This is a genomic window from Actinoplanes sp. NPDC051388 (assembly GCF_055586225.1).
Genome location: NZ_JBVJIP010000001.1, coordinates 1 through 55,126, shown reverse-complemented (window position 1 = coordinate 55,126; position 55,126 = coordinate 1). Strand labels below are relative to the sequence as shown.

General features: G+C 71.1%; 57 protein-coding genes, 1 tRNA gene and 1 pseudogene (1 of these 59 cut by a window edge). 30 read left to right on the top strand and 29 right to left on the bottom strand.

The window, feature by feature from the left end; all coding sequences use genetic code 11:
- A protein-coding gene (locus tag ACZ6TI_RS00295) for an acetate/propionate family kinase (RefSeq protein ID WP_465342784.1) crosses the window boundary here: on the top strand, positions 1-138 show its 3' end. Its footprint begins 960 nt before the window's first position; only the last 138 of its 1,098 coding nucleotides appear in the window; the start codon falls outside the window, past its left edge; its stop codon occupies positions 136-138.
- Here the strand turns inward: ACZ6TI_RS00295 and ACZ6TI_RS00290 are convergent.
- The gene (locus tag ACZ6TI_RS00290) at positions 135-299 is read right to left on the bottom strand and encodes a hypothetical protein (protein WP_465342783.1); all 165 of its coding nucleotides are present in this window, start codon (positions 297-299) and stop codon (positions 135-137) included. The two genes, ACZ6TI_RS00295 and ACZ6TI_RS00290, sit on opposite strands and share 4 nt — an antisense overlap.
- A gap of 86 nt (positions 300-385) precedes the next feature.
- On the opposite strand from ACZ6TI_RS00290, the gene ACZ6TI_RS00285 reads away from it, so the two are divergent.
- Entirely contained in the window at positions 386-1,279 is an 894-nt protein-coding gene (locus ACZ6TI_RS00285) for an alpha/beta hydrolase family protein (RefSeq protein WP_465342782.1), read from the top strand.
- A gap of 47 nt (positions 1,280-1,326) precedes the next feature.
- Positions 1,327-2,184 (top strand): alpha/beta hydrolase family protein, encoded by an 858-nt coding sequence (locus tag ACZ6TI_RS00280; protein WP_465342781.1) that lies wholly within the window; start codon positions 1,327-1,329, stop codon positions 2,182-2,184.
- Here ACZ6TI_RS00280 and ACZ6TI_RS00275 read toward each other — a convergent pair.
- The 5 genes from ACZ6TI_RS00275 to ACZ6TI_RS00255 form a co-directional block, all read right to left on the bottom strand.
- The gene (locus ACZ6TI_RS00275) at positions 2,181-3,059 is read right to left on the bottom strand and encodes an SRPBCC domain-containing protein (RefSeq protein ID WP_465342780.1); all 879 of its coding nucleotides are present in this window, start codon (positions 3,057-3,059) and stop codon (positions 2,181-2,183) included. The two genes, ACZ6TI_RS00280 and ACZ6TI_RS00275, sit on opposite strands and share 4 nt — an antisense overlap.
- Complete coding sequence (locus ACZ6TI_RS00270) at positions 3,056-3,628, bottom strand: helix-turn-helix domain-containing protein (RefSeq protein WP_465342779.1); 573 nt, start codon at positions 3,626-3,628, stop codon at positions 3,056-3,058. The genes ACZ6TI_RS00275 and ACZ6TI_RS00270 overlap by 4 nt, the downstream gene beginning before the upstream one ends.
- A gap of 76 nt (positions 3,629-3,704) precedes the next feature.
- On the bottom strand, positions 3,705-4,655 hold the full coding sequence (locus tag ACZ6TI_RS00265; RefSeq protein WP_465342778.1) for a zinc-binding dehydrogenase: 951 nt from the start codon (positions 4,653-4,655) through the stop codon (positions 3,705-3,707).
- 9 nt (positions 4,656-4,664) lie between these two features.
- Positions 4,665-5,909, bottom strand: coding sequence for an NAD(P)-dependent malic enzyme (locus ACZ6TI_RS00260; protein WP_465342777.1), 1,245 nt, complete (start codon positions 5,907-5,909; stop codon positions 4,665-4,667).
- 107 nt (positions 5,910-6,016) lie between these two features.
- Positions 6,017-6,343, bottom strand: coding sequence for a S24 family peptidase (locus tag ACZ6TI_RS00255; protein WP_465342776.1), 327 nt, complete (start codon positions 6,341-6,343; stop codon positions 6,017-6,019).
- 86 nt (positions 6,344-6,429) lie between these two features.
- Between ACZ6TI_RS00255 and sodN the strand changes: the two genes are divergently transcribed.
- Complete coding sequence (sodN, locus tag ACZ6TI_RS00250; protein WP_465342775.1) at positions 6,430-6,834, top strand: superoxide dismutase, Ni; 405 nt, start codon at positions 6,430-6,432, stop codon at positions 6,832-6,834.
- Between the two features lie 215 nt (positions 6,835-7,049).
- A complete protein-coding gene (locus ACZ6TI_RS00245) occupies positions 7,050-7,472 on the top strand; it encodes an ATP-binding protein (protein ID WP_465342774.1) in 423 nt (140 codons plus the stop codon).
- Positions 7,473-7,481: 9 nt separating this feature from the next.
- On the opposite strand, the gene ACZ6TI_RS00240 is transcribed toward ACZ6TI_RS00245, so the two are convergent.
- Positions 7,482-8,180 carry a FadR/GntR family transcriptional regulator gene (locus tag ACZ6TI_RS00240; protein WP_465342773.1) on the bottom strand — a complete coding sequence of 233 codons (699 nt, stop codon included), beginning with the start codon at positions 8,178-8,180 and terminating at the stop codon, positions 7,482-7,484.
- Positions 8,181-8,218: 38 nt separating this feature from the next.
- The gene (locus ACZ6TI_RS00235; protein WP_465342772.1) at positions 8,219-8,608 is read right to left on the bottom strand and encodes a hypothetical protein; all 390 of its coding nucleotides are present in this window, start codon (positions 8,606-8,608) and stop codon (positions 8,219-8,221) included.
- 52 nt (positions 8,609-8,660) lie between these two features.
- On the opposite strand from ACZ6TI_RS00235, the gene ACZ6TI_RS00230 reads away from it, so the two are divergent.
- From ACZ6TI_RS00230 to ACZ6TI_RS00215, 4 genes are all read left to right on the top strand, one after another.
- Positions 8,661-9,611, top strand: a complete 951-nt coding sequence (locus ACZ6TI_RS00230; protein ID WP_465342771.1) for a diacylglycerol/lipid kinase family protein — start codon at positions 8,661-8,663, stop codon at positions 9,609-9,611.
- A gap of 427 nt (positions 9,612-10,038) precedes the next feature.
- Positions 10,039-10,293 (top strand): WhiB family transcriptional regulator, encoded by a 255-nt coding sequence (locus tag ACZ6TI_RS00225; RefSeq protein ID WP_285688035.1) that lies wholly within the window; start codon positions 10,039-10,041, stop codon positions 10,291-10,293.
- 214 nt (positions 10,294-10,507) lie between these two features.
- On the top strand, positions 10,508-10,897 hold the full coding sequence (locus tag ACZ6TI_RS00220; protein WP_465342770.1) for a MerR family transcriptional regulator: 390 nt from the start codon (positions 10,508-10,510) through the stop codon (positions 10,895-10,897).
- 87 nt (positions 10,898-10,984) lie between these two features.
- Positions 10,985-11,884, top strand: coding sequence for a GNAT family N-acetyltransferase (locus ACZ6TI_RS00215; RefSeq protein WP_465342769.1), 900 nt, complete (start codon positions 10,985-10,987; stop codon positions 11,882-11,884).
- Here the strand turns inward: ACZ6TI_RS00215 and ACZ6TI_RS00210 are convergent.
- The 3 genes from ACZ6TI_RS00210 to ACZ6TI_RS00200 form a co-directional block, all read right to left on the bottom strand.
- A complete protein-coding gene (locus tag ACZ6TI_RS00210) occupies positions 11,852-12,631 on the bottom strand; it encodes a sirohydrochlorin chelatase (protein WP_465342768.1) in 780 nt (259 codons plus the stop codon). The genes ACZ6TI_RS00215 and ACZ6TI_RS00210 overlap by 33 nt on opposite strands.
- Entirely contained in the window at positions 12,613-13,359 is a 747-nt protein-coding gene (locus tag ACZ6TI_RS00205) for a phosphoadenylyl-sulfate reductase (protein ID WP_465342767.1), read from the bottom strand. Before ACZ6TI_RS00205 ends, ACZ6TI_RS00210 begins: the two co-directional genes overlap by 19 nt.
- A gap of 154 nt (positions 13,360-13,513) precedes the next feature.
- Positions 13,514-15,208 (bottom strand): nitrite/sulfite reductase, encoded by a 1,695-nt coding sequence (locus ACZ6TI_RS00200; RefSeq protein ID WP_465342766.1) that lies wholly within the window; start codon positions 15,206-15,208, stop codon positions 13,514-13,516.
- Positions 15,209-15,563: 355 nt separating this feature from the next.
- Here ACZ6TI_RS00200 and ACZ6TI_RS00195 point away from each other — a divergent pair, with 355 nt between their 5' ends.
- Positions 15,564-17,024: a glycosyltransferase family 39 protein gene (locus ACZ6TI_RS00195; RefSeq protein WP_465342765.1), complete on the top strand. Its 1,461-nt coding sequence runs from the start codon at positions 15,564-15,566 to the stop codon at positions 17,022-17,024.
- Here ACZ6TI_RS00195 and ACZ6TI_RS00190 read toward each other — a convergent pair whose 3' ends face one another.
- Complete coding sequence (locus ACZ6TI_RS00190; protein WP_465342764.1) at positions 17,025-18,554, bottom strand: sensor histidine kinase; 1,530 nt, start codon at positions 18,552-18,554, stop codon at positions 17,025-17,027. It abuts the gene before it with no gap.
- 162 nt (positions 18,555-18,716) lie between these two features.
- Positions 18,717-19,751, bottom strand: coding sequence for an SIS domain-containing protein (locus ACZ6TI_RS00185; RefSeq protein WP_465343512.1), 1,035 nt, complete (start codon positions 19,749-19,751; stop codon positions 18,717-18,719).
- Positions 19,752-20,043: 292 nt separating this feature from the next.
- Here ACZ6TI_RS00185 and ACZ6TI_RS00180 point away from each other — a divergent pair, with 292 nt between their 5' ends.
- Positions 20,044-21,648, top strand: a complete 1,605-nt coding sequence (locus ACZ6TI_RS00180; RefSeq protein ID WP_465342763.1) for a tetratricopeptide repeat protein — start codon at positions 20,044-20,046, stop codon at positions 21,646-21,648.
- Positions 21,649-21,857: 209 nt separating this feature from the next.
- On the opposite strand, the gene ACZ6TI_RS00175 is transcribed toward ACZ6TI_RS00180, so the two are convergent.
- Positions 21,858-22,082, bottom strand: a complete 225-nt coding sequence (locus ACZ6TI_RS00175; protein WP_465343511.1) for a biotin/lipoyl-binding carrier protein — start codon at positions 22,080-22,082, stop codon at positions 21,858-21,860.
- 119 nt (positions 22,083-22,201) lie between these two features.
- Between ACZ6TI_RS00175 and ACZ6TI_RS00170 the strand changes: the two genes are divergently transcribed.
- Complete coding sequence (locus ACZ6TI_RS00170; RefSeq protein ID WP_386988480.1) at positions 22,202-22,276, top strand: 50S ribosomal protein bL37; 75 nt, start codon at positions 22,202-22,204, stop codon at positions 22,274-22,276.
- Between the two features lie 158 nt (positions 22,277-22,434).
- Here the strand turns inward: ACZ6TI_RS00170 and rsrA are convergent, their stop codons facing one another.
- From rsrA to ACZ6TI_RS00145, 5 genes are all read right to left on the bottom strand, one after another.
- On the bottom strand, positions 22,435-22,713 hold the full coding sequence (gene rsrA / locus ACZ6TI_RS00165) for a mycothiol system anti-sigma-R factor (protein ID WP_465342762.1): 279 nt from the start codon (positions 22,711-22,713) through the stop codon (positions 22,435-22,437).
- A gap of 4 nt (positions 22,714-22,717) precedes the next feature.
- Positions 22,718-23,506, bottom strand: a complete 789-nt coding sequence (locus tag ACZ6TI_RS00160) for a sigma-70 family RNA polymerase sigma factor (RefSeq protein ID WP_465342761.1) — start codon at positions 23,504-23,506, stop codon at positions 22,718-22,720.
- Between the two features lie 69 nt (positions 23,507-23,575).
- A complete protein-coding gene (locus ACZ6TI_RS00155) occupies positions 23,576-24,196 on the bottom strand; it encodes an alpha/beta hydrolase family protein (RefSeq protein WP_465342760.1) in 621 nt (206 codons plus the stop codon).
- A 10-nt stretch (positions 24,197-24,206) separates the two neighbouring features.
- Positions 24,207-24,602, bottom strand: a complete 396-nt coding sequence (locus tag ACZ6TI_RS00150; protein ID WP_465342759.1) for a WhiB family transcriptional regulator — start codon at positions 24,600-24,602, stop codon at positions 24,207-24,209.
- Between the two features lie 189 nt (positions 24,603-24,791).
- Positions 24,792-25,475: an SOS response-associated peptidase gene (locus ACZ6TI_RS00145; RefSeq protein ID WP_465342758.1), complete on the bottom strand. Its 684-nt coding sequence runs from the start codon at positions 25,473-25,475 to the stop codon at positions 24,792-24,794.
- 75 nt (positions 25,476-25,550) lie between these two features.
- On the opposite strand from ACZ6TI_RS00145, the gene aroA reads away from it, so the two are divergent.
- From aroA to ACZ6TI_RS00110, 7 genes are all read left to right on the top strand, one after another.
- Entirely contained in the window at positions 25,551-26,825 is a 1,275-nt protein-coding gene (gene aroA, locus ACZ6TI_RS00140; protein ID WP_465342757.1) for a 3-phosphoshikimate 1-carboxyvinyltransferase, read from the top strand.
- Between the two features lie 3 nt (positions 26,826-26,828).
- Positions 26,829-27,908 carry a ribosome small subunit-dependent GTPase A gene (gene rsgA, locus ACZ6TI_RS00135; RefSeq protein ID WP_465343510.1) on the top strand — a complete coding sequence of 360 codons (1,080 nt, stop codon included), beginning with the start codon at positions 26,829-26,831 and terminating at the stop codon, positions 27,906-27,908.
- 243 nt (positions 27,909-28,151) lie between these two features.
- Positions 28,152-28,952 (top strand): histidinol-phosphatase, encoded by an 801-nt coding sequence (gene hisN / locus ACZ6TI_RS00130; protein WP_465342756.1) that lies wholly within the window; start codon positions 28,152-28,154, stop codon positions 28,950-28,952.
- A gap of 62 nt (positions 28,953-29,014) precedes the next feature.
- A complete protein-coding gene (locus tag ACZ6TI_RS00125; protein WP_465343509.1) occupies positions 29,015-29,893 on the top strand; it encodes a hypothetical protein in 879 nt (292 codons plus the stop codon).
- Positions 29,894-30,047: 154 nt separating this feature from the next.
- Positions 30,048-30,827 (top strand): ATP-binding protein, encoded by a 780-nt coding sequence (locus tag ACZ6TI_RS00120; protein WP_465342755.1) that lies wholly within the window; start codon positions 30,048-30,050, stop codon positions 30,825-30,827.
- A gap of 10 nt (positions 30,828-30,837) precedes the next feature.
- The gene (locus ACZ6TI_RS00115) at positions 30,838-31,395 is read left to right on the top strand and encodes a DUF5709 domain-containing protein (protein WP_465342754.1); all 558 of its coding nucleotides are present in this window, start codon (positions 30,838-30,840) and stop codon (positions 31,393-31,395) included.
- Between the two features lie 45 nt (positions 31,396-31,440).
- On the top strand, positions 31,441-32,073 hold the full coding sequence (locus tag ACZ6TI_RS00110) for a response regulator (protein ID WP_465343508.1): 633 nt from the start codon (positions 31,441-31,443) through the stop codon (positions 32,071-32,073).
- Here ACZ6TI_RS00110 and macS read toward each other — a convergent pair.
- Positions 32,070-33,194, bottom strand: coding sequence for a MacS family sensor histidine kinase (macS, locus tag ACZ6TI_RS00105; protein WP_465342753.1), 1,125 nt, complete (start codon positions 33,192-33,194; stop codon positions 32,070-32,072). The two genes, ACZ6TI_RS00110 and macS, sit on opposite strands and share 4 nt — an antisense overlap.
- 42 nt (positions 33,195-33,236) lie before the next feature.
- Between macS and ACZ6TI_RS00100 the strand changes: the two genes are divergently transcribed.
- From ACZ6TI_RS00100 to ACZ6TI_RS00090, 3 genes are all read left to right on the top strand, one after another.
- Positions 33,237-33,644 carry an ATP-binding protein gene (locus ACZ6TI_RS00100; RefSeq protein ID WP_465343507.1) on the top strand — a complete coding sequence of 136 codons (408 nt, stop codon included), beginning with the start codon at positions 33,237-33,239 and terminating at the stop codon, positions 33,642-33,644.
- A 210-nt stretch (positions 33,645-33,854) separates the two neighbouring features.
- Positions 33,855-34,790 (top strand): carbohydrate-binding protein, encoded by a 936-nt coding sequence (locus tag ACZ6TI_RS00095; protein ID WP_465342752.1) that lies wholly within the window; start codon positions 33,855-33,857, stop codon positions 34,788-34,790.
- Positions 34,791-34,913: 123 nt separating this feature from the next.
- Entirely contained in the window at positions 34,914-36,149 is a 1,236-nt protein-coding gene (locus ACZ6TI_RS00090; protein ID WP_465342751.1) for a family 16 glycosylhydrolase, read from the top strand.
- On the opposite strand, the gene ACZ6TI_RS00085 is transcribed toward ACZ6TI_RS00090, so the two are convergent.
- Both ACZ6TI_RS00085 and ACZ6TI_RS00080 read right to left on the bottom strand, forming a co-directional pair.
- Positions 36,146-37,387 carry a chitosanase gene (locus tag ACZ6TI_RS00085; RefSeq protein ID WP_465342750.1) on the bottom strand — a complete coding sequence of 414 codons (1,242 nt, stop codon included), beginning with the start codon at positions 37,385-37,387 and terminating at the stop codon, positions 36,146-36,148. The genes ACZ6TI_RS00090 and ACZ6TI_RS00085 overlap by 4 nt on opposite strands.
- A gap of 50 nt (positions 37,388-37,437) precedes the next feature.
- Positions 37,438-37,692, bottom strand: coding sequence for a hypothetical protein (locus ACZ6TI_RS00080; RefSeq protein WP_465342749.1), 255 nt, complete (start codon positions 37,690-37,692; stop codon positions 37,438-37,440).
- A 47-nt stretch (positions 37,693-37,739) separates the two neighbouring features.
- Between ACZ6TI_RS00080 and malQ the strand changes: the two genes are divergently transcribed.
- Together malQ and ACZ6TI_RS00070 are read left to right on the top strand one after the other, a co-directional pair.
- On the top strand, positions 37,740-39,629 hold the full coding sequence (gene malQ / locus ACZ6TI_RS00075) for a 4-alpha-glucanotransferase (RefSeq protein WP_465342748.1): 1,890 nt from the start codon (positions 37,740-37,742) through the stop codon (positions 39,627-39,629).
- The gene (locus ACZ6TI_RS00070) at positions 39,629-39,808 is read left to right on the top strand and encodes an antitoxin (RefSeq protein WP_465342747.1); all 180 of its coding nucleotides are present in this window, start codon (positions 39,629-39,631) and stop codon (positions 39,806-39,808) included. Before malQ ends, ACZ6TI_RS00070 begins: the two co-directional genes overlap by 1 nt.
- Before the next feature lie 10 nt (positions 39,809-39,818).
- Here the strand turns inward: ACZ6TI_RS00070 and ACZ6TI_RS00065 are convergent, their stop codons facing one another.
- Positions 39,819-40,211, bottom strand: a complete 393-nt coding sequence (locus ACZ6TI_RS00065; protein WP_465342746.1) for a hypothetical protein — start codon at positions 40,209-40,211, stop codon at positions 39,819-39,821.
- Between the two features lie 174 nt (positions 40,212-40,385).
- Here ACZ6TI_RS00065 and ACZ6TI_RS00060 point away from each other — a divergent pair, with 174 nt between their 5' ends.
- Together ACZ6TI_RS00060 and ACZ6TI_RS00055 are read left to right on the top strand one after the other, a co-directional pair.
- Entirely contained in the window at positions 40,386-41,306 is a 921-nt protein-coding gene (locus ACZ6TI_RS00060) for an anti-sigma factor RsbA family regulatory protein (protein WP_465342745.1), read from the top strand.
- Between the two features lie 25 nt (positions 41,307-41,331).
- Positions 41,332-42,084, top strand: coding sequence for a nucleotidyltransferase domain-containing protein (locus tag ACZ6TI_RS00055; protein ID WP_465342744.1), 753 nt, complete (start codon positions 41,332-41,334; stop codon positions 42,082-42,084).
- A 118-nt stretch (positions 42,085-42,202) separates the two neighbouring features.
- On the opposite strand, the gene pepN is transcribed toward ACZ6TI_RS00055, so the two are convergent.
- Positions 42,203-44,611, bottom strand: a complete 2,409-nt coding sequence (pepN, locus tag ACZ6TI_RS00050) for an aminopeptidase N (RefSeq protein WP_465342743.1) — start codon at positions 44,609-44,611, stop codon at positions 42,203-42,205.
- Between the two features lie 83 nt (positions 44,612-44,694).
- Between pepN and ACZ6TI_RS00045 the strand changes: the two genes are divergently transcribed.
- The 3 genes from ACZ6TI_RS00045 (at position 44,695) to ACZ6TI_RS00035 (ending at position 49,025) form a co-directional block, all read left to right on the top strand.
- The gene (locus tag ACZ6TI_RS00045) at positions 44,695-45,531 is read left to right on the top strand and encodes a spermidine synthase (protein ID WP_465342742.1); all 837 of its coding nucleotides are present in this window, start codon (positions 44,695-44,697) and stop codon (positions 45,529-45,531) included.
- Positions 45,532-45,699: 168 nt separating this feature from the next.
- Positions 45,700-46,779: a translation initiation factor 2 gene (locus ACZ6TI_RS00040; protein WP_465342741.1), complete on the top strand. Its 1,080-nt coding sequence runs from the start codon at positions 45,700-45,702 to the stop codon at positions 46,777-46,779.
- Positions 46,780-46,856: 77 nt separating this feature from the next.
- On the top strand, positions 46,857-49,025 hold the full coding sequence (locus ACZ6TI_RS00035; RefSeq protein ID WP_465342740.1) for an MMPL family transporter: 2,169 nt from the start codon (positions 46,857-46,859) through the stop codon (positions 49,023-49,025).
- Positions 49,026-49,242: 217 nt separating this feature from the next.
- Here ACZ6TI_RS00035 and ACZ6TI_RS00030 read toward each other — a convergent pair.
- Positions 49,243-50,220: pseudogene (locus ACZ6TI_RS00030) on the bottom strand (TerC family protein); the annotation flags it as partial.
- Between the two features lie 39 nt (positions 50,221-50,259).
- A complete protein-coding gene (locus ACZ6TI_RS00025) occupies positions 50,260-51,003 on the bottom strand; it encodes a pentapeptide repeat-containing protein (RefSeq protein WP_465342739.1) in 744 nt (247 codons plus the stop codon).
- 158 nt (positions 51,004-51,161) lie between these two features.
- Between ACZ6TI_RS00025 and ACZ6TI_RS00020 the strand changes: the two genes are divergently transcribed.
- Positions 51,162-52,373, top strand: coding sequence for a lamin tail domain-containing protein (locus tag ACZ6TI_RS00020; RefSeq protein WP_465342738.1), 1,212 nt, complete (start codon positions 51,162-51,164; stop codon positions 52,371-52,373).
- Between the two features lie 11 nt (positions 52,374-52,384).
- Here the strand turns inward: ACZ6TI_RS00020 and ACZ6TI_RS00015 are convergent, their stop codons facing one another.
- The 3 genes from ACZ6TI_RS00015 to ACZ6TI_RS00005 all read right to left on the bottom strand — a co-directional run bounded on the left by ACZ6TI_RS00015 (position 52,385) and on the right by ACZ6TI_RS00005 (position 54,940).
- Positions 52,385-53,998 carry a pentapeptide repeat-containing protein gene (locus tag ACZ6TI_RS00015; RefSeq protein ID WP_465342737.1) on the bottom strand — a complete coding sequence of 538 codons (1,614 nt, stop codon included), beginning with the start codon at positions 53,996-53,998 and terminating at the stop codon, positions 52,385-52,387.
- A gap of 89 nt (positions 53,999-54,087) precedes the next feature.
- The gene (locus ACZ6TI_RS00010) at positions 54,088-54,606 is read right to left on the bottom strand and encodes a hypothetical protein (RefSeq protein WP_465342736.1); all 519 of its coding nucleotides are present in this window, start codon (positions 54,604-54,606) and stop codon (positions 54,088-54,090) included.
- A 260-nt stretch (positions 54,607-54,866) separates the two neighbouring features.
- A tRNA-Met gene (locus ACZ6TI_RS00005) sits at positions 54,867-54,940 on the bottom strand.
- Positions 54,941-55,126: the final 186 nt, after the last annotated feature.

Below are 55,126 nucleotides of genomic sequence, written 5' to 3'. Positions count from 1 at the left end.
GGCATCGTGCTCGACGAGCAGCGCAATCGGGAGCGCGAGAAGGTGATTTCCGCGGACAATTCACCCGTCAAGGTCTGTGTGATCCCCACCGATGAGGAGCTGGAGATCGCGACCCAGAGCCGCGCCGCGCTCGGCTAGAGGGCCAACCAGAGGATCACCGCGACCACGATGACGGCCAGCACCGCACCGCCGATGATCAACGGGGTCTTCGAAGGGGTCGCGGCAGGCTCGTCCGGCAGGTTGGTGAAGGCGCGGAAGGCCTCGGTGTTGCCGCTCGGATCGACGGTGTCGTCAGGCATGCGCTGCACCCTAGCGTGACCGGGCGAGCTCAACCAGCATCGCGGAATTCCCTCTTTAGTGGGCGTGTCGGGCATAACGTTTGATCATGGGACGGATCGTGATCGCCGCGGCACTCTGCGCAGCGCTGGTCACGACGTCCTGCGACGAACCTCACCACGTGGCCGCGCCCGCCGCGCCGCCGGTGGTGGCGGTCGTCCAAAAGGTGACTACAGCGCGTTTCCCGGTCGGCGTACGCGAATTCCGCTTCGCCCGCGGCGCCGACCGCCCGCTGCGCACCCTGGTGCTCTTCCCGGCGCTGACGAGCGCCCGCAACCGGGTGCCCGCACCGGCGCCGGCCATGGTCACGCCGCATTCGGACGCGCTGCCACGCCCGGGGCGCTACCCGCTCGTGCTGTTCAGCCACGGACTGCACGGCTCGCCGGAGCGTTACTCGCCGGCGGTCGCGAGCTGGGCCGCGGCCGGGTTCGTGGTGGCCGTCCCGGCCTATCCGTTCACCAACAAGCGGGCCGACCCGTACATCCGCGCGGACTACGCGAACCAGCCGGCCGACGCCACCTATCTGCTGCGCCGCCTGATCCGGCTGGCCACCCGCTCGGACGACCCGTTGCGCGGGCACATCGACGTCACCCGGATCGGGGTGGTCGGGCACTCCGCCGGCGGCTACACCACGACCGGGCTGCTGCGCGCCGGGCACGACCCGCGGATCCGGGCCGGCGTGGTGATCGCCGGCTGGCTCGCGCCGGGCGCGTTCGGCGGCAGGCCCGCCCGCCTGCTCTTCGTGCACGCCGACGACGACGCGGTCATCCCGATCGCGGACGGGCGGGCCGCCTTCGACCGGGCGCCGTGGCCGAAGACGTTCGCGGTGCTGCCCGGCATGGGCCACGCGGCCTACATGCTGCCGGGACGGGCGGGATACGCCGACATGGATCGGCTGGTGACCGACTTCCTGCTGCGGACGCTGGGCGGCAACCGGTCGTGAGCGGAGGGCACAATGGCCGCGTGCCGTGGCGTACCCCGATGGTCTTGATGTTGATCTTGCTCGCGGCCTGCTCCCCCTCGCCGCAGCCGGCGCCGATGAAGACGGCCCCGAGCTCAGCCGCGCCGATGGAAAGCGCCGAGCCGAGCCCGACAGCCCCGAAAGCCCCGACCCAGAGCCTCGCCATCAAGACCCGCGAGATGAAGTTCGAGCGCGGCGCCGACCGGCCGCTGCCGACCACCGTCTGGTATCCCACCGAGGGCACGAAACCCTTCCCGCTGATCGTGTTCAGCCACGGCCTGACCTCCGAGCCGAGCGCCTATGCCAGCGTGCTGCGGGCCTGGGCGCGTGCCGGTTTCGTGGTCGCCGCGCCGAAGTTCCCGCACACGCATTACCAGGTCGAGGACTTCGAGCCGCTGGACGTGATCAACCAGCCGGCCGACGTGTCCGAGGTGATCAGCCGGATGCTGGCCACCGACGACGACGGCCTGATCGACCGGGACCGGATCGCCGCCGCCGGGCACTCGGCGGGCGGCATCACCACCATCGGCCTCTTCGCCGGCAACCGCGACGACCGCCTCAAGGCCGCCGTTGTGATGTCCGGGCAACTGGTCCTCAGCCTGCCGTTCGGCGGTGAGCCGGCGCCGATCCTGTTCGTGCACGGCAAGCTCGACAAGACGGTCCGTTACCAGGACGGCCTCGCCGCGTTCGACGCCGTGCCGTGGCCCAAGGCGATGCTCGCGGTCACCGAGGGCGGCCACGTGGCGATCACCAAGGACTTCCAGCCGGTGATCGCCACGACGACAGACTTCCTTCGGTACGCGCTCTACGCCGACATCGAGGCCAGGGACCGTCTCGAGGCCGATGCCACCAAGGGCCGGCGCGCAACCCTCATCGACAAGCTCTAGTCGAGGGACAGGACTCCGTCCGGGAGACCGTCGACGTGCTCGTAGGTCCACATCTGGCGCCAGTCCTTGATCTCGTGGAAGCGACGCAGGCCCACCAGGCCGCTGAGCGCGCCCAGCCAGCCGTCGTACGGCGGCCGCGTGCCCTCGTCGAATCCGCTGTGCACGAAGGTCAGCCGGGTGCGCCCGTCCGAGTCGGCCAGCTCCCAGGACTCGACCATGCCGGGCCACTGGATCGACATCGACCGCCCCGCCTCGATGTCGATGATGTGCGCGGGGTAGGGGTTCGCCTCGAAACCGCCCATCGCCCAGCGGCCGCCGGGGCGCAACTCGGCCTCGACCTTCACGCCGGCCCATCGGGAGAACTGCTCGGGTTCGGTCATCGACGCGAAGACCGCGAGCCGATCGGCGTCGATCAGCAGCTCGTGGCGCAGCACCCGGCTGGTGAAGTCGCAGAGCACCACGGGCTCCCGGCCCTCGGCGTAGTCGGCCAGGTTGCCCAGGGCCAGCGCCCAGAAGGTGTGCATGAGAGCACGGTCGCCGCCGTCGGTCATCATCTCGGGAAAGCCGATGATGCCGGTCTGGGTGAGCGTCAGCAGCGTCGAGCCCTCCGCCTCGGCGACCAGTTCGATGTCGACCGTGGTGGCGACGCCGTCGAGCTCCCAGTCGAAGCCGAGCGAGTTGTCGTCGACGTGCCGCAGGCGCTGGTGTGGCGCCTCGCCGCCGGGGGTGAAGCGCCCCCAGAACTCGTACCGGTCGGGGAGGTCGACCTCCGCGTGCTCGACGAACCAGGCGCGCAATGCCGCCGGGTCGGTGAGAGCTCGGTGCACCTCGTTGGTCGGGGCGGCGATCCGGATGGTCTTCTTCAGCGAGCTCATCGATCTTCTCCTTGTTGTTCGGGATAACAGGCGACGGCGAGCCGGAACGCGTCGCCTTCGGCGCCGCCGTACTTGGTGAACAGGTCCTGCAGGGCGGTCTTCAGGTCGGCCATGAACTCGGGACGCCGCTCGGGTCGCACCCGGATCTCGCCGGAGACGCCGAGCGACGGCAGATCCGGTTCGCCCCCGGCCGCCCGGGAGTGCAGGCCGGCGACGTCGGACTGCACCTCCTCCATGAGATCGAGGAGATAGCCGAGGCTGGCCTCGTCACGCCGCTGGGGCCGGCCGATCCGGCCGACGAGGCGGGGCGACATCCAGTAGGCCCGCGCGGCCGCCTGATAGACGCCCTCGTTGATGCCGCGCACCCGGCGCTCGGCGACCCGGGCGACGAGGCCGTGCTCGACGAGCCGCTTGACGTGGTAGTAGACGCGCTGCTGGGTCTGGTCCAGCCGGGCGGCCACCTCGGTGCACGAACGCGGCTCGGCCAGCTCCCGCAGCACCTCGATGCGCTGTGGTTTGAGCAGCGTCTCGGCCTGCTCGACGCGCTCCAGGTACAGCAGATCCTTCATCACAAAAGGAATCCTGGACGTACAAAATCTTTTTGTCAATGGAGCGTGCTGCTTGGTTTTCCTTAAAAACGGGTGCTCAGTGGAGGTGGTCGAGGACCACTTTGCCGAAGACCTGGCCGGAGTCCAGGTGGGCGAAGGCGTCACCGACCGCGCTGAAGCCGTAGGTCGAGTCGATCACCGGACGCACGCCCTCGGCCGCCATGAAGTCGAGCAGCGCCCGCAGGTCGTCGGCGGTGCCCATGGTCGCGCCCAGGATCTCCAGCCGCATCGCGAAGACCCGCCGAAGGTCGACGGTCGCCTGGTGGCCTCCGGTGGCGCCGCAGACCACGATCCGGGCCTCCGGCTGCGAGCTCTTCATCGAGTGGTCGAAGGTCGGCGCGCCCACCGACTCGATCACCACGCCGACCCGCTCGGGCAGCCGCGCGCCGGGTTCCAGGGCGGTCGCACCGAGCGCGGTCACCCGCTCGCGCTTCCACTGCTCGCGGCTGGTCGCATAGACCCGCTTGCCCATCGCCACCGCGAGCACGACCGCGGCCGTCGCCACCCCGCCGCCGGCGCCCTGCACCAGCACGGCTTCGGCCCGGTCCACCCGGCCCCGCGTGGTCAGCATGTTCCACGCGGTGAGCCAGGCGGTCGGCAGGCAGGCCACGTCCGCGAACGACAGTCCCTCGGGCTTGGGGATCAAATTCTCTCTGGGTACGGACACCCGCTCGGCCAGTGTCCCGGGGAAGTGCTCGGACAGCAGTGACAGGCCACGCGGGTCGGCGGCATCCGGCACCACGGCATGGATCACGACCTCCTCGTTCTCGGGCGTGACGCCGGCCGCGTCACACCCGAGCACCATCGGCAGCCGGTCGCCGGGCAGCCCGACGCCGCGCAGCGACCACAGGTCGTGGTGGTTGAGCGAGCTGGCCCGCACCGTCACGGTGACCCAGCCGTCCGGCGGCGCGGCCTCGGGAAGATCCCCGACGACCAGGGCCTGCAACGCGTTTTCCGGGTCCGCCTTGGCGGCGTAGGCAGCTCGCATCACCGAAGCCTAAACCGGGGCGGGCGTGGCCTCGACCGCTGCGGAGATCATCCGGGCCACGCCGTCGCGCTCGGCCGCCAGAGCCACCGCCGCGGCGACCGCAGGGGCCACCCGCGGGTCCAGAGGGGACGGCACGATCGCGTCCGGCCGCAGCTCGTCGGCCACCACCGCGGCGATCGCCTCGGCCGCGGCCACCTTCATGCCCTCGGTCACCGTGGTGGCCCGGGCGTCCAGCGCGCCCCGGAAGATGCCCGGGAAGGCCAGCACGTTGTTGATCTGGTTGGGGAAGTCGCTGCGGCCGGTGGCGACGATCGCCGCGTACCGGTGCGCGATGTGCGGCATCACCTCGGGCGTCGGGTTGGCCAGGCCGAAGATGATGCCGCCCTGGTCTTTTTCGTTCCGCGCCATGCCGGCCAGCGCTTCCTCGCCGATCGTGCCGCCGGAGACCCCGATCAGCACGTCCGCGCCGATCAGCGCCTCGGTGATGCCGCCGGTGCGCCCGGAGATGTTGGTCAGGGCGGCCAGCTCGGCCTTGGCGGAGTTCAGGTCGCCACGCTCGGCGTGCACGATGCCCCGGGAGTCGCAGACGATCACGTTCGCCCCGTCCAGGCCGGCCGCGACCAGCACCTTGGCGATCGCCACCCCGGCCGCGCCGGCGCCGCTGATCACCACCCGCTGGTCGGCGAACCGGCGGCCGAGCAGCGTCACCGCGTTGCGCAGCGCGGCGAGCACGACGACCGCGGTGCCGTGCTGGTCGTCGTGGAAGACCGGGATGTCCAGCGCCTCGTCCAGCCGACGCTCGATCTCGAAGCAGCGCGGCGCGCTGATGTCCTCGAGGTTGATCCCGCCGAACGACGGCGCCAGCGCCTTGACCACCGCGATCAGCTCTTCCACGTCCTGCGTGTCCAGGCACACCGGCACCGCGTCGACGCCGCCGAACTGCTTGAACAGCACGGCCTTGCCCTCCATCACCGGCATCGCGGCCCGCGGTCCGATGTTGCCCAGGCCGAGCACCGCCGAGCCGTCGGTGACCACCGCGACGGTGTTCGAGGTCCAGGTGTAGTCGGCGGCCAGCGCGGGGTCGGCGGCGATCGCCTCGCAGACCCGGGCCACGCCCGGGGTGTAGGCCATCGACAGGTCGTCGCGGCTGGCCAGCGGGACGGTCGCGGCGATCGTCATCTTGCCCCGGCGGTGCAGATCGAAGACGGGATCGGCGGCGAGGGCGGGGTCGAGCTCGAAACTGAAGAACGACATCAGGGACTCCAAGGCATCGGCAAGGTCATCAGTGGCCAGCCGGTCGGGACGCGAGTCTGCGCCGATCGACGTGCGATGCGGGGGTCACCCGGGAAAGTGGAAATCGCCTACTGCGGTGTGCGGCGATTACCGGAGATTAACTTAAGCGGCCAGTACCGCACCATGACCCGCCCGATGACATCCGCCACTCCAAAGGTGCGCGAATCGTCGGTGGCGAGATCGTTGTCACCCCTTACCCACCAGCCCCCGTCCTGCTCGCGCACCGCGCGCTTGACGACCAGCAGATCGGGCCGGACGCGGAACCGGGCGACCACCAGATCACCAGGTCGGACGCGGTTTCCCCGGCGGATCAGCAAGGCGTCGCCGTGCCTGAGCGTGGGCGCCATCGACGGACCCTGGACGAGTGCCGCGAAGACTGGCAGTTGCCACCTCATGGCAGTTGTCCTCCATCGGTTAGGGGGTCCTCGGTAAGGGGTAGGGTCGTCTACGGATCATCGCAAACTCGTATGGAGGGGTCCTGATGCGACTTCCGCGTTTCCTCATGCCTAGCACCGTGGTCAGCGCACACTGCGACCTGCCGTGTGGGGTCTACGACCCGGCGCAGGCCCGGATCGAGGCCGAGTCGGTCAAGGCGATCGCCGAGAAGTACCAGGCGAACACCGACCCCGAGTTCCGCACCCGCGCGATCCTGATCAAGGAGCAGCGGGCCGAGCTCGTGAAGCACCACCTGTGGGTGCTCTGGACCGACTACTTCAAGGCGCCGCACTTCGAGAAGTACCCCAACCTGCACCAGCTGTTCAACGAGGCCACCAAGCTGGCCGGCGCGTCCGGCGCCAAGGGCTCGGTGGACCCGGCGGTGGCCGACCAGCTGCTCGGCAAGATCGCGGAGATCGACAAGATCTTCTGGGAGACCAAGCAGTCCTGAGCCACCCCGCACACCCGTCCGGCCGGCATGTCACCACGATGTGCCGGCCGTCCTGGTCTCCACGGCAGAGTGAAGTTCCATGGCGATCCGGCGGCGGGGCTCTACGCTGCGAACAGGGCCGCTCAGCCGGCGGGCCGGCCCTGGGTTGCGTCAACTCGCTGAACGGGCCTCCCCCACTCCGTCGATCAGCGACTAGAGTCTCGTCCATCGGGAGGATGGGTTCGGTGACTCAAGCGACTCACGCGCATTCGGAGCCGGCGATCGGAGACGACGTCGTGCTGCTGACGGTGCCCGCCGACGGGGGTTACCTCGGCGTGCTCCGCACCGCCACGGCCGGGCTGGCCGCGCGGCTGCACTTCGCCCTGGACGAGATCGAGGACCTGCGCATCGCCGTCGACGAGGCGTGCGCGATGCTGCTCGCCATCGCGACCCGCGGCGCCGAGCTCGAGTGCCGCTTCGCGGTGACCGACGACGCCCTCGCCGTCGAGGTGGCCGTGACCACAGTGCGCGGCGCGCGGCTGCCTTCCGAGTCGTCCTTCGCGTGGAAGGTGCTGACCGCCCTCACCACCAGCGCGTCGGCCGAGGCCACCGGACAGCAGGCCACGATCCGGCTGCTCACCAGGCGCACGGAAAACTAGCGCCCGGAGTCAGGCGCGCCGGTTGGTCTCGGCGATGTAGTCGAGGTGCCGCCGGGCGATCGTCGTCGCGCCCTCCGGATCGCGCTGCTCGACACGCTCCAGCAGGTCGCGGTGGTCGGTGTCGATCCGCCGCCAATACTCCGGCGGCAGGTCCTCGACCACCTCGTCGCCGTAGCCCACGTGATAGAGCGGACGGGTCACCAGCTCGAACAGCGGGTTCGCGGTGGCCTTGGCGACCGCCGCGTGGAAGTCGGCGTGCGCCCGCAGCATCACGTCGAAGCCGTCCAGCTCCGGGTCGAAGAGCGCGGACCGGATCTCGAAGAGGTGCGCGTCGGAGCGCCGGGTGGCGGCCAGGCCGGCGGCCGGCACCTCGAGGGCGCGGCGCAGCTCGATCAGGTCGGCGAACCCGATCTCGGCGGAGTTGGTCAGCATGGTGAGCCCGGTGGAGAGCGCCTCGGAGAGCAGCTCCGCATCGGGGTGCGCGACGAAGCTGCCGCCGGTCACCCCGCGGGTCGTCACGATCAGATGCTGGCTGGCGAGCAGGCGGAGCGCTTCGCGTACGGTGCTGCGGCTGACGCCGGTGCGAACGCACAGCTCAGGCTCGGGCGGCAGCCGCTCTCCGGGCTGCAGCCGTCCTGAGGTGATCTCATCGCGCAGCTCGTCGGCGAGCAGTTGGTACGCCGGCGGCCGCACCGTTGATCCGGTCACCCGCTCAGGGTAAGACCAAATCGACGGTCCGGGTGCGATTAGTCCACGCCAAGTGCACGCGTGCTGGCGGGGAGTATGACCAGCACACCGATCAGCAGCCCGAAGGCCATCAGCGCCAGCCCGGCCCAGAGCGGCCCGGTCTGCAGCAGGAAGCCGCCGGACGCGATCACGAACAGCTGCACGACGATGGCCGGCCCCCGCGCGCCCGGGGTGCGCCGGCCCAGCGACCGGGCCACCACCACGACCGCCGCGGCGCCGAGCGCCGCGAGCACGATCAGCGCGATCGCGACCCCGAGGGCCACACTGTCCGCGGTCAGCAACCGCACGATGAGGTACGCGGTGAGCAGCGCGAGCCCGGCGGCCTGCAGCAGAAGCAGCCGCACCGCCCAGGTCAGAGAGCCGGGATTGCCGGTTTCCCCTTCGGTCACCGGTGCACCATACCGACAGCTCCGGGCGCGTTATCGATGTACAGTGCCGCCCATGCGAGCGTTACTGGTGGTTAACCCCAAAGCCACCACGACGAGTGAGCGCAGCCGGGACGTGCTGGTGCGGGCCCTGCGCAGTGAAGTCGACCTGCAGGTGGAGTACACGCTTCGGCGTGGCCACGCGACCGTGCTGGCGCGGCAGGCAGCCGAGAGCGGCGTCGACGCGGTGGTGACCCTGGGCGGCGACGGCACCGTGAACGAGGCGGTGAACGGGCTGATGACCGCCGCCCCGGCGCTGACCGCGTCCACCGTCGCGTCGGCCCACCGTCTGCCCGCGCTGGGCGTGGTGCCGGGCGGCTCGACCAACGTCTTCGCCCGCGCGCTCGGGCTGCCGCGCGACTGGGCGGACGGCACCAGCGTCATCCTGGACGGACTGCGCTCCGGCCGGCACCGGGTCATCGGGCTGGGCCGCGCCGACGACCGCTACTTCACCTTCTGCGCCGGAATGGGGTTGGACGCCGCCGTGGTGCGCCGCGTCGAGCAGGCCCGGCACCGCGGCCGCACCTCCACCCCCAGCCTTTATTTCGGCGCGCTGGCCACGCAGTTCTTCACCGGTCAGGATCGCAAGTCGCCGCCGCTGTCGGTGGAGCGGCCGGGCGAGGAGACGCAGTCCGAGCTCAGCATGGTGATCATCGGCAACACGGCGCCGTGGAGCTACATCGGCGACCGGCCGCTCAACCCCCTGCCGGACGCCTCCTTCGACCGCGGGCTCGACGTGCTGGCCGTCCGGAAGCTGTATGTCGGCAGCTCCATACGCACAGTGACGCAGGTCGCCATGCGCAGGAGCGAGGCACATGGCAAGCAGGTGCTCAAGCTGCACGACCAGAGCGAGTTCACTGTGCTCTCCAACAAGCCGCAACCGTTCCAACTGGACGGCGACTACCTGGGAGAGCGCCAGAAGGTGCACTTCGTGTCCGTCCCCGAAGCACTACGTGTGATCTGCTGACCGCTGGGTACGTCGGACGGCATGAGATCCATCGATCATCACGATCCGTCACAGAAAAGCGCTCAAAGGGTCGGCGATCGGGGCCGGACCGTACTACATTGATGGAGGCGTTGGTCAGCCGGCACTGCGAAACTCTGCAGAACCGGACAAAGGGGTCGTGAGACAGCTCACCCGCTCGGAGAAACTTCCGGCGCTACCCTTGACATCGCAGGAGTTCGTGAAAGCATTCACAAGCGATAAGAAGTAACCGGCCGACGCTCGCGCGCGTTCCTAATCCAGAAGCGCTGCAACGGAAGCCAAACCCGAGCTTGCTAACGCATGGGTGATGAGACGGATGCACTCCGTCGGGTCGCCAATCGCGTACGCATATAAGTAGGACCGCACCGCATTCGTTTACCATCCACCCGAAACAAGGAGTGTTGCCGCCATGGACTGGCGTCACCATGCGATCTGCCGCGACGAGGACCCGGAGCTGTTCTTCCCGATCGGGACGTCCGGCCCCGCGCTCCTGCAGGTTGAGCAGGCCAAGGCCGTCTGCCGGCGGTGCACCGTGACCGAGTCGTGCCTTTCCTGGGCGCTCGAGTCCGGTCAGGATGCCGGCGTCTGGGGCGGTATGAGCGAGGATGAGCGGCGCGCAGTGAAGCGCCGCGGCGGCCTTCGGGTCGGCGCTCCTACCGCCTGAATTCCACCTACACAGCATTCGCGCCCCGGGCCTGATGGCTCCGGGGCGTCTTGCTGTTTACACCCGATCACGCACTGCATCGACAGCACTGCGGAGAAATTCGATCACTTCTCCGTTCGCGAAATGATCTCGAAATTACTCGCGAACCGGTTCGCGCGCGTTTAGTCCACAAGCGCGCACAGTCCGCAGTGGAGACATGAGCAAGGATGGATGGATGACCTACTCCCCCGGCGAGGTGGCCGAGAAGACCGGCTTCAGCATCGACACGCTCCGCTACTACGAACGCATCGGCCTGCTGGCCCACATCGGCCGCACGCCGGGCGGTCGCCGCACCTTCACCGACGACGACGTGGAGTGGCTGGGAACGCTGCGCTGCCTGCGCGACACCGGCATGCCGATCGCCCGCATGCAGCGCTATGCGGAGCTGACCCGGGTCGAGCAGACCGAGGAGGAGCGGCTGTGCATCCTCCAGGAGCACGACGAGGAGGTGGGCCGCCGGATCGCCGAGCTGGAGGCCCAACGCGAACACATCCGCGGCAAGATCGCCTGGTACCGCGACGTGGCCCTGGCCACCCCACCCGCCGAGACCGCCCCGGCCACCTGAAAGCGCCCGGAACCCAGCCGACGCGACCCAGCCGGGAGCGGCAAACTCGGTCGACCCGGCGTCGGTGGCTGGCTAGCGTCCACACCCGTGGATGAGCTCTCGATCCGGGCGGCGCAGCCGGCCGATGACGCGGCTGTGCGGGCCGTCGCGACCGCGGACGACGCGAGCCCGCCGCGCCTGGACGATCCGCTCACCCGGGTCGCCACCGTGGGCGACCAGGTGGTCGGCTTCTCCCGGATCGACTGGTGGGAGGAGTGGGACGGCACCCGGCTCTATCTGCTCAGCGGGAGCATCGACCCGGCCGCGCGACGACAGGGCCTCGGCCGTCGTCTGCTGGCGCACCAGGAAGAGCAGGCTGCCGCGCACTGGCGGGCTGATCCCGGCCCGGGCACGCCGCTGCTGGGTGGCAACGCCGACGAGTCCCGGCCGGACCGGCTCGCTCTGCTGACGGACGCCGGATATCGGGTGCGGTTCACGCTGGTGGATCTGGCCCGTGCGACGGCCGGCGCCGGGCGGCCGAAACTTCCGGACGGGCTCGAGATCAGGCCGGTCGAGGACGAGCATCACCCGCTGATCCACGCGGCGATCGAGACCTGCTTCGCGCGGCACGGGCTGGGTTTTCAGTCGCGGTCCTACTCGGACTATCGCGAGGACATCCGTGACGTCGACCTCTGGCTGGTCGCCTGGGACGCCGAGGGCATCGGCGCGCTGGTGCTCAACGAGCGCAGGCGCGACGGCTCGGCGGACACGCCCTGGGTGGCCGTGCTGCCCCGCTGGCGCCGCCGCGGGGTGGCCCAGGCACTGCTCCAGGAAAGTCTGCGCCGGCTCGAACAGGCCGGGATCACCACCGCGACGATCCGGACCACGCTGGAAAACCGGGACCACACCGTCGAGCTGTACGAGAAGGCCGGCTACCGCGTCACCGGCACCATCCCGCGTTTCGCCAAGCCGCTGTCAGGCGGCCATCCGCCCGTGGGCGAGGACTGACCCGACCCGGTCGGCGACCAGCGCGACGACCTCGGGAGCGTCCTCGAGCGGCGGGGCGACCGCGACGACCCCGGCCGAGCGGGCCGACGCCACCGCGCTGTCGTGCAGCAGTCCGGGCGCCAGAAAATACGAGGCGACCGCCACCCGGCGGTCACCGAAGGACGCCACCGCCTCCGCGGCCGTGGGCGCCGCGCCGGACGCGTAGGCCACCGTGCAGGGCAGGCCGAGCCGGTCGCCCAAAGCGTCGGCGGCCGCGGCGACCGTGGCCCGAGCATCGGCGTCCCGCGTGCCGGCGGCGATCATCACCACCGCATCCATCTCGGCCGGCGGCAGACGCCGCTCGAGCGCCTCCAGCAGCAGATCGCAGCCGGGGCCGAGCACGTCGGTCAGCAGCACGTCGAGACCCAGCTCGCGCGCCTCGCGCGCGACCGCCGGCACGTCGACCTTGCCGTGGTAGGCGTTGGTCAGCAGCAACGGCACCAGCACGGCCTGCCGGTGCCCGGCGGCGGCGAGCCGGCGCAGCACGTCGAGCGGCCGCGGCCCGGCGAAGTCCAGATAGGAGGCGTGCACCTCCCACTCGGGGTGGGCCGCGGCGACGGCCTCGACCAGAGCCGACGTGGCGGCCGCGGCGCGCGGATCCCGGCTGCCATGGGCAACCAGGACCACGCCCGGTTTCACCTTCGCCGCGCGGGCCGACGTGGCGGCAAGCGAATGTGAAACCAGGCGAGCTAGACGTGCAGGCCGCATTCGGTCTTCTCGAACATCGCCCAGCGTCCGGCGCGGGGGTCCTCGCCGGCCTTCGTGCGGCGGGTGCACGGCCAGCAGCCGATCGACCCGTACCCCTTCTTGAAGAGCTCGTTGACCGGGACGTCCCAGCGCGAGATGTACCGGTCCACGTCCTGCTGGTTCCAGGCGGCGATCGGGTTGACCTTGACCTTGCCGCGCTTGGGGTCGAACGCCACCACCGGCGTGTTGGCCCGGGTCGGCGACTCGTCGCGGCGCAGCCCGGTGGCCCACGCGTCGTAGTCGGACAGCGCCCGCTCCAGCGGCTCCACCTTGCGGATGAAGCAGCACTCGTCGGGGTTGCGGGCGAACAGCCGGGGGCCGTACTCGCCGTCCTGCTGGCCGACCGTCATGCGCGGGCGGATCGAGCGCACGTTCACGTTCATCGTGGCGGCGACCGTGTCACGCACCTTGAGCGTCTCGGGGAAGTGCAGGCCGGTGTCGAGGAAGACCACGTCGACGCCCGGCGAGACGCGGCTGAAGATGTGCGCCACCACGGCGTCGGCCATCGAGCTGGTCACGCAGAAGCGCGCGCCGAAGGTGTCGGTCGCCCACTTGGCGATCTCCTCGGCCGGCGCGCCCTCGAGCGCCTCGGCGGCGTCGATCGCGAGCGCCTCAAAATCGGCGGCGTTGGCAGAGACAGGGGCTCCCAGAGTCACCAGACCCAGAGAGGCGGCGGTCACGACCGTCATCGGTTCACACCCTTGAGATTGAGTAGTCCGTTGAACTTGACCGTGAAAACTCGCGCACAGGAGTGGCACTCCCATGCACCGTGCGACGCCTCGTTGGGCCGCAGGTCTTCCTCCCCGCAATAGGGGCAGTACAGCGGTGCCGACCGTGCGTCACTCATTTCAGGAGCTCCTCATCGGCGCGGACCACCCAGTTGGCGAACGTCTCGTCGGTGGAGTCGCGGTCGTCCAGGTAGCGCAACGCGAGCCGCTCCACGTACTCCGGAAGCTCCTCGGCCGTCGCCTTGAGGCCGCGCAGCTTGCGGCCGAAACCGGCCGTCTCGCCCTTGGCCATGCCCAGCCCGCCGCCGAGGTGCACCTGGAAGCCCTCGACCTGCTCACCGTGCGAGTTCATGACCAGCTGGCCCTTGAGCCCGATGTCCGCCACCTGGGTGCGGGCGCAGGCGTTGGGGCAGCCGTTGATGTGGATCGAGATGTCCGTGTCGAAGTCCTTGAGGCGCTCCTCGAGCCGCGCCACCAGCTCCTCGCCACGCGCCTTGGTCTCGACGATCGCGAGCTTGCAGTATTCGATGCCGGTGCAGGCCATCGTGCCGCGCCGCCACGACGACGGCCGCGCCTCCAGGCCGATCTCGCGCAGGCCGCGGATCAGCCCCTCCACGTTCTCGTCGGCAACATCAAGGACCAGGAGCTTCTGGTACGGCGTGAGGCGCACCCGATCGGACCCGGCGGCCTCGGTCAGGTCGGCGAGCCGGGTCAGTTGAGTGCCGGACGAGCGCCCGACCACCGGCGCCGCGCCCACGTAGTTGCGCCCGTCCACCTGCTTGTGCACGCCGATGTGGTCGATCGGCCGCTCCGGCAGCTCGGCGGCCGGGCCGTCGACCAGCGCCCGCCCGAGGTATTCCTTCTCCAGCACCTCGCGGAACTTGGCGACACCCCAGTCGGCCAGCAGAAACTTGAGGCGGGCCCGGGTGCGCAGCCGGCGGTAGCCGTAGTCCCGGAAGATGCCGACGACGCCCTCCCAGACGTCCGGGATCTCGTCCAGCGGCACCCACACGCCGAGCCGCTCGGCCAGCCGCGGGTTGGTCGACAGGCCGCCGCCCACCCACAGGTCGAAGCCCGGCCCGTGCTGCGGGTGGTGCACCCCGATCAGGCCGATGTCGTTGGTCTCGTACGGCGTGTCGACCAGCCACGAGATCGAGGTCTTGAACTTCCGCGGCAGGTTCGAGTAACGCGGATCGCCCACGTATCGCTTGATGATCTCGTCGATCGCCGGGGTCGGGTCGATCACTTCGTCCACCGCGACGCCGGCCACCGGGCTGCCCAGCACGACCCGCGGGCAGTCGCCGCACGCCTCGGTGGTCTGCAGCCCGACCGCCTCGAGCCGGCGCCAGATCTCCGGCATGTCCTCGACCCGGATCCAGTGCAGCTGGATGTTCTGCCGGTCGGTGATGTCCGCGCTGTCGCGGCCGAACTCGGTGGAGATCTGCGCGATGGTGCGCAGCTGCGCCAGGTCGAGCGCGCCGCCGTCGATCCGGACGCGCAACATGAAGTATTCGTCTTCGAGCTCGTGCGGCTCGAGCACCGCGGTGCGGCCGCCGTCGATCCCGGCCTTGCGCTGCGTGTAGAGCCCCCACCAGCGGAAACGTCCGCGCAGGTCCTGGGGGTCGATGGACGCGAAGCCGGTGTGCGCGTAAATGTTCTCGATCCGGGCCCGGACGTTGAGCGGGTTGTCGTCCTTCTTGATCCGCTCGTTCGGGTTCAGCGGCTCGCGGTGACCGACCGCCCACTGGCCCTCGCCGCGGGCCTTGCGGGGCCGGGCGGCGGGCCGTGCCGGGGTGCTGTCGGGTGCCATGTCGCGAGGTCCTCCTGCTGCTCTGGTGGGCACGGCAGGACGCTCACGGCTTTTTCTGGGCTCGTGACTTCAGTGTCAGGAGAGGGCCGGCGCGTCATCCGCGCCCGAAAATAGAAATCGGGCGGCGTCAGGAAGCCGGACACATCGCGCTGCGGACGCGGCCGTAGTCAACGTGGCGACGGGCCACGAAGCGGCGGTCAACTGCAGCGGTCATGCGGGTAAGCCTGCCACGGAACAGCATTGTCGGCTAGTGCGGTCCAGATTGCGGGAGTGTGCCGCCGGGCACACCGCGCGACACTGTGCAACAACGGAGCTTTACACTTCCGCGTCCGTCCCCTGCAGGAGAAAGCTGTCGATGGCGACTCAAACGGTCACCCAGGTCTCGCCGGAGGCGCCCGCCCCGGCCGCAACGAAGCGACGCCTGCCTGGTCTCTTCTGGGTCTGGGCGCCGAGCCTGCTGCCGGCCCTGGCGATGCTGGTGGTCGGCCGGTTCCGGCTGCGGCAGCCGACCCTGGGCTGGGACGAGAACGCCACCTGGATCGCCTCGCAGCGCACTCCCGGGCAGATCGTCGACCTGGCCTCGCACTTCGACGGCGTGATCTCGCCCTACTACATGTTCATGCACTTCTGGACGGCGCTGGCCGGCGACTCGGAGCTGGCCCTGCGGCTGCCGTCGCTGCTCGCGGTGGCGGCCGGCATCGGCATCGCCGGCGAGCTCGGGCGGCGGCTGTTCTCGCCGGACGTCGGGCTGCTGGCCGGGCTGATGCTCGTCGCCATCCCGCAGTTGTCCCGTTACGCGCAGGATGCCCGCGCCTACGGCTTCGCCTTTCTCTTCGCCACGCTCGCCACGCTGCTGCTCCACCGCGCCATCGAGCGGCCGTCCTGGGCGCGCTGGATTCCGTACGCGGTGGTGGTCACGCTGGTCGGGTTCGCGCACATGCTGGGGCTGCTGGTGCTGGCCGGGCACTTCTACATCGTGCTCACCCGGGGGGCCTGGCGGCGCTGGACGGTGGTGACGGCGGTGGCCCTCGTACCCGTGTTGCCTCTGGTCTTTCTGGGGTTGACCCAGCGCGGCAACCAGCTCGACTGGATCGCGCCGATGGACGCGGACCAGGTCTGGGCGGCGCCGGGCGCGATCTTCGGGTCGGCGGCGGCCGGGCTGCTGGTGATCGGGCTCGCGCTGGCCCTGCGGTGGCCCGAGCGCAAGGTCCCCACCGAGCTGGCCGTGCTCGCGGTGGCCCCGCCGGTGCTGCTGATCCTGGTCTCCTTCGTGACGTCGTCGCTGTGGGTGCCGCGTTATGTGCTGTTCACCGTGCCCGCGCTGTGCCTGCTCGCCGCGGCCGCCCTGCGCGGGCTCAAGCTGCGCGCGGTGGTCGCCCTGGTCGTGCTGATCGGCGTCGGCATCCCGGCGCAGCAGGAGATCCGCAAGTCGGCGGCGCACATGGGCGCCAACTTCCGGGCGATCGCCGGCATCATCGAGCGCGAGCAGCAGCCGGGCGACGTGATCGTCTATGGCATCGAGGGCACCTGGTCGCTGCGGGCCGGCATCGACTACCAGCTGCGCCGCAAGGAGAAGCCGGCCGACGTGCTGCTCACCAGGACGGCCGCCGAGGTCGGTCAGCTCGACGCCGAGCAGTGCGCCGATCAGGCGGCCTGCCTCGGCACGGCGCAGCGGGTCTGGTTCTTCCGGCAGTGGCAGACCGGGCCGGCGCTGGACAAGGCCGGGCCGCTCACCGGCACGCTGCGCGACGACTACCGCCAGGTGGACGTGTGGAAGGCCACCAAGGCGACCCTGGTGCTCTTCGAGCGCAGGTAGTCAGCGTTTGCCGAGCGGGACCACCAGGACCGCCTCGGTTCCGCCACCGGCCCGGTTGCGCAGCTCGATCGTGCCGCGCAGCTCGCCGGTGGCCAGCGCGCGCACGATCTGCAGTCCGAGCCGCCCGCCGGCGTCCGCCTTGAAGCCCTCCGGCAGCCCGCGCCCGTTGTCCGCGACGGTCACGTGCAACTGCTTGCGGAAACGATGCGCGGTCACCACCACCTCGGCCGACTCCGGGTGCGGCGGCTCGGTCTCCTCGCCGAAGCCGTGCTCGACCGCGTTGATCAGCAGCTCGTTGAGCACCATCACCAGCGAGGTGGCGATCTCGGCCGGCAGCACGCCGAAGGTGCCCTCGCGGCGCATCTTGACCGAGACCTCGGTGGACGCGACCTCCATCGCCGCGGTGGCGATGCGGTCCACGATCCCGTCGAACTCCACCGCCTCGTCGCTCGACATGGACAGCGTCTCGTGCACCAGCGCGATCGACGCGACCCGGCGCACCGACTCGAGCAGCGCGGTCTTCGCCTCCGGGATGTCCACCCGGCGGGCCTGCAGCCGCAGCAGCGCGGCCACCGTCTGCAGGTTGTTCTTCACCCGGTGGTGGATCTCCCGGATGGTGGCGTCCTTGGTCATCAGCGCGCGGTCCCGGCGCCGCACCTCGGTCACGTCCCGCACCAGCACCAGCGCGCCGATCGGCACCCCGGCCGGCAGCAGCGGCAGCGCCCGCATCAGCACGGTCGCGCCGCGCGCCTCGACCTCCTGCCGCGGCGGCGACTCCCCGCGCAGCGCCGACAGGATGCGGTCGGACGCGTCGTTGCCCTCCAGCGGATCGGCCGCCACCCGGGTGAACAGCACCGCCAGCTCCTCGCCGACCAGGTGCGCGTTGAAGCCCAGCCGCCGATATGCGGACTGCGCGTTGGGGCTGGCGTAGCTCACCTTGCCGGCCGCGTCGAGCCGGATCAGCCCGTCGCCGACGCGCGGCGCCGACGTGGTCTCGCCGGGATGCCGGGGCGGCGGAAACGTCCCGTCGGAGACCATCTGGGCCAGGTCGTCGGCGGTGGTCAGGTAGTTGAGCTCGAGCTGGCTCGGGGTGCGCGCGGTGGACAGGTTGGTGTCCCGCCCGATCACCGCGATCACCTCGGCGTACTCGGCGTCGCCGACTGGCTCGCGGCGGCGCACCGGGATCGCCTCGTGCCGGGCGGGGGTGTCGCCATACCAGACCGGATCGCCCTCGCGCCAGATCCGGCCCTGGGCGAACGCGATGTCCAGGTGCGCCACCTCCGGCCCGCCGACGATCTTGCCGACCTGATCGTCCTGATAGGCGGTCGGCGCGGTGGTCGGCCGCACCTGCGCCACGCAGAGGAAGGAGCGCGGCTCGCCGGCGGGCGCGCGGACCGGCACCCAGAGCAGCAGATCGGCGAAGGACAGATCGGACAGCAGTTGCCAATCGCCGGCCAGCCGGTGCAGCTGGTCGATGTCGGCCGGGCCGAGGCCGGTGTGCTCCTCGGCGAGATCACGCAGGGTGGACACGCGCCAAGCCTGCCACGCGGATGTTTCCTCGGCGTCTATCCCCCGGCGGTGTTCTGTCGGCCGGGGGTCAGACGTCGAAGTCCTTGTGCCGGCCGGTCGTCAGCGCGTCGGCGTCCTTCTGTCGGCCGGTCATCAGCGCGTCGGCGTCCTTCTGTCGGCCGGTCAGAGCGTCGACGTCACCTTCTTGAGGCCGCGGGGGGCGTCCGGGTCGCCGCCGCGGGCCAGCGCGAGCGACAGGGCCAGGCGTTGCAGCGGCAGGATGTCGAGCAGCGGCGCATAACGCTCGTCGACCGGCGGCACGGCGAGGCGGCCGGAGGCGCCGGGCACGTCGGCCGGTCCGATCGTCACCACGTCGGCCCGGCGCTCGCCCAGCCGGGTCACCACGTCGGCCATCGCCTGGCCGCCCGGTCCGCCGCCGACCACGGCCAGCACCGGGACGTCGGGGTCGGTCATCGCCAGCGGGCCGTGCAGCAGGTCGGCGCCGGAGAAGGCCAGCGCCGGCAGGTAGGACGTCTCCATCAGCTTGAGGGCGGTCTCGCGGGCGGTCGGATATGCGTACCCCCGGCCCGTGGTCACCATCCGCTGCGCGAACCGGTAGCGCTGCGCCAGGTCGTCGGCGGACCGGTCGGCCAGCACCCGCTCGGCCAGCCCGGGCAGCTCGCTCAGGGCGGCGCGCTCCTCGGCCGGCAGCGTGCCGTCGCCGCTGCGGATGCCCTCGACGAGCAGCAGCAGCGCGAGCAGCTCGGCGGTGTACGTCTTGGTCGCCGCCACCGCCCGCTCGTGCCCGGCGGCCACGTCCAGGGACAGCTCGGCGGTCGACGCCAGCACCGACGACGGGTTGTTGGTGATCGCCAGGGTCAGCGCGCCGGTCTCCCGAGCCACCTTGAGCACGCCGGTGAGGTCGGGCGAGCCGCCGCTCTGGCTCACCCCGACCACCAGCGCGTCGGACAGGTCGGGCCGGGCGCCGTAGAGAGTGATCGTGCTCGGTGAGGCCAGCCCCACCGGGATGCCGAGCCGGATCTCGGTCAGATAGGCGCCGTAGAGCGCCGCGTGGTCCGACGTGCCCCGGCCGACGAAGACGACGTGCCGCGGCCGGCGCTCGGCGACCCGGGCCGCGATGTCGGCGATCGCCCGCGCGTGCTCGCCGTCGAGCAACCGTGCGTAGCCCGCCGGCTGCTCCAAGATGTCCGCGGACATCCCCGCGCCACGCTCCGCGCCGACCTCTGCCACCACGCCTCCCCTTGCTGTTCAAACGATGTCCAAGATGGAATTTCGCGCAAGACCTGCTCGCTCTGTGCGCAATCTTGCACGGAACCGCCGCGCTGCGCAACGTTCCGAGCACAACTGCGCACGCCGTCGGGACTGACATATCGAGGATCGTCGCCTAGGCTTCGCTGCGGTGGCGCAGCCGCGCAACTTGCAGGAGTTGGCACATTCCCGCCTCTCCCTGCACCGAGAGCAACGGCGAGAAAGAAGGCCCCGGACAGTCATGGAGGAGCCCCGGCGCTCGGCCGACCGCGACCTGGAGCAGGCGCGGGCCGCGATCGAGCGCGGTGAGATGCGCCACGCGGCCGACCATCTGGCCGGTGCGATCGCGCACGCCCCCACGCTGCCCGAGGCCCACGAGCTGCTCAGCCGGCTGGCCGCACACGCCGACGGCGCGCTCGAGCTCTTCCCGCTCGAGCAGCACGCGTTCGTCGGCACCGTGGTGGCCCGGGCGCATCTGCTCGCCGCCGCCGGCCGTCCGGAGGACGGTCTGCCGCTGCTCTTCGCCGCCGCCGGCCACACCCCCGGTGTCGACTGGGCCGGGGTGCCCTGGGTGACCGATCCCGCGCTCGGCGTGCGCATGGAGCCCGACCTGCTGGCGCGCAACGTGATGCAGCTCTGCACGGCGGTGGGCGATCCCGACGACGCGGATGCCCGCGGCGCCCTGCGGCCCTATCTGACGGTGGTCACCCACGCGATCACCGCGCACCCCGAGCACGCGTTGCTGCTCGGCGCCGGTTCCGCGCTGGCCCGGCGGGCGGGCGAGGCGCTGATCGCGGTGGAGTGGGCCCAGCGCGGCGCCCGGGCCCGGCCGTCCAAGCTGGCCGAGATCTGGCTGGGTTATGCCTATCGCAGCGCCGGCCGCGTCGGCGAGGCCCTGGCGGCGCTGCGCCGGGCGGTCGCGCACGACCCCGACGACCTTTCGGTCTACGCGGACATCGCCGGCACCCTGGCCGACGCCGGCCGCCTCGAGGACGCCCTGTCCTGGGTCGACCGCGCGCTGGCCAAGGACCCGGAGTTCGACTGCGCGGTGCACACCGCTCACCGGCTGCGTTACCGCGCCGACGGCGAGCTCGTGCACCTGGTGCGGCTGGCCGACTTCATCCGCGACCACCCCGACGACACCCACGAGCACACGGATCTCGCCGACTGCTGCGCCGGCACCCCGTGGCTCAGCGGCGTCCCGGCCGTCGAGCGGGTGCTGCCCGACCCGCGGCGCCGCCCGCCGTCCGGCACCGAGCCTGCCACCGAGTCGATCGAGCGCCTGCTGCGGATCGCCCGCCAGGGCTGGACCCACCCGCCGGCCGCCTACGACGCCGCGCTGGGCCTGGTGCTGGTCGACCCGGACCAGTTGATCGCCCTGCTGACCCACCCACCGGAGAGCCCCGAGGCCGATCGCCGCGCCGCCCGCGTCTGGGCCTGCCTGGGCCTGCTGCACCACGGCGCCGACGAGCCCTGGATGATCTCCACCCGCCGCCGCCGGCTGGTCGACCTGGCGGTGGGCGGCGCCGACGCCATCACCGAGGCCGCGCTCTTCGCCCTGATCACCTATGCCTGGGTCGAGCCGTCCGCCCGCGCCGACGTGAAGGCCCTGGTCACCGGCCGCCTGATCGGCATCGCCGGCCCGGCCCAGCGGCAGCAGTCGCCGATCGCCTGGTCGGTCGCGCAGCTCGCGATGGCCACGCCGGGCCTGCGCACCGAGACCCGCGACCTGGCCGCCGCGGTGATCGCCACCGAAGAGGCGAAGTCCCGCCCGCGCATCCCCCGCCAGCGCCCGCGCCGCCCACGCCGAGTCCGCCGCCAGCTCCTGCGCTGGCTGACCCGCTGACCCGGCCTTGGCCCGCCAACCCGGCCTTGGCCCGCCAACCCGGCCTTGGCCCGCCAACCCGGCCTTGGCCCGCCAACCCGGCCTTGGCCCGCTGACCCGGCCTTGGCCCGCTGACCGGCTGACCCGGCCCGACTCACTGACCTGCGCCCGCTGACCCGCCGTCACCGACCGTCACAGGCGCGGCTCGGACTCCCGGCCGGCCGCCGGCCTCAGCCGTCGATCACCGCGATCAGGTCGCCCTCGTTCACCACGTCGCCCTCGTTGACGGCCAGCTGGGAGACCGTGCCGTCGGACTCGGCGACCACCGGGATCTCCATCTTCATCGACTCCAGGATCACCAGCGTGTCGCCCTCGGCGACCACGTCACCGGCGGCGGCCACCACCTTCCACACGTTGGCCACCATCTCGGCCCGGATCTCCTCAGCCACGGTGATGCACCCCTTCATCGACGCTCGGTCTCGGTCGGAAGTATCCAATCACGGTTCCGCGATGGGGGAATCTCACCTGTGGATAACCCGCCGTCTACCATCGACCCGGTCGAAAGGAGTCCACCATGGCAAAGAAGTCCCGCAAGAAGAAGGCGCGCAAGAAGAGCAACGCCAACCACGGCAAGCGCCCCAACAGCTGAGCTGAGCTGAGCTGGCCCTCGCTCCGCTCGGGCGGCAAAGCGCCTGATAACCGATGACAAGTTGGCCCCCGACACCGTGACGCTTCGCTACGGGGCCGGGGGCCAACTTGTCATCGGCGGCGCTTTGCGTTGTGGCCGAGCTTGAACCCAGCCAGATGCTAGGGCAGGAACTCGCGTCGCTCGATGTCGACGGTCAGTTCGTTGAGCTTGACGCGCAGCCGCTCGCGCAGCTCGACCGGCGCCCGGTCGGAGCCGCAGCAGCGTGCCACCAGCGCCTTCACCTCGTGCTCGATGCCGTACTCGTGGAGGCAGTCGGTGCACTCGTCGAGATGCTTGCGGATCAGCGCGCGCCGCGTCTCGCTGCACTCCAGGTCGAGGTAGAGATATACCTCGGAGAGCACGACGCCGCAGTCGGCCTTCTTCTCCTCGTCGCCCATCCCGTCACGCCTCCTGCGGTTCCGACGCGGTGCGGGTGATGCCGCGATCCACCGCGTAGTTCTCCAACAGCTTGCGGAGGTTACGCCGTCCACGGTGCAGACGGGACATCACGGTGCCGATCGGCGTGCCCATGATGTCGGCGATCTCCTTGTAGGAAAAACCCTCGACGTCGGCCAGGTAGACCGCCAGCCGGAAGTCCTCGGGCAGCGCCTGGAGAGCGTCCTTGATGTCGCTGTCCGGCAGCCGGTCGAGAGCCTCGGTCTCGGCGGACCGCAGACCGACCGACGTGTGCGACTCGCTCGACGCGAGCTGCCAGTCGGTGATCTCCTCGGTCGGCGCCTGGACGGGCTGCCGCTGCTTCTTGCGGTACGAGTTGATGTACGTGTTCGTGAGGATGCGGTAGAGCCACGCCTTGAGGTTCGTGCCCTCCTCGAACTGGTGAAACGCGGCGTACGCCTTGAGGAACGTCTCCTGCACGAGGTCCTCGGCGTCCGCCGGGTTGCGCGTCATCCGCAGACCCGCCGCATAGAGCTGATCCACGAACGGCAACGCGTCCCGCTCGAAGCGCGCACGGCGCTCGTCGGTGCGTTCTATCTGGGCCACGCGGTCCTCTCCCCTCGACAGATGCGCCGAGGATACGGGTAGTGCCCCAGGAACCGTCTCGAAAACCGCAGGTGTGCTGACGCTCACCGATGGCAAGACCGGCCCCGGTTCCGTGACGGGCCACTCGGGCGAACGGAGCAGATCCCGCACCCGGTGCACCTCCCGACCGTCCCGATCGAGTTCCACCATTCCGGCTGGCACCTCACAACCCCTTCCGACGTACGTCGTGTCCAGGCTGTGTAACCGCCGGTCAGGGCTCTACATTCCGGGTTGGCGCGCCCAGCCGTGCCGGGCCAGCCAGGCGACCACGAGGTCACCGGTGCCGGCCAGGTCCCGGCGCAGATCATGGGTGGCGCCGGGGCGGACGGCGACCTCGACCAGGCCGCCCGGCTCGGGTAACCCGAACGGGTCACGGTCGCCGTTGACGATCAGGGTCGGCAGGCCCTCCGGCAGCTCGCCGGCCCGGCTGCGCTCCGGCCGGCCCGGCGGATGCAGCGGGAACGCCAGGCAGAGCACGCCCGCCGCGCCCAGGGTCGCCGCCGTCCGGCAGGCCACCCGGGCGCCGCTGGACCGGCCGCCCACGACCAGGGGCAGGGGGCTCGCCAGGGCGCGTACCGAAAAGGTCCAGGCCTCGTCCAGCTGCGGAGCCGGCGCCGGAGCGCGGCGGCCGGCCACCCGGTAGGGCTGGGTGATCAGCGCGACGCGGACGCCGACGGCGACCGCCACGTCGTGCACCCGGGTGAGGTCCGGGGCGTGCACGCCGCCGCCGGCGCCGTGGCCGAGCACCAGCATGGCGAACGGCGGACCGGCGGGGTCCGTGATCTGGACCTCCGCCGGCCCGCGCGGCGTTTCGATTACCTCAACTGAAGGACTTGGCACAGTCCTATTGTCAGCGGCTCACCGGAATCAGCGTGAGCAGCCGGCGATCTTCCTCGTCAGGACCATCGTCGACCGGATCGCCGTTGGCCTGGACGCGCTCGCGCCAGGCCACCAGCATCGCCCGGCGCTCGCGCGGCGTGGTGCCGCCCCAGACGCCGTGACAGTCGCCCACCTGCAACGCCCAGGCCAGGCACGGCCCCTGGACATCGCAGGTCCCGCAGAGTGCGACGGCACCCTCGGACGGCTCGTTCGGAGCCGGGAAGAACGTTTCCGGATCGACTGTGCGGCAGGCACCGCGGATGCGCCACGCCTCATCGGCGGAACGCTCGTCGATCGCCCCAAGCAGTCTCGGGTCGCGCCTCGCAATGGCGACCTCGTGTGGACGCGGCATACGTGCCCGTGTCATATAGACCCACCTCCCCCGTGGGACCGGCAACAACCGTGGTTACGCCGTCCGCCCCGTGCGGACCGGCACCACACCGGCGGTGGTTTGTATCCCGAGACGCATGATCAGGGCAAGGGTTCGTGTCGATCTCGAAACAAACTTCACAGTAAGCAGCGAGCACATTACGGATTCATCACCGCAAATCGGGAGTCAGAACAGTGTCCCGATTTCCTGTTCTTGCACAGTTGGCAGAATCAATTCCGGACCATTGTTCCTGACGTTCCCGACATCTGGACGGACCGCGCGGATCTCGATGAAGGACAGCTCGGCGGCCGTCATCGGGCGCAGCAGGGCGGCCGGATCACCACCGCCGGCGAGCCATTCTCCCCAGCGCTCCGAAGGCAGCACCAAGGGCATCCGGCTGTGCACGCGGGCCAGCTCACCGACCGCTTCGGTGGTGATGACACTGCAGGTCAGGGTGTCACTCCACATTGTCCATAAACCCGCGAATGCGAGTGGTGCGCCGTCCGCCGGGGTCATGTAAAAGGGCCGCTTGCGCTTTCCGTCGCGGACCCATTCGAACCAGCCGTCGGCGGGTGCCAGACAACGGCGGCGGGCGAAGGACGGCGCGAATGCCGGCGACGTGGCGACCGTTTCCGCCCGTGCGTTGATCATGCGGGCGCCGGACTTCGCATCCGTGGCCCAGGAGGGGACGAGGCCCCACTTTGCGCTATCCAGCACCCGGGCGTCGTGCCGCTGCGACATGCGGATCACCGGCACCGGATCGGTCGGGGCGACGTTCCAGCTCGGCCCCAGCCCCTCGGTGACGTCCACGGCGTCGAACAGCAGGCTGAGGTCGGCCTCGCTCCGCGTCGTCGCGTACCGGCCACACATGGTGCGGAACCCTACGCCTCGGAGCGCGGGACCGGGGGGCAGCCCGAGGAGGACCGGGACGGCAGAATGGGGAGCGTGACCGAATGGACTGCACCGCCCGCCTCCGGCCCGGTGACCGCCACGGTGCGGCTGCCCGGCTCCAAGTCGATGACCGCCCGCGCGCTGGTGCTCGCCGCGCTGGCCGACGGCCCGTCGCGCATCGTGCGCCCGCTGCGCGCCCGCGACACCACGATGATGGCCGCCGGGCTGCGCGCGCTGGGCGTCGAGGTGGACACCGCGAGCGACACCGAGTGGCTGGTCGAGCCGGGTCCGCTGACCGGCCCGGCGGCGATCGAGGTGGGCCAGGCCGGCACGGTGATGCGCTTCGGTCTGCCGCTGGCCGCGCTGGCCCGGGGCACGGTCACCTTCGACGGCGACCCGCAGGCCCGGCGGCGGCCGCTGCGCCCGGTGGTCGACGCGCTGCGCGCCCTGGGCGTGACGATCGAGGCGTCCGAGTCCGGCGGTCTGCCGCTCACCGTCCGGGGCGCCGGCCTGGTCGAGGGCGGCGAGGCGGTGATCGACGCGTCCGGGTCCAGCCAGTTCGTGTCCGCGCTGCTGCTCTCCGCCCCGCGCTTCACCAAGGGTCTGGTGCTGCGGCACGAGGGCCCGCCGGTGCCGTCCGCGCCGCACCTGCGGATGACCACGCACATGCTGCGCGCGGCCGGCGCGGTCGTCGACGAGAGCGTGCCCGACGTCTGGACGGTCGAGCCGGGCCCGCTGCGCGGGCGCAAGTGGGTGATCGAGCCCGACCTCTCCGGCTCCGCGCCGTTCTTCGCCGCTGCCCTGGTCACCGGCGGCGAGGTGACGCTGGCCGGGTGGCCGGCCGAGAGCTGGCAGCCGGTCGGGCGGCTGGCCGAGCTGATCGAGGCGCTGGGCGGCGCGGCGACGGTGGACGGACGCGGACTGACCGTGCGGGGCACCGGCGTGCTGCACGGCATCGACGCCGACCTGTCCGAGGTGGGCGAGCTGACCCCGGTGCTGGCCGCGCTCGCCGCGCAGGCCGACGGCCCGTCCCGGCTGCGCGGGGTGGCGCACATCCGCACCCACGAGACCGACCGGGTCGCCGCGCTGGCCACCGAGCTGAGCAAGGCCGGCGCCACGGTCGTCGAGCATCCCGACGGACTCGACATCACTCCGGCGCCGCTGCGGCCGACGACGTTCGCGACCTATGACGACCACCGCATGGCACACGCCGGCGCGGTCCTCGGCCTCGCCGTCCCGGGCACCACCCTCGACGACGTAGCGTGTACCGCGAAGACGCTGCCGGAGTTCCCCGAGCTCTGGGCCGATCTGGTGACCAAGAGGAGCTGAGCCCTGCCGGCGCGCAAGCGGGAATACGACGAGGACGACGTCCGGATCCGTCCGGGGCGGTCGTCGCGTCCGCGCACCCGCACACGGCCCAAGCATGAGGACGCGGTGGACGCCCTGGTGATCACCGTCGACCGCGGGCGTTATGGCTGCGTGCGCGAGGAGGACCCGACCGACGCGATCATCACCGCGATGCGCGCCCGCGAGCTGGGCCGCAAGTCGGTGGTGGTGGGCGACCGGGTGGCGCTGGTCGGCGACACGTCCGGGGTGCCCGGCGCGCTGGCCCGCATCGTGCGCATCGCCGAGCGCACCTCGGTGCTGCGCCGCACGGCGGACGACGACGACACCACGCCCGAGGGCCGGCTCGAGCGGGTGGTGGTGGCGAACGCCGACCAGCTGGTGATCGTCAGCGCGCTGTCCGATCCGCCGCCGCGCACCGGCTTCATCGACCGCTGCCTGGTGGCGGCCTACGACGCCGACATCGAGCCGCTGCTCTGCCTGACCAAGGCCGACCTGGCCGGACCCGAGCAGGTGCTGGACTACTACGCCGAGCTCGACCTGCCGCACGTGCTGGTGCGCCCGGACAGCGACCTGACCGACGTGCGCGAGCGCCTCTCCGGGCGCATCTCGGTCATGGTCGGCCACTCCGGCGTCGGCAAGTCCACCCTGGTCAACCGCCTGGTGCCGGACGCGTTGCGCGCGGTCGGCGTGGTCAGCGCCATCGGCAAGGGCCGGCACACCTCGACCAGCGCGGTCGCCCTGCGCCTGCCCCGGGTGGGTCGCCGCCCGCAGAACCCGGGCTGGATCATCGACACGCCCGGCATCCGCAGCTTCGGCCTGGCCCACGTCAGCGCCGAAAGCCTCCTGCACGGCTTCCCCGACCTGGTCGAGGGCACCCTGGAGGACCAGCCGAACTGCGACCACACCGGCGCCGACGGCAAGTGCACGCTGGACGCGTGGGTCGCGGCCGGCAAGGCCGACGCCCGCCGCCTCGCCTCCTACCGCCGCCTGCTGGCCAGCCGGGCCGGCGACAGCGATCAGCGCGACCAGCAGTCCGATGAGAGCCCCCACCCGACTGCCCTGTGAAAGAGCGCGAGCCGCAACCGGAGTGGTAGCTCAGGCGTGCATCCCTGGCCCGGATGCACGGCTGGGCTACCACTCGGGGTTTCGGGGTGAGTTGCAATCAGCGTGCAGGGTGCGCGCCTCGGTCTGGACGCGCCAGCGGCCATGAGGTGCACGCCCGGCCCGGCGGGAGCTGCGGTCTGTGACACCCACCCGGGTGCGACCGCCAGTTGATCTTGATCTTGAAAGACCCTGTAGGTTGCCGACATGGCCGGTTACGCCGACGATCTCGCGCTCGCCCACCTGCTGGCCGACACGGCCGACTCGATCTCCATGGCCCGGTTCCGCGCACTCGACCTGCGGGTCGAGTCCAAGCCGGATCTCACCCCGGTCTCCGATGCGGACACCGCGGTGGAGCGGGCGCTGCGCGGCACCCTCGCCCGGGCCCGACCGCGCGACGGGGTGCTGGGCGAGGAGTTCGGTGTGTCGGCGGCGGCCAAGGGCACCCGGCAGTGGGTGATCGACCCGATCGACGGCACCAAGAACTTCGTCCGCGGCGTGCCGATCTGGGGCACGTTGATCGCGCTGATGGAGGGTGACACCCCGGTGGCCGGGCTGGTCTCCGCGCCGGCGCTGGGCCGCCGCTGGTGGGGCGCCATCGGGCACGGCGCCTGGGCGGGCAAGCACCAGCGCGCCGCCACCCGCATCCAGGTCTCCGCGGTGAACAGCCTGGCCGACGCCAGCTTCTGCTACTCCAGCCTGACCGGGTGGGCGGAGAGTGGCCGCCTCGACCCGATGCTGGACATCATCCTGGGCGTCTGGCGCAGCCGGGCGTACGGCGACTTCTACGGATACATGCTGCTCGCCGAGGGTGCGGTGGACGCGATGGTGGAGCCCGAGCTGTCGCTGTGGGACGTCGCCGCGCTGATTCCGATCGTCACCGAGGCCGGCGGCACCTTCACCGATCTGGACGGGCGGCCGGCCGCCGGCGAGGGCAGCGCGATCGCGTCCAACGGCTGGTTGCACGAGGACCTGCTCGTCCGGCTGGGCGAAGGGAAGACCGGGTAAGCCTGTCACGGCTGGTCTATTCTCGCCGGGTGATGTCAGCGGGTTGGCTCTTCCTCGCCGCGATGATCGCGGCGTATGGGGTGGCCAACCTGCTGCAATCCGCGGCCGCCGCACGCGTCACCGTGCATCACACCTTCGACCCGGGCCTGCTGCTGCGCCTCGCCGGTCACCGTGCCTATCTGCTGGGTGTCGGCTGTCAGCTCCTGGGGTTCGTGTTCGCGTTCCTGGCCCGCAGGGACCTGCCGCTGTTCCTGGTGCAGGCCAGCGTGGCCGCCGGGCTGGGAGTGACCGCGCTGCTCGGCGTCGTGGTGCTCAAGTGGAGTCTGCCGCGCTCCGAGGTCGCGTTGCTCGGATTGCTGCTGGCCGGCATCACCGCGCTGGTCATCTCGGCGCAACCGGCGCATTCGCGCCCGCTCGGGACCGCCGGGTTGGTCGGCCTGGCGGTCGCGGTCGGGGTGATCGCGGTGCTCGGCTTCTTCGCGGTACGCCTGCACGGCGCGATGGGCTCGGTGGTGCTCGGCTCCCTCGCCGGCATCGCCTTCTCCGCCGCCGCGATCGCTGCCCGCCCGCTCGCCGCCGAGCACTCGTTCGGTGGAATCTGCACCAACCCGCTTTTCTATCTGCTGATCGTGCACTCGATCGTCGGCCAGTTGCTGCTCGGCCTGGCCATGCAGCGCGGCTCGACCACCGCGGCGGTGGCGGCGATGGACGCGGCCGGCGCGGTGCCCGCCGCGATCGTCGGACTGCTGCTGCTCGGCGACCAGATCTATGCCGGCCGCGAGTGGCTGGCCGCGGTCGGCTTCGTCGCCACCCTGGCCTCGGTGATCGGGCTGACGCGTTATGCGGAGCCGCAGCACCATCACGCGACCGTGCCGGGCGGCAAGCACGAGGCCCGTCGGCCCGAGGCGGCGCGCCTGCGAACCGCGGGCACCGGCCGCTGACGTGCATGGGACCACTCTGACGGGGTATCTCCTTGACATGCGCAACTCGCGCTTATGTCCCGAATCGCCCGAACGTCGCAGGAGGGGTCAAAAGGGCAGGGGCGTTCGCCGCGAACATGCGGGAGGGAGACGCCACATGCACAATGGAGCGATCATGCCGAGCGATGTCGCGTACCCGGTGGACACCGGTCAGATGTTTCCGGTTGTCAGTCTGTCCGGGGCACTCGACGCGCAGGCGGTCCCCGCTCTGCGAGCGACGATCCTGAATGTCCTGGCCACCCAGCCGGAGGCGCTGGTGATCGACCTGGAGGCCGCCCGGGTCGCCGACCGCGCCGTGCCCGGCGAGCTGGCCGGGCTGGTGCGCGAGACCGCCGAGTGGCCGGCCGCCCGGGTGGCGCTCTGCACCGGCCACGATCAGGCTCTCTGGACCGCCGCCGGCCTGCGGGTCCACACCGACCGGGCGGCCGCGTTCGCCGAGCTGGGCCCGGCCCATCCGCAGTTTCGGCGCCGGCTCGACCTCGAACCGCTGGTCGGCGCGGCTCGCTCGGCCCGAGAGCTGGTCAACGAGGTGTGCGACGAGTGGGCGTTCACGGACCTCTGCGGCGCCGCCTGCATCGTGGTCACCGAGATGGTCAACAACGTGGTGGCGCACGCGCAGACCCCGATGACCGTGCTGCTGGCCCGGCTGGGCGACACCATCAGCGTGGCGGTGCGCGACGACTCGGCCACCGTTCCGCGCTTCGGCGGGCCGGTTTCGCCGACCGCGTACGGTGGTCGAGGCCTCCTGCTCATCGACTCGGTCTCGGACCGCTGGGGCAGCCTGGCGCTGAACACCGGCAAGGTCGTCTGGTCGCGGCTCGCGGCCGGCGAGGTGACCGAGCCATCCGAACGCCCGGCGTCCGAAGCAGGCATACCGGGCCCGGCCCGAGGGTAGGACGATCTCCATGCGCGACAACGATTACCCGGCCGAAGTGAGCGATCCCGAGGCGTCCGGCCTGCCCGGCACCGCGGACGACGACTCCTCCGCCTACGACGAGGTCGACAGCTCCCGCTGGGCCGACGGCCCGGATCCCTCCGCCCTGGCCGGCACCGGCCCCGGTGGCGCGAGCCGATACGGCGTCACGCCGTCGGAGGAGGCGCAGGGCGCCGACCTCGATCACCGCCTCCGCCAGGAGGAACCCGACGTCGGCGCGGAGGACCCGATCCCGCCGGTCCGCGACCCGATCGACGAGACGGTCGACAGCGACGAGCAGCGCAACCTCGACGCCGACGTCTGGGGGCAGAGCCCGACGTCGGACCCGAACTCGCAGATCTCGCTCTACGACGACGGGCAGCTCGACTCGGACGACCCGCAGGCGGTGGGCCGGCTGGTGGCGCCGGACGAGGGCGGCGGCTTCGACGACGAGGCGGACAGCGTGGCCTACGACGCCGGCGCGTCCGGTGGCGGCGCCAGCGCCGAGGAGCTGGCGATGCACGAGACGAACGCGCCCGATTACGACTGAGTTCTCTAAAGTGGGCCCGTGGATGAGCAGCAGCAGCTCAGGGTGATGGTGGTTGACGATCACCCGATGTGGCGGGAGAGCGTCAGCCGGGATCTGACGGCGGCGGGTTACCAGGTGGTCGCCACCACCGGTGAGGGCCGGCAGGCGGTGCGGATCGCGGCCGCCGCCCGGCCCGATGTCGTGGTGCTGGACCTCCAGCTGCCCGACGTGTCCGGGGTCGAGGTGATCAACGGGCTGCTGACGGCCGTACCCGAGGTCAAGGTCTTGATGTTGTCGGCCTCCGGCGAGCAGCAGTCGGTGCTGGACGCGGTCAAGGCCGGCGCGAGCGGTTATCTGCTGAAATCGGCGAGCACGACCGAGTTCCTGGAGGCGGTCGCGCGGACCGCGGTGGGCGACACCGTCTTCACACCGGGGCTGGCCGGGCTGGTGCTGGGCGAGTTCCGGCGGCTTGCCGTCGAGCCGCCGGCCTCGGACGACGATCCCGCGCCCAAGCTCACCGAGCGCGAGACCGAGGTGCTGCGGCTGGTGGCGAAGGGCCTGTCCTATCGCCAGATCGCCGAGCGGCTCGTGCTCAGCCATCGCACGGTGCAGAACCACGTGCAGAACACGCTCGGCAAGCTGCAGCTGCACAACCGGGTCGAGCTCACCCGCTACGCGATCGAGCAGGGTCTGGACTAGGACTTTTTCCTGGGCACGGACATCTCCACCTCGGTGCCGCCGGCCGAGGTGATCGTGACCCGGCCGCCCAGCGCCCCGATCCGCCCCTTGATCGACTGCGCCACGCCGAGCCGCCCCTGCGCCTCCGCCTCGGCCAACCGCGACGGCCCGATCCCGCAGCCGTCGTCGCGCACACTGACCGTGACCGCGGCCGGCTCGTCCTCCACCAGCACCCACGCCTTGGTCTCGGCCGGGCAGTGCCTGGTCACGTTGTCCAGCGCCGCCGACACGGCGGCCGCCAGCTCGCGGGCGACCTCGCCGGGCAGTTCCACCGGCGACGCGGGCCCGGACACCGACACCGAGGTGGACCCGAAGGGCGCCAACAGCCCGAGCAGATCGACCGAGGCGGGCTCGCGCGCCGTCGGGGTGGTGACCAGCGCCCGTAGCGCGACCTCCTGCTCACCGGCCAGCCGGGCCAGTTCGCCGGCCTCCCCGTCCAGCCCGGCGCCGCGCCGCTTGACCAGCGCGAGCACCTGCAGCACGGAGTCGTGGATGTTGCGGGCCAGCCGCTCCCGCTCGCGGGTGGCCGCCTCGAGCTCGATCGCCCGCTGCAGCCGCGCCTGGGACACCTCGGCGAAACGCACCAGATAGCCGACCGCGGTGGCGGCCAGCAGCATCAGCACCGTCCCGGTGTAGGCCGCCTGGTCGTAGTGCGCCCGCACGATCAGGTCGGTGGCGCCCATCGCGATCGCCGCGCTGATGCCACCGCGCCGGCCGCCGGCCACCGCCCAGGCGATCACCGGCGCCACGTGCCAGGCGACCGCCAGGGTGGGCTTGCCGTCCATCAGCGCGGGCCGGCCGACGATCGGCACGCTCGACGCCATCACCGCCATGGTGAGCAGCAGATCGGCCACCAGCAGCGGCGGCCGGCGCCGGGCCGGGTCCGCATAGGCATAGGTGGTGAAGACCGTCCAGCCCGCCATCACGGCCAGCACCGGCCACACCAGCAGCGGCCGGGCATAGATCGAGACGTTGTTCACGGCGAGCACCGCGACATAGACCAGGGCGGCGATCCGGAACACCGCGATGGCCCGCCAGAGGGGTGTCTGCAGGCTGCTCGGCGACGTCGGGGCGTCGGTCATACGGCGAACGATGCCACATCGCGCAATGCGGAAAGATCAGTCCTGGCCTACCGTCGAGGGATCACCGAGATCCTGCTCACCAAGAGTTTCGACCACAGCGAGGTGACATCGCTGCGGCACCGGATCGCGTCCTGCGCCGAATCGGCGGGTCTCTCCGGCGGGCGGCTGGACGACTTCGTGGTCGCCGTCAACGAGCTGTTGACGAACGCGGTGCGGCACGGTGGCGGGGACGGCACGGTCGCGATGTGGGTCGCGGACGGCTCGGTGGTGTGCGAGGTCTCCGATCGGGGCATCGGCCTGCCGCGCCCGCACGCGACGAGACCACAGCGCCCGGCGGCCGACCAACCGGGCGGCTGGGGTCTCTGGCTGGCCGACGAGCTGGCCGACACGCTGAGGATCGAAACCGGTCCGGAAGGGACCACCGTGCGCATCTCGGCCCGCGCTTCTTAAAGGGAGTTTTAAGTCTTCGGACCGAGCTTGCGCGTCGCTCGCCAATTCGTGAAAGTTCTTCTGCCGCAGCAAGGGCATGGTCCGCGAGGAGGACATTCGTCGATGCACCGCGCCCGTCATTCAGCGCCATCGCACGCAGTACCGACGTCGTCGCCTGCCGTTAAAAGACACCGCGCCCCTGGCCCTGCTCGCGAGATCAAGACACGTTCCGTGATCACCGTCGCGGTGGCTGCGGTCGGCCTGGCCACCGCCGTGTGGCTGCCGACGCGCTTCGACCAGGCGTCCGCGACCGAAAACACCGACCCGCAGCTCGAACAGGTCTTCGCGGACGAGTTCGACGGCGCGCGCGGCGAGTCCGTGGACCAGGAGAAGTGGTCGGTCGACGGCCGCTCGGTGCGCCTGGACGGCGAGGGCAACCTGCGGATCTCGGCGCGCTCCGACGACCGCGAGCGGTTCGCCGACGCCGGGCTGCAGAGCACGAAGGCCTTCGAGTCCCCGGCCGGTGTGGTCGAGGCGCGCGCCAAGGTCGCCGACGGTGCTTCGGTACGTTCCCTGTTCCGCCTGCTCGGCACGGACGCGCCGGATCTGGACGTGATGACCAACAGCGGCGACCGTTCGCGGGTGCTGCGCGCCGCCCTGGGCCGCGACTTCGACGGCTCGCTGGAAGCGGAGCAGTCGTTCGCCGAGGACTTCCACACCTTCGCGGTGAAGTGGGAGCCGGGCCTGATCGTCTGGTCGGTCGACGGCAAGGAGTTCCTGCGCACGGAGGAGGACCTGACCGAGCCGTTCGCGGTGTCGCTGGAGGTCTCCGAGGGCTTCGGCTCCACGGACCGCGACCGGCAGGACCGCTCGGACCGGCGGATGCTGGTCGACTTCGTCCGCGTCTCGACGGCGAAGGCCGAGGAGCCGCCGGCCGAGGAGCCGCCGGCCGAGGAAGAGCCGCCGCCGGCCGAGGAACCCACGACGCCGCCTACCACCCCGCCGACCGAGGAGCCGCCGGCCGCCAAGGCGTGGGAGCCGTTCACATTGTTGACTGCCGGCGACGTGGTCACCTTCGACGGGAAGACCTACGAGGTCAAGGCGACCCACACGTCGCTGCCCGGTTGGGAGCCACCAGTCCTGCCGAACCTCTTCAAGCTGCTCTGACTTCGGCTGCACTCCGGGGAAAAAGTGTTATCGAGTGGTTCCGGAACCGGTCCCACTTGACGACGGCGGTCTATCTATAAAGACTGCTAAATGAATTAACATCCTCTCCCCGGAGGCATCCCCATGCGCAGGACCCGGATCTTGCTGGCCGTCGCCACCGTGGCGGTCACTCTCACCGGCGGGCTCTTCGTGGGCTCCCGCAACGACACCGCCGACGCTGCCATCGGCCCGATCACCTGGCAGGACGAGTTCAACGAACCGGCCGGCACCCCGCTCAACCAGTCGAAGTGGAAGTTCGACATCGGTGGCGGCGGCTGGGGCAACAACGAGCGTGAGTACTACACCAACTCGACCAGCAACGTGGTGCACGACGGTCAGGGCAACCTGGCGATCACCGCGCGGCGGGAGAACCCGAACAACTACCAGTGCCACTACGGCCGCTGCGAGTACACGTCCGGTCGCATCCTGACCGCGGACAAGTTCTCCCAGGCGTACGGAAAGTTCGAGGCCCGCCTCAAGATCCCCCGCGGCCAGGGCATCTGGCCGGCGTTCTGGATGCTCGGCGGCAACAACTGGCCGACCACCGGCGAGATCGACATCATGGAGAACGTCGGCTTCGAGCCGAACACGGTGCACGGCACGGTGCACGGCCCGGGCTACTCCGGCGCCGAGGGCATCGGCGGCGGCCGGACCATCGGCGCTCCGCTGGCCGACGCCTTCCACAACTACGCGGTGGAGTGGTCGCCCAACCTGATCGTCTGGTTCCTGGACGGCCAGGAGTTCTACCGGATCACCCCGGGCGGCCTCGGCGGTGACCAATGGGTCTTCGACCACCCGTTCTTCATGATCCTGAACGTCGCGGTCGGCGGTTACTGGCCCGGCTACCCGGACGCCACCACCCAGTTCCCGCAGACCATGCTGGTCGACTACGTCCGCGTCTCGTCCTGGACCGACGGCGGCACCCCGCCCCCGGCCGGCGGCGGCGGGATTCGCTCGAACTTCAGCAACCGCTGCATCGACATCCCGGGCGCCAACCCGGTCGACGGCGCCCGGCTGCAGATGTGGGACTGCAACGGCACCGCCGCGCAGCAGTGGTCGTTCAACGCCGACGGCACCGTCCGCGCGATGGGCAAATGCATGGACCCGGCCGGCGCGGGCAGCGCCAACGGCACGCCGATCCAGCTGGTCACCTGCAACGGGAACCCGGTCCAGCGGTTCACCCTGCAAGCCTCGGGCGACCTGCGGAACCTGTCATCCAACCGCTGCGTGGACGTCGCCGACTGGAACCCCAACAACGGTGCCCAGCTGGTCCTCTGGGACTGCGCCGGCACCAGCAACCAGAGGTGGACCAGGATCTAGGAGATCTTGAATTTGTCCCCGTAGACCGACCAGGCGAGCGGGGTGTTCAGGTCGAGATTGCCGGCCTTGAGAAAGACGCGCTGGGCGGTGTCGACCCGGGAGGTGTCATTGTGAGCCTCCTCGGTCCGCATCGCCCTCACGCGTGCGTCCAGCAGGGCGTTCAGCCAGGTCAGCTCGTCACCGCCGAGCTTGGGCGTGGGAGCCTTGCGCAGCGCCTCGGCCCGGATGCCGCGCAGCCCGGACATCCCGTGCATGACGGCGGCGTCGTAGTAGGCGAACTGCCCCAGCGCGCGCAGGCCGTCGGTGCGGGCCATGGTGACCGCGGGGTTGAAGTACATCCGGTCCCGCTCGTCCTCCTGGACCTTCTGGAAGACCGGGTCGGCGGCCGCCGCCTTCCACGCCGCGGTGAACGGCGAGCCCAGGCCGGCGTGTGAGTCCGAGCCGTCCACCGTGCGCAGCGCCGGCAGGAATCTGGCCAGCCCGTTCAGCGGCTTGCGGCGGGTGTACTCGGTGACCACGGCGAGCATGTCCGAGGTGCCGGAGCAGAAGCCGACCAGCCCGGCGGTGTAACCACGACCGTCACCGATGTCCTCGATGTAGCCGTACTGCGAGCGCCAGTTCAGCGACGAGTTCTCCGCGCTGGAGATCAGCTGCTGGGCGATGTCCTTCGGCCGGGCCGTGCTGAGCGGGGCGGCGGCCGACGGCACCGCGATGCCCGGGTCGGCCGATTCCTTCCGCGGCGACGCCGGGCCGGGCCCGTATGCCTGCACCTCGTACAGCGAATAGCCGAATGCGGTGCCCCGCTTGAGCGCCAGCACCCGCAGGTAACGACCGGTGCCGTTGAGCTGCTTGAGGTCGTCGGAGCCGCCGTCCCCGGCGGTGACCGAGGCCAGGTCGGTCCAGGAGGCGGCGTCCGCGGAGATCTGCACCCGATAGACCGACGCGTACGCCTGCTCCCAGGAGAGCCGCACCCGGGTGACCTTCTGCGCGCCGCCCAGATCGATCCGCAACCACTGGCTGCCGGGCACGGCGGGGCCGGCCCAGCGGGTCGCGGTGTTCCCGTCGACCGCCGCGCCCGCCGTGAACTCCGAACCGATGGTGGCCGACGCGAGCGCCGGGCGACCCGCCGACAGCACCATGTCGGCCGACGCGTCGGCGGTGACCGTCACGATGAGCGGGACGGTCACCACCGCGGCGACGCCCGTCCCGAAGGCGACCGCACCCGCTCTGATCCCCACGCCATCCAAGCTAGGTCGCCGGGCGCGGCCCCCGCTGGGTGTTCGCCGAATCAGCGGCCCTTGCGACGACGCGAGATGACGACGAAGGCGATGATCACCGCGACCACGACGAGCAGGCAGCAGATGCCGCCGAAGATCGGGAAGAAGCCGAAGCCGCCGCGCCGGCGCCGGGACCTGGCCGCCTCGATCGCGACGCCGTCCAGGCCGTTGCTCGCCGCCCAGGCGTGCACGGGGATGACCAGGGTGAGGATGAGACCGGTGACCGCGGCGGAAGCGCGCGACCACCACTTCAAGGCTTGAGACATGCGACCCATCGTGACCTACGCGAGCAACGCCTGACAGGGTAGGTGCCATGGACGCGGAGCTGATCGCCTTGGCCGAAGCGCACGGGGTGGCCACTTGGTACGAGGACTGGCACCGGGAACGGCGCGAGGTGTCCGCCGAGTCGGTGATCGGGGTGCTGGCGTTGCTCGGTGTGGATGCGACGAACCCGGCAGCCGCAGGCCCGGCAGTGCAGGAACTGCCGGGCACAGTCGTGATCCGGCACGGCGAGAGAGCGCCAAAGGGACGAATCACCCTGGAAGACGGGACCGCTTTCACCGGCGGCGATCTTCCCCTGGGCTGGCACCAGATCACCGTCGGAGCGCAGACCGCCACGCTGGTCGTGGTCCCGGCCGAGCTGCCCGAGCCGCCGGAGACCTGGGGCTGGATGCTCCAGCTCTACGCCCTGCACTCCCAGGGCTCGTGGGGCATGGGCGACCTCGGTGACCTGCGCTCGTTCGTCGAGCACAGCCACGACGCCGGGCTGATCCTGCTCAACCCGCTGCACGCGATCACCCCCACCCTGCCGGTGCCCGCGTCGCCGTATTCGCCGTCCAGCCGCCGCTTCGCCAACCCCCTCTACCTGCGGGTCTCCGACACCGCCGAATATCAGCGGGCGGATCCGGAGCTGCGGGCGCGGATCGACGCGCTGCGCCCGGAGCCCACCGAGCTGATCGACTACAGCGCCGTCTGGCAGGCCAAGCTCGCCGCGCTCGAGCTGCTCTGGCCGCTCGCGGAGCAGCCCGGCCGGGACGAGGATCCGGGCCTGACCGACTTCGCGGTGTTCTGCACGCTGGCCGAGAGCCACGGGCCCAACTGGCAGGTCTGGCCGGTCGAGCTGCGCCGGCCGGACACCGCCGAGGTGGCGGCGATCCGCGGGCACGAGCGGGTGGCCTTCCACATCTGGGTGCAGCACCTGCTCACCGCCCAGCTGGACGCGGCCAACGACGCCGCGCGGGCGGCCGGAATGCCGGTCGGCGTGGTGCACGACCTGGCGGTCGGCATCGACCCGAGCGGCGCGGACGGCTGGCTGCTGCAGGACGTGCTGGCCGCCGGGGTGCACGCGGGGGCGCCGCCGGACGCGTTCAACCAGCTCGGGCAGGACTGGGGGCTGGCCGCCTGGCGCCCGGACCGGCTGATCGAGACCGGCTACGCGGCCTACCGCGACATGCTGCGGCGGATCTTCCGGTACGCGGGCGGCCTGCGCGTCGATCACGTGGCCGGGCTCTGGCGGCTGTGGTGGGTGCCGCCGGGCATGGGTCCCGCCGAGGGCACCTACGTGCACTACGACCCGGAGGCGATGCTCGGCATCCTGGCCCTGGAAGCCCATCGGGCCGGCGCCGTGGTGATCGGCGAGGACCTGGGCACCGTGCTGCCGGTGGTGACCGAGGGCCTCGAACGGATGAACATGCTCGGCTCGGCGGTGCTCTGGTTCACCCGGGACTACGACGACCCCGACGAGGGTTACCTGCCCGCCGCCCGCTACCCCCGCAACGCCCTGGCCAGCATCTCCACCCACGACCTGCCGACCGCGCCGGGCTTCCTGGCCGGCGAGCAGGTGCGGGTCCGGGCGCGGTTGGGTCAGCTGGCCGGCAGCGTCGAGGACGAGCGGGACAACGCCGACGCGGACCGGGCCCAGTTGCTCCTCGCGCTGACCGAGGAGGGGCTGATCACGCCGGACAGCTCGGTGAACGACATCGTGCTGGCGATGCACGAGTTCCTGGCGCGCACCCCGTGCCGGTTCGTCACCGCGTCGCTCTACGACGTGCTCGGGGTGCTCGACCAGCCCAATCTCCCGGGCACCACGGATCAATACCCCAACTGGCGGATGCCGCTGCCCACTGGCCTGGAGCAGATTGAGGTGGACCCCCGCGTACGGCGCATCGCCGCCGTGCTCAGCGCACGGAAGGGAACGGCCTGATGAGCTTCCTGGACAAGGCGAAGGAGTTCGCCGACAAGCACGACAAGCAGGTCGATCAGATCCTGGAAAAGGTGGGCGACGAGGTCGACAAGCGCACGCACCACAAATACAGCGACCACATCGACAAGGGCGTCGACGAGGCCCAGAAGCGCACCGGCGACGGCGACACCCGCGCCTAGGGCCTAGGGCCTAGATGGACAGCGGTGGCGGCGGCGGGTCGTCGTCCACGGCATAGAGCATCGGGTGCACCGCCGGCCCCGGCCCGCGCTCGCGGCATCGGGTCGGCGGCAGCAGCGACGATCGGTGCTGCGGGTGCTCGGCGCAGTGCCGCATGGCCCGCGTGATCGCGTCCGGGTGATGCCGGCCGCCACCGTATTCTCCGCATCGGACGCAGTCCCACCGCCAATAGGCGGGTCCCTCGTCCGAGTCGTGGCGGCGGATCTTCAGCGCCGGGCGGGAGCGGCTGTGCTGCGCGGCCGCCGCCGCGAGGATGTCGGCCATGTCGCTGGCCGGCGGCGGCCCGGCCGGGCGTTGTCCGACCCGGCCGGTGACCTCGGCCAGCACGCTGCTGGAGCCCGACACGGCGCAACCCCTTCCCACCCGTCCACCTCGGACAGGTCCGTGCCGCCCAGTTTGGCCGCGTGTCGCACGCGGTATGACCGTTTTGGCGAAAGCCATCCCGCATTCACGCGCATGGGTAACAGCCGATCGCGCCTCGTTCGCCGGTGCTACGTTGGTCGCTCGGAGGTGGCCGTCGTGCACCATGACTTCACCCACTCGGCTTTCCTCTATGACTCCCCCGAGGCCTATGTGGCCTTTCTCGCGCCGTTCATCTGCGCCGGTCTCGAGCGCGGCGAGGCGGTCGCGATGGTCGCGCCGGCCGCCCGGATCGCCCCGGTCCGTGCGGAGCTGGGCCCGGCCGACGCCGCCGAGGTGCGCTTCCGCGACACCGAGGAGTGGGCGGTCCGGCCGCAGCGCACGATCGGCGCCTGGGCCCAGGTGCTGCGCACGGCAGCCGCCGCCGGTCGCCCCTCCACCCGTCTCATCCACGAGATCAACTTCTCCGACCAAACCCCCTCCTGGGTACGCACGGAGGCCGCGATCAACACCGCCCTGGCCGGCTTCGAAGGTCAGCTGCTCTGCCCCTATGACGTGCAGGAACTGCCCCCCGACCTGGTGCACGCGGCCCGGCGCACCCACCGGTTGCTGCACGAGAAGGGCCCGCGGGACAGCGACGACTACACCGAGCCCGCCGCGCTGCTCACCGAGATCCCCGAGCCGGTCTTCCCCGCACCGGGCGAGCCGCTGGTGGTAGTGGCCCTGGGCGAGGCGATCGCCGATCTGCGCGCCCACCTGCGCAACCGCGCGACGGCCGAGGAGTGGCTGCCGCCCGATCGGGTCGAGGTGCTGATCCTGGCCCTGAGCGAGCTGGCCTCGAACGGCATCCGGCACGGCGGCGACCACCGCGAGCTGCGCATCTGGCTCACCCCCCGGACGCTGATCGGCGAGGTGACCGACGACGGCCGGCACGCGCCGGGCCCACTGGCCGGATACCTGCCGCCGGTGCCGGGAGTGGTCGGCGGAATGGGTTTGTGGCTGGTCGGCCAGATCTGCGACGCTCTCTCGGTGCGCACCGACGACGGCGTGACCCGCGCCCGCTTCGCCCTCCACCGATGAGCGGGCCACCGATGAACAGGCCCCGATGAGCGGGCCACCGATGAGCGGGCCACCGGCTGACGACTCGCTTCCCGGCCTGCTGGCCCGCGCCGGCGAGGACCGCGATGTGGCCGGCGTCGTGCTCTCCGGCTCCCGCGCCCGAGGCCAGATGACCTCGCATTCGGACACCGACGTCTTCGTGATCATGTCCGCGCCCAGCGTCCTTTGGTCCTCGTCGCACAGCCCCGACCTGGACGTGGCCGTGCTGTCGGTGGCCGGCCTGGCCGACACGTCGGACCGCTGGGCGCGCTATGCCTTCCGCGGCGCCCAGGTGCTGCTGGACCGCCTGGACGGCCGGATCGCCGAGCTGGTCCGGGCCCAGGCGCAGCTCGGCCGGCCGGAGGCCGACACCTGGGTCCGCGAGGAGCTCGACGGCTATCTCAACTTCATCTATCGGGCCGCCAAGAGCCGCCGCGACGGCAACCACGACCTCGCCGACCTCGAGGAGCGGGAAGCGGCCTCGTGGTTCCTGTGGACGCTCTTCGCCCTCTACGGCCGGGTCCGCCCCTACAACAAATATCTGCGCTGGGAGCTGGAGACCTTTCCGCTCCCAGCGCCGTGGACCGCCGATCACCTGATCGAGAACCTGCGGGACCGCCCGTCCCGCCTCTTCCCGGCCCTGGAACAGCTGGTCTGGGCCAAGGGCTGGGGCGACGTCATCGCCTCCTGGCACGACTTCGACGTGGTCCGCGCCGAGCTGACCGACCTCACAGACCGCACCTGGCCCGTCGGCGGATGACCGGCGCACCGGACCTGGCCCGCCGGCGGGCGACCCGCAGGCCGGACCTGGCCCGTCGGCGGGTGACCCGCAGGCCGGACCTAGCCCGTCGGCGGGTGACCGACGGGCCGGGCCGCGGTCAGGATGCGGCGCGGGTGCGCAGCATGCGGCGGACCTCGTCGGCCCGCTCGTCCAGGGTCTTGCGCACCACCGGGGCCGCGTCGCGACCGCCCGCGACCGCCTTCTCCAGCACCGACTCGTCGACCGCGAAGAGCGGGAACAGCCGCCGGGTGAACACCATCGCCGGGATCATGCCGCCGCGGTGCAGCTCGGGCAGCAGCGCGACGTAACGATCCGCATAGGGCGCCAGGATCTCGTCCTGGCCGGGGCGCCAGAAGGCCGTGGTCACCGCGCTGACCGAGGCGATCGGCACGTCGCGGTCGACGATCAGCGCCTGCCACATCTCTTCCTTCGAGACGGCCGACGGCGCCGCGGCCCGCACCGCCAGCGCGCGGAACTTCGCGTCCGGGTCGGTGTCGCGCTCGAGCAGCGCCTCGGCCTCGGCCCGGGTCTCGCCGCCCAGCTCCGACTTGCGGATCAGCACCCGCCAGGCCAGGTCGACGTCCTCGGCCGCGGCCTCCTGCAGCGCCGCCACGTCGGTGGTCATCCGGGCCAGCGAGCGCAGCGCCACCTGCCGGCGGGCCGGCGACGCGGTGAGCTCCTCGCAGACCCCGGCGACCGCGGCCATCAGGCCCGCCCGCTCGGCCTCGGGCGCCCAGATCTCGGCGACCTCGCAGGCCAGGGCCAGGTAGGGCTCGATCACCGCGTCCGACGTCTCCACCCGCAGCACGCCGACCAGGCACTCCACGGTGGCCGCCGCGGTGGCCTCGCCGGCGATCAGCGCGTCGTAGACCCCCGCCACCGCCACGCCCCGGGAGATCGGGGTGGGCAGCGCGGCGGCCCGCTCAGGGGCCACCGGGCGGGTCGTGGCGAACGTCAGGTCCTCGTCGTTGACCAGGTAGAAGTCGGCGGCGGGCAGGGCCACGGGGGTGCGCTCCGAGCCGATCTCGACTTCGCGCAGCTCGACGCGTACCAGAGCATTGTCCTTGATCTGGTAGGCGCCGACGCCGACCACCTGCGGCCGCGGCGGGCCCGCCGGACCGCTGCCGACCAGCACGATCTCGTCGCCCGAGGTGTCCAACGTGAGCCGGTCGGTGCCGGCCGTCTCGAGCCAGCCCTGCCGCCACGCGTCGAGGTCCCGACCGGAGGCGGTGGCCAGCTCGTCGACCAGGTCCTGCAGCGTGGTGTTGCCCCAGGCGAAGCGGGCGAAATAGGCCGTCATGCCGGCCCGGAACCGGTCCTCGCCGACATAGACCATCAGCTGGCGCAGCACCGACGCGCCCTTGGGGTAGGTGATCGCGTCGAAGATCGAGGCCGCCTGGGCGACATCGTGGATCGGCTGGCTGATCGGGTGCGAGGTGGGGCCTTGGTCCGCCACATAGGCGGTCAGCTTTTCCTCGGCCAGGTGGCTGGCCCAGGCGTCGGTGTAGGCCGTGGCCCGCTCGGCGGCCCAGTTGCAGGCGAACTCGGCGAACGCCTCATTCAGCCAGAGGTCGTCCCACCAGCGCATCGTCACGATGTTGCCGAACCACATGTGCGCCATCTCGTGCAGCAGCACCTTGGCCAGCAACTCGTCCTCGGCCGGCGTCGGCGTGCTGCGGCGCAGGAAGCCGTCGCTCCAGGTGACGCAGCCGTAGTTTTCCATCGCGCCGCCGAACTCCAGCATGAAGACCTGGTCGTAACGGCGCTGCGGGAACGGCATGCCGAAGGTCTCGCCGAAGAACGCGAGGCCCTGCTCGGTCACCGTGAAGATCTTGTCGGCGTCGCGGTCGAGCACGGCGGACAGCGAACGGCGGCAGTAGAGGCCCAGGTCGTAACCCCCGCCGGAGCGGCGGATCTCGTGCAGCGGCCCGGCGCTGATCACCGTGTTGTAGGTGGACAGCGCCGGCGTGGCCGCGAACGCCCAGATCTGCGCCGACCCCGAGGTGGTCACCTGGGCGTCGCCGGAGTTGCTGGTCACCGTCCACCCGGCCGGCGCGGTCACGGTGAAGGCGTGCGGCGCCTTGAGGTCGGGCTGGTCGAAGCAGGCCCAGACGAACCGAGCCTCGTCCGGCTCGAACGAGGTCCACAGATAGACCTCGCCGTCGGACGGGTCGACCGCCCGGTGCACGCCCTGGCCGTCGGTGGTCTCGACGGTCTCCACCTCGACCACCAGCTCGTTGCGCTCGGCCAGGCCGGGCAGCGGCAGACGGCCCTCGGCGGCGGGGCCGAGCTCGGCGCCGTTGAGCGTCGCCCGCAGCACCGTCGCGGCGCAGTCGATGAAGGTCGAGGCGCCCGACTCGCGGCTGGTGAACGTGATCGTGGACACGCTCCGCACCCGTGGGCCGGTGGGCAGATCGGTGAGATCGACAGCGATCTCATAACGCTCCACGGTGAGCAGGGCGGCGCGTTCCTCGGCCTCGGCCTGGGTCAGACTCTTCACATCCACCAGGCCGATCGTAGGCGAGTCCGAGATCGGACCGCTGCCCCCGGGCCGCGTGCTGTGGACAACCGGACGCGGATACTGGCCGGGTGGGCAGGCGTGGGCGGGAGACGGTCGGGTCGGGGCACGCCGAGCTGGTGCCCGATCCGGACCGCGACTCGGCCTGGACGCTGCTCGTCGACGGCACCCCGCAGTCGCACGTCGACCTGGCCGACCCGACCCACCTCGAGTTCGAATACGTGCGCCGGATGGCGACCGCGATCGACCTCAGCGCGCCGGCCGGGCAACCGCTGCGCGTCCTGCACCTGGGCGGCGGTGCGCTGACCCTGCCGCGCTATATGGCCGAGACCCGGCCCGGGTCGCCCCAGCGGGTGGTGGAGATCGACGGACCCCTGGTCGAGCTGGTGCGGCGAGAGCTGCCGATCAACCCCAGAGCCTCCATCCGGGTACGCGTCGCCGACGCCCGTGAAGTGGTCACCGGCGCCCGCGCGGCCGGCTACGACCTGGTCGTGCTCGACGTCTTCGCCGGTGCGCGGACCCCCGCCCACCTGGCCTCGCTGGAGTTCTTCGAGCAGGTCGCCCGGGTGCTCGCCGCGGACGGCCGGCTGATCGCGAACATCGCCGACGGCCCGCCGCTGCGGCACGCCCGGGCCCAGGTCGCCACGATCCGGGCCGCCCTGCCCGAGGCCTGCCTGATCGCCGACGCCGGGGTGCTGCGCGGCCGCCGCTTCGGCAACCTGGTGGTGGTGGCCGGCCGCACTCCCCCGCCGGTGGCCGCGCTCTCCCGGCGAGCGGCCGGAGACTGGTTCCCGGGCCGGGTGGAGACCGACTTGGACAGATTCGCCGGTGGCGCGAATCCGGTCACCGACGCGGTATCCGTGCCCTCTCCGGCACCTCCGGAAGGCCTCTTCTCGTCGAAGCGCTAGCCGAAAAACGCGCGTACATCGGCCGAAGGTCCACGTTTCAACGACTGCAAGTGTCGTCTATCTGCCATCAGACAATTAAGTAGCCCATGGACTTGTCGCCGTCGATGTTGCACCGATGTAATCGAGACCGGCCGCGAGTCATCGCGGCGTCGACGGGAGGGGCCGCGAATGTTCGACCAGCACTTCCTGTCCTCCGCCGCGCAGTCCGACGTGTTCGGGCCGTTGCAGGGCGGCGAGCGGATCATGTGGCGCGGCCGCTGCGGCATCGCGGAATACGCTTTCGACGAGGCGGCGTCGATGCCGCGCTGGACCCTTCCCGAGGGCACCGACGTGTTGATCACCGACCGCCGGGTGCGTTATTCGTTCACCGCCGAGGACGGCCGCCAGGTCAAGTCCGGCGAGCTGCGCTGGCTCTGGCCGCAGCACCTGCGGGTGCAGCCGGGCGCGCGCACCCACGAGCGCGGTGCGGCCGCCACCCAGATCCAGCTGGTCTGCGGCGGCGCCGACGGCACCTATCCGGCGCTGGTCTTCGCCGGTGGCGACCTGGCCACGGTGGGCGACGCCGACCGGGTGGCCAACATCATGCGGCAGGCCGTCGCGCGCTTCCGGGTGGACAACGCGGAGAAGCTCGGCCTCACCCCGCACCAGACCCGCATGCTCTCCCGCCTGCTGATCGGCCCCGAGTTCCGCAACCACCAGGGCGGCGACGGCCAGACCGTGTCGATGCTCGGCGCGATGCTGGTGAGCCGTCCGGCCCCGGCACCCGCGCTGCCCGCCGCGCCCGCGCCCACTCCGGTCCGGCCCGCGGCCGCGGCGCCGGTCGCCGAGAGCACCCGCCTGATCAACTACCGGCCCGGCCGGGCGGCCGACGCGGCCCGCGCGCTGCTCGCGGCCCGCGCCGAGCAGGAGGCCCAGCGGGTCGAGCCGGACATCGCGTCGCGCGCCGCCGATCTGGCCGCCCGGGTGGCCGATCTCGTCGCCAAGTCGGTGCCGGAGCCGGAGCCGGCCCCCGAAGCCGATGACAACCGGTCCGCGGCGCCGAGGCACGCCCACCCCGGGCACTCCGAGCCGCGCCTGGTCGAGGACGTCGGCCGCTTCGAGGCGCCGACCACCAACCTGGTCGCGCGCGCCGAGTCGGTGCGCCGCACGGCGGCCCGGATGGCCGCCAACTCGGCCCGCAGCCGGGCCGGCACCCGTCGCGCCGGTCGCGAGGCGGGCAGCACCACGCGGGGCAAGGGCAACCGCTGATTCCATTCCGGCTCGCCGGAAGACGCTGATCGCTAGCCTTATTCGGGACGATATGTCCTAAATGAGGAGCGCTCGGCATGGCATCTCTGCTGTATCGGCTGGGACGGTTCGCATACCAGCGGCGGCGGCGGGTGGCTGCGTTGTGGGGGCTCCTGCTCGTGCTCCTCGGGGTCGGCGTGCTGACCCTGGGCGGCAAGACGGTGGACGCGTTCAACATCCCGGGCACCGAGTCCCAGCAGGCGCTCGACGACCTGAGGCGGGATCTGCCGGCCGCCGGTGGCGCCTCGCTCACCGTCGTGCTGCAGGCGCCGGCCGGCACCACGCTGGCGAGCGCGGCGATGGAGAGGGCGGTCGCGTCGGTGGCGGTTCGGGCCGCGAAGCTGCCGGATGTGGTCGCGGTGGTGGACCCGTACACGAGCGAGCGCATCGACCCGACCCAGCGGATCGGCGTGCTCGCCGTGCAATACGCCAAGGGCGAGAACGACCTGACCACCGAGGACCGGGACGCCTTCGACACGCTGGCCGCGGACGGCGGCCCGACGTCGCTGCGGGTGGTGCCGGGCGGGGTCAGCGGCGGCCCGCCGGAGATCGGCGCGACCGACGCGATCGGCGTGGTGATCGCCGCCGCCGTGCTGGTGCTGACCTTCGGCTCACTGGTCGCGGCCGGCATGACCATGCTCACCGCGCTGCTCGGCGTCGCGGCCGGAATGTGCGGCCTGCTGCTGGTCACGGCCGTGGTCGACGTGTCGTCGACGGCGCCGATCCTGGCCCTGATGCTCGGCCTGGCGGTCGGCATCGACTATGCGCTCTTCATCACCTCACGGCACCGGGCCCAGCTCCGGGCGGGGATGCCGGCCGAGGAGTCGGTCGCCCGGGCCACCGCGACGGCCGGGTCCGCGGTGGTCTTCGCCGGGGCCACGGTGGTGGTGGCGCTGGCCGGGCTGAGCCTGGTCGGGGTGCCGTTCCTGACCGCGATGGGGCTGGCCGCGGCCGGCACGGTGCTGACCGCGGTGCTGGTGGCCACCACCCTGCTGCCCGCTGTGCTGGGCTTCGCCGGCGCCAAGGTGCTGTCGGTGGCCGACCGCCGGCCCGCGTCGCATGCGAAGGCCGCGGTGGGGTTCGGGTTTCGCTGGGCCCACGGGGTCGTGCGGTTCCGCGTACCCCTCTTGGTCCTCGGGGTTGTCGGGTTGGGGGTTCTGGCCATCCCCACGCACGATCTGCGGCTGGCGCTGCCCGGCAACGGGACCGCTGCCGAGGGCTCCGACCAGCGCACGGCCTACGACCTGACCACCGCCGCCTTCGGCGAGGGCGCGAACGGGCCGCTGCTCGTGGTGGTGAAGGGCAGCCGTGGCGACGCGGTGTCCAGCCTGACCGCCCGGATCACCGCGGCCGCCCGCAAGCTGCCCGACGTGGCCGCCGTGTCGCCCGGCGGCGCGAACCAGGCGGGCACCACCAGCGTGCTGATCGTGACCCCGAAGAGCGGCCCGACCAGCGAGCAGACCAGCGACCTGGTGAAGACCCTGCGCGACGCGCTGCCGTCCCTCGCCACCAGCGGCAGCACGGTACGCGTCAGCGGCGCCACCGCGGTCGGCATCGACGTCTCCGAGAAGCTGACCGGCGCCATGCCCAAATACCTGGGCGTGGTGATCGGCCTGTCCTTCCTGCTGCTGCTGCTCGCCTTCCGGTCGCTGCTGGTGCCGCTGAAGGCCACGCTCGGCTTCCTGCTCACCATCGGCGCCACGTTCGGCGTGGTGGTGGCCGTCTTCCAGTGGGGCTGGGGGTCGAGCCTGTTCGGCGTGGACCGGCCCGGCCCGTTGGTCAGCTTCCTGCCGATCATCATGATGGGCGTGCTGTTCGGGCTGGCCATGGACTACGAGGTGTTCATCGTGTCCCGGGTGCGCGAGGAGTTCGTGCACGGCGGCGACCCGACCGCGGCCACCATCGAGGGCGTCGGGCACGGCGCCCGGGTGGTCACCGCGGCGGCGCTGATCATGTCGGCGGTGTTCGGCGGCTTCATCCTGGTCGAGGATCCGATCATCAAGACGATCGGCTTCGGGCTGGCGATCGGCGTGCTGATCGACGCGTTCGTGGTGCGGATGACGCTGGTGCCGGCCGTGCTGACGCTGATGGGCCGGGCGGCGTGGGCGTTCCCGGGGTGGCTCGATCGGGCCACCCCGCACGTCGACATCGAGGGCGCCGACCTGCGCGTCCCGGTCGAAGAGAAAGAGCTCGCCCGAGTCAGATAGCCGGGACGAAGCAGCGGCCGGCGTCCACCCGCTCCTCGTGGACGGCGTGCGCCTTGCGCAGCAGGTTCATCAGCTCGTCCTCCTGCCGGATCCGCTTGCGGTATTTCTCCGGCAGTGACTTGATCTTCTCCTCCTCGACCAGCAGCCTGTGGAAGATCTGGTCGCAGTAGGCCGGGTCCTGCTCGATGTCGAGGAACTCGTGCGCGTGCCGGCGGGCGGCCGCCACATAGGTCTGGGCGCGGCCCCGCGGGCTGAGCAGCGACGCGACCACGGTGATGACCAGCACCCCGATGATGACCGCGAGCGACAGCCCGGTGCTGATCTCCACCACGTCGATGTGCTCACCGCCGTTGATGAACGGGATGTTGTTCTCGTGCATCGCGTGCAGGATCAGCTTGACGCCGATGAAGGCCAGGATCGCGGCCAGACCGTAGGACAGGAAGATCAGCCGGTCCAGCAGCCCGTCCAGCAGGAAATAGAGCTGGCGCAGGCCGAGCAGCGAGAACGCGGTCGCGGTGAAGACCAGATAGACGCTCTGGGTGAGGCCGAAGATGGCCGGGATCGAGTCGAGCGCGAAGAGGATGTCGGTGCCACCGATCGCCACCATGACCAGCAGCATCGGGGTCATCACCCGCTTGCCGTCCACGTGCGTGAACAGCTTGTCGCCGTCGTAGTCGTCGGACGTGCGCAGGAAGCGGCGGGCGATCCGGATGATCACGTTGTCCGCCGAGCGGTCCTCGTCGTCGTTCTTCAGCAGGTTGCCCGCGGTGATCAGCAGGATCAGCCCGAAGAGATAGAACACCCAGGCGAACGAGTTGATCAGCGCCGCGCCCAGGAAGATGAAGCCGGTGCGCGCGATCAGCGAGAACACGATGCCGAAGAGCAGCACCTTCTGCTGGTCGGCGCGCGGCACTTTGAAGCTGCCGAGCAGCACCAGGAAGACGAAGAGGTTGTCGACCGACAGCGCCTTCTCGGTCACCCAGCCGGCGAAGTATTCCTGGCCCGGGTCGGCGCCCGCGAAGATCAGCACGCCGAGTCCGAACATCAGCGCGATGCCGACATAGACCGACGACCAGATCGCCGCTTCGCGCAGCGACGGGATGTGCGCGCGCCGCACGTGGAAGTAGAAATCGAAGAGGACCAGACCGACGATCCCGACGATCGTCAGCGTCCAGACCAGCCCGGACACCTGCATTTCCACACTCCACGGGTCGCGAGCCGACTGGCTGACATCCTACGGAGATTCACTCGTCCGCGCGGACTTCAATTGCGCCGTGGTGAGGAACAACGCATCCCGCAGGTCCGCGCCGCGCAGATCGGCTCCGCGCAGATCAGCGCCGGTGAAGTCGGCCCGCCGCAGATCGGCTTCGCGCAGGTCGGCGCCGATCAGCAGCGCGCCCCGGAAGCTCGCCCCGCGCAGGTCGCGGCCGCGCAGCTTGCGGCCGATCAGGTTGGCCCCGCGATGGTCCTCCTTCTTCGGCAGACCGGCCCGCGCCAGATCGCTGGCCTTCTGCAGGAGCCGGTTGACCCGCCGCCGATGCCCCTCGACATCGAGGGCGGCGAGCTCGGCCGGAGTGCCCTCGCTCAGCTGCTCGGTCTCGGCGAGCGCTTCGCGCACCTTCCGATGTACGGGCGCGGCCGCGTCCAGCTGGAGCGCCTCGGTCAGCAGCCACATCACTTCGTGCAGCCCCCGCATGATCGGCAGAGCGGCGAACATCGGCCCGGCTTCCTGCCGCCAATCCCGCCCGCCGAACGTGCCCTGCGTCAGGTGCTGCCCCGCGCCGAAGCAGTCGAACACCACGCAACCGTGGAAGCCGCGCTGGTCCAGCTGCTCGTGGATGCCGCAACGGAAGTCGTCCAGCAGGTTGGGGCAGGGCCGTCCGGCCGGTTTGTCGATCGCGAAGTCGGACGACTTGGCGAAGGCCGGCGCCACGCAGCAGAGCGCGGCGCAGCGCGCGCAGTCCGCTTGGAGTTCCATGCTCATCCCTGGTCATCCTGCTATCTAACTCTCAGTATTGACGGTCCGGTTGCAAGAAGTCATCCAACCAGCCAAAAAAGGCTAGGTGCGGCGGATGATCACTACACAGAGTTATTTCTCCTAGGCTCGGCAGATCCCCGAACGAAGGACGATGACTCATGCGTGCTCGATTGACGCGGCTCCCCGGCCGCGCGCGACTGACCGGTCTGGTCGCCGCCGCGGCGATGGGCCTGGGCACCGCGCTGCTCGGCGCGAATCCCGCGATGGCCGCCACCACGCCGACGCTCACCGGCCCGGTCAGCGTGACCGGCTGGACCTGGGCGACGATGACCGGCACCGCCGCGCCGGGCGCGACGGTCACGCTGTGGGAAGCGGCGTACGTCTACCGCGACGACATGGCACCGGCCGAGCAGTTCTTCCCCGACGACGTCGTGCAGACGGTCGCGGACAGCGCCGGCCACTTCACCCTGCGCCGCCGCCTCGACTCGGGTTTCCGGTTCGTCGCCGAGGCGGACGGCCTGAAGTCCACGCCGCTGGACATCGGCATCGTGCCGATCCCGCACTTCGAGAGCATCAGCACCTCGGGCACCAGCGTCACCTTCAACATCGTGTCAGAGCCGTCCCAGGCCTGGCTGCCGGTGATCGTCCAGCGCCAGAACGGCAGCGCGTGGACCGACGTGGCCGAGGGCGCGACCGCCGAGGGTGGCGTCTACTCCACCGTGCTGACCGGCCAGAGCGGCACGCAGACCTATCGGGCCGAGGTCGGTCCGGAGGTCACCAACCGCGTGCTGGTCGGCCACTCGGCGTCGGTGACGCTGACCGTGGGCGGCTCCGGCACCCCGACGATCCACCCCACCACCGCGCCGCCGACCACCCCGACCACGACGCCCACCACCAAGCCGCCGGCCACGACGCCGACGACCAAGCCGCCGGTGACCACGAAGCCGGCGACCCCGAAGCCGACCACCACCCCGGCCCCGCCGGCGACGATCCAGCCCAGGGCCGGTGACGTGCGCTTCTCCCTGGCCGTCTACAACCCCCCGGGCACGGACACCACGGCCAAGCTCAACCAGGAGTACGTCCGGATCACGAACTACACGACCAAGACGTTCAACCTGAAGTACTGGACGATCAAGGACCGGGCGGGCAACACGTATCGCTTCAGTGGCGACTTCTACCTGCGGGGATACAAGAATCTCTACATCCCCACCGGCAAGGGCACGAACGGCAGGCCCTCGAACTACCGCTACTGGGGCAAGACCAGCTTCGTCTGGAACAACGGTGGCGACTCGGCCTACCTGCGGACCGGCTCGAACAAGCTGATCGACTCCTGCTCCTGGGGCAACGGCAGCGGCAAGACCTACTGCTGACCCCCGGCGGATCAACCGGCCTCTCGCGTGCCCCCACGCGAGGGGCCGGTTTCCTCGATCAGCCGGTCGCGCTTCTCGGGGTCCAGCCGCCAGCCGGGCGGCCACGAGTCGGTGCGGTCGTCGCGAACCTTCACCTGGCTGGCCGACAGGTTGGGTGGCTGGTGGAACTTCGCCCCGTGGAACCAGGCGTCGCCGGCGAAGGTGGCGCCGTCGAACCCGGCATGACCGAGGAACGTCGCCCCGTCGAATCCCGCGATGCCGGCGAAGACGGCGCCCTCGAACAACGCGATGCCGGTGAAGGTCGTCCGGTCGAAACCCGCCTTGCCGGTGAACGCCACCCGGTCGAACACCGCGTAGCCGCCGAAGGACGCACCACGGAAGACGGAGCCCTGGGCGAAGGCCGCGGCGTCGAATCCCGCGTATCCGGCGAACGTGGTCGCGCTGAAGAACGCCACCCCTGTGAATCTCGTCCCGCGGAACTGCGCCTGACCGGAGAAGTTCGCTCTCTCCATCCCGACCGTGCGCGCGAAGGTCGCTCCGTCGAACGTCGCGCTCCCGGCGAACGTCGTCCCCCGGAAGCCGGCGTAGTCCGCGAAGACGGCGTCCCGGAACCGGGCGTCGCCGGAGAATTTCGCCATGTCGAACCAGGCGTGGTCGGTGAAGGTCACCGAGAGGAATCTCGTGGTGCCGAGGAACGTCGCGTAGTTGAAGTTGACGTGTCTCAGCCGCCCCCGGGTGAGGTTCCACTCGATCAGGGTCGCGCCGGCCAGGTTGAGATCGATGCCGGGCCAGAACGGGTGGTTCGGGTCCGGGCGGAGCTCCCCGGCCTCGTCCGGCGTGCTTCCTTCCGGGCGCGTCACGTGCTTGATCAGAATCGTCTGGGCGGTGAGCCTGACCTGCGTTTCCTGCTGCGGATCCCGGGCCGGGGCGGCAGCGTCCGGCGCGGGCGCCGGCGTGAACGGCATTCGCAGGTAGGCGCAGATCACGTTCACGATGGTCTGGCGCTGGCTGACGTTGTTCTGGGCCAGGCGTTCCAGCGAATACAGACCCGCGAGCCGGACCGCCGCGTCGGCGTGGCCCAGCTGCTCCGCGGCCTTCGTGTAGAGCTCGGTGACGCGACGCTCGGCGGCATCCAGCTCGGTGTATTTCTGGGCGCGTTCGATGTGCTCCTGGGCGTACTCGAGGTGTTGCTGCCGCCGAATCCCCAGCAGCAGCGCCGCCACCGCCCCGGCCGCCGCGAAGACCCCCAGCCCGTACTTGATGGCGTCGATCTGCAGTTTCGCCCGCTCCGCGGGCGGCGACCCGGCGGCCAGCTCGAGCATGACCACCAGAGCGACCACCCCCACGGCCGCGACCGCGGTCACGATCGTCGCCACCCCCGGATAGGACAGCAGCCAGGGCCACCCCCGCGCCACCGGCTCAGCGCGCACCCGCCCACGCACCAGGGCAACAGCCCACCAAATGCCGAGCCCCGCCCCGAAACAGACCATCAGCAGTCCCACATTGCCGACAAGGTCCGTCCACAGAGCCCGCCAGCCCCACCCCCAGGGCCGCAACTGGACCACCGCACCGGCAACGAGAAGCCCCGCGACCAGACTTCCCTGCCAAGCGATCCGCCGACTCACACCCGAATGCTGCCGTGTCCCACCACTCGTGTCCACGAACAACAGACCCCGCCCGGCAAACGCCGAACGGGGCCGGTAAACCGAAAAACTCAGCGAGGTCCGTGCCCACGCCCACCGGGACCACCGGGCCCGCCAACGCCACCCGGCAGCACCCCAGCCTCAGCAGCCTTCAAGATGGCAGCCGACTCATCAGCCGTAAGCGTCCCCGCCTTGACGGCCGCATCCAGCCTCGTCTTCAGCGCCGCAATGCGGTCAGCCTTGGCCGCGTTCTCCTGGTCACCCCGCACCTTCTCCAGCGCGGCAGCAACCTTGGCCTGATCAACCCCAAGCTCCTTGGCCAACGCAGCAGCAAGCTCCTCCTGCCGAGCCCCCCGATCAGCCCCCCGCCCAGCCGTGTCGCCAGGCGCGGCCGCCGACCCGGAAGGCGCAGGCGCCGCAGCCGACCCGGACGGCGTCGGATCCTCGGCCTGCGCCGGACTGGCAAGCAACGCAAAGCCGGCAACCCCGGCCGCAACAACACCCCCGGCCGCCGCAAGCGCAGCAACAACACGTTTATTAGAAATCTGCACAAATACCTCCGTGCTGAGGTCGGTGGAAACAAGATTCACCGTCAGTGCTCAACCTGTCAGGAACCTGTGCTGCCACCCAGCCCCACCTGGGAGTTCGCCAAAGCGGACCGTCACGCCCAGCGCAACCACCAGAGGGCCGCAACCGTCACGCCCAGCGCAACCACCGTCAAAAGCGCGGACCCGTCACGCCCAGCGCAACCACCGCAACGTGGGGGCGTCCGGGGGCTCGGCCCCCGGAGCAGAAATGCGAAGTGGTCCACGTTCTGCGAAGTATGCAGAACATGGACCACCCGACCACGTAGCGGGGACAGGATTTGAACCTGCGACCTCTGGGTTATGAGCCCAGCGAGCTACCGAGCTGCTCCACCCCGCGTTGCTTGGTAAACAGTAGCGCACCCCTCCAGGCGGCTGCAAAACGCCCCCCGGTGGGGGGGGGGACCAGAGGGGGGGGGGGGGGGGGGGGGGGGGGGGGGGGGGGGGGGGGGGGGGTGGAGGGGGGGGGGGGGGGGGGGGTGGTTCCGGGGTGGGTGGGGGCGTTTCTCTCGACTCCCCACCCGGC

What these genes read in the sequence shown, in the direction of transcription:
- ACZ6TI_RS00125 (WP_465343509.1), top strand. Translation starts at nt 29,015, where the DNA reads ATGATCGCGGCGTATGGGGTGGCCAACCTGCTGCAATCCGCGGCCGCC.
- macS (WP_465342753.1), bottom strand. Translation starts at nt 33,194, where the DNA reads ATGACCGACGCCCCGACGTCGCCGAGCAGCCTGCAGACACCCCTCTGG.
- ACZ6TI_RS00285 (WP_465342782.1), top strand. Translation starts at nt 386, where the DNA reads ATGGGACGGATCGTGATCGCCGCGGCACTCTGCGCAGCGCTGGTCACG.
- ACZ6TI_RS00275 (WP_465342780.1), bottom strand. Translation starts at nt 3,059, where the DNA reads ATGAGCTCGCTGAAGAAGACCATCCGGATCGCCGCCCCGACCAACGAG.
- ACZ6TI_RS00180 (WP_465342763.1), top strand. Translation starts at nt 20,044, where the DNA reads ATGGAGGAGCCCCGGCGCTCGGCCGACCGCGACCTGGAGCAGGCGCGG.
- ACZ6TI_RS00145 (WP_465342758.1), bottom strand. Translation starts at nt 25,475, where the DNA reads ATGTGTGGCCGGTACGCGACGACGCGGAGCGAGGCCGACCTCAGCCTG.
- ACZ6TI_RS00055 (WP_465342744.1), top strand. Translation starts at nt 41,332, where the DNA reads ATGAGCGGGCCACCGATGAGCGGGCCACCGGCTGACGACTCGCTTCCC.
- sodN (WP_465342775.1), top strand. Translation starts at nt 6,430, where the DNA reads ATGCGACTTCCGCGTTTCCTCATGCCTAGCACCGTGGTCAGCGCACAC.
- hisN (WP_465342756.1), top strand. Translation starts at nt 28,152, where the DNA reads ATGGCCGGTTACGCCGACGATCTCGCGCTCGCCCACCTGCTGGCCGAC.
- ACZ6TI_RS00265 (WP_465342778.1), bottom strand. Translation starts at nt 4,655, where the DNA reads ATGCGAGCTGCCTACGCCGCCAAGGCGGACCCGGAAAACGCGTTGCAG.
- ACZ6TI_RS00280 (WP_465342781.1), top strand. Translation starts at nt 1,327, where the DNA reads ATGTTGATCTTGCTCGCGGCCTGCTCCCCCTCGCCGCAGCCGGCGCCG.
- ACZ6TI_RS00080 (WP_465342749.1), bottom strand. Translation starts at nt 37,692, where the DNA reads ATGTCTCAAGCCTTGAAGTGGTGGTCGCGCGCTTCCGCCGCGGTCACC.
- ACZ6TI_RS00185 (WP_465343512.1), bottom strand. Translation starts at nt 19,751, where the DNA reads ATGTCCGCGGACATCTTGGAGCAGCCGGCGGGCTACGCACGGTTGCTC.
- ACZ6TI_RS00090 (WP_465342751.1), top strand. Translation starts at nt 34,914, where the DNA reads ATGCGCAGGACCCGGATCTTGCTGGCCGTCGCCACCGTGGCGGTCACT.
- rsrA (WP_465342762.1), bottom strand. Translation starts at nt 22,713, where the DNA reads ATGGGCGACGAGGAGAAGAAGGCCGACTGCGGCGTCGTGCTCTCCGAG.
- ACZ6TI_RS00260 (WP_465342777.1), bottom strand. Translation starts at nt 5,909, where the DNA reads ATGTCGTTCTTCAGTTTCGAGCTCGACCCCGCCCTCGCCGCCGATCCC.
- ACZ6TI_RS00115 (WP_465342754.1), top strand. Translation starts at nt 30,838, where the DNA reads ATGCGCGACAACGATTACCCGGCCGAAGTGAGCGATCCCGAGGCGTCC.
- ACZ6TI_RS00040 (WP_465342741.1), top strand. Translation starts at nt 45,700, where the DNA reads ATGTTCGACCAGCACTTCCTGTCCTCCGCCGCGCAGTCCGACGTGTTC.
- ACZ6TI_RS00150 (WP_465342759.1), bottom strand. Translation starts at nt 24,602, where the DNA reads ATGACACGGGCACGTATGCCGCGTCCACACGAGGTCGCCATTGCGAGG.
- ACZ6TI_RS00195 (WP_465342765.1), top strand. Translation starts at nt 15,564, where the DNA reads ATGGCGACTCAAACGGTCACCCAGGTCTCGCCGGAGGCGCCCGCCCCG.
- ACZ6TI_RS00120 (WP_465342755.1), top strand. Translation starts at nt 30,048, where the DNA reads ATGCCGAGCGATGTCGCGTACCCGGTGGACACCGGTCAGATGTTTCCG.
- ACZ6TI_RS00205 (WP_465342767.1), bottom strand. Translation starts at nt 13,359, where the DNA reads ATGACGGTCGTGACCGCCGCCTCTCTGGGTCTGGTGACTCTGGGAGCC.
- ACZ6TI_RS00230 (WP_465342771.1), top strand. Translation starts at nt 8,661, where the DNA reads ATGCGAGCGTTACTGGTGGTTAACCCCAAAGCCACCACGACGAGTGAG.
- ACZ6TI_RS00020 (WP_465342738.1), top strand. Translation starts at nt 51,162, where the DNA reads ATGCGTGCTCGATTGACGCGGCTCCCCGGCCGCGCGCGACTGACCGGT.
- ACZ6TI_RS00035 (WP_465342740.1), top strand. Translation starts at nt 46,857, where the DNA reads ATGGCATCTCTGCTGTATCGGCTGGGACGGTTCGCATACCAGCGGCGG.
- ACZ6TI_RS00110 (WP_465343508.1), top strand. Translation starts at nt 31,441, where the DNA reads ATGGTGGTTGACGATCACCCGATGTGGCGGGAGAGCGTCAGCCGGGAT.
- malQ (WP_465342748.1), top strand. Translation starts at nt 37,740, where the DNA reads ATGGACGCGGAGCTGATCGCCTTGGCCGAAGCGCACGGGGTGGCCACT.
- ACZ6TI_RS00210 (WP_465342768.1), bottom strand. Translation starts at nt 12,631, where the DNA reads ATGCGGCCTGCACGTCTAGCTCGCCTGGTTTCACATTCGCTTGCCGCC.
- ACZ6TI_RS00070 (WP_465342747.1), top strand. Translation starts at nt 39,629, where the DNA reads ATGAGCTTCCTGGACAAGGCGAAGGAGTTCGCCGACAAGCACGACAAG.
- ACZ6TI_RS00290 (WP_465342783.1), bottom strand. Translation starts at nt 299, where the DNA reads ATGCCTGACGACACCGTCGATCCGAGCGGCAACACCGAGGCCTTCCGC.
- ACZ6TI_RS00270 (WP_465342779.1), bottom strand. Translation starts at nt 3,628, where the DNA reads ATGAAGGATCTGCTGTACCTGGAGCGCGTCGAGCAGGCCGAGACGCTG.
- ACZ6TI_RS00245 (WP_465342774.1), top strand. Translation starts at nt 7,050, where the DNA reads ATGGGTTCGGTGACTCAAGCGACTCACGCGCATTCGGAGCCGGCGATC.
- ACZ6TI_RS00220 (WP_465342770.1), top strand. Translation starts at nt 10,508, where the DNA reads ATGACCTACTCCCCCGGCGAGGTGGCCGAGAAGACCGGCTTCAGCATC.
- ACZ6TI_RS00200 (WP_465342766.1), bottom strand. Translation starts at nt 15,208, where the DNA reads ATGGCACCCGACAGCACCCCGGCACGGCCCGCCGCCCGGCCCCGCAAG.
- ACZ6TI_RS00025 (WP_465342739.1), bottom strand. Translation starts at nt 51,003, where the DNA reads ATGGAACTCCAAGCGGACTGCGCGCGCTGCGCCGCGCTCTGCTGCGTG.
- ACZ6TI_RS00225 (WP_285688035.1), top strand. Translation starts at nt 10,039, where the DNA reads ATGGACTGGCGTCACCATGCGATCTGCCGCGACGAGGACCCGGAGCTG.
- ACZ6TI_RS00160 (WP_465342761.1), bottom strand. Translation starts at nt 23,506, where the DNA reads ATGGTGGAACTCGATCGGGACGGTCGGGAGGTGCACCGGGTGCGGGAT.
- ACZ6TI_RS00255 (WP_465342776.1), bottom strand. Translation starts at nt 6,343, where the DNA reads ATGAGGTGGCAACTGCCAGTCTTCGCGGCACTCGTCCAGGGTCCGTCG.